A 57,100-nucleotide genomic window follows, 5' to 3' on the forward strand; every position below is an offset into this window, starting at 1 on the left:
GGTGCGGGGATGGGAGGCGGGAGAGAGCTCTCCGGCGGCCTTCCGCTCAGCGACACGGCCGTCGATGACGCCGGCGTTCTCGCAGTGGAAGCCGGCGATGCCGCCCAGGCGCTTCAGCTCCTTCAGGGCCCAGTAGATGTCCCGGTCACCGATCATCATGGCCGGATAGGTGAGATACATCTTAAAAGAGGAAATGCCCTTGGCGAACATGTCCGGCAGCTCGGCGCGGATGGACTCGTTCCAGTCGTCGATGGTCATGTGGAAGCCATAGTCGCAGAAGGCCCTGCCGTCTGCCTTCTGATGCCACAGGTCCAGCCCGTGGTGCAGGGACTCGCCCTTGTTGGGGCAGGCGAAGTCGATGACCGTGGTGGTGCCGCCCCGGAGGGCTGCCCGGGTGCCGGTATAGAAGTCATCCGCCGTGGTGGTGTTTGCCACGTCCAGGTCAAAGTGGGTGTGGGCGTCGATAAAACCGGGGAAGAGGAAGCAGCCGGTCACGTCCACCACCTGGTCCGCCGTCTGGGAACCCCGGCCCATCCAGGCGATCTTCTCGCCGTCCAGCAGCAGGTCGGCCCGCCGCTGCCCGGCGCCGGTGATGATGGTCCCGCCCTTGAGCAATGTTGTCATCAGAAAACCTCCCTTGTGTGCCTGCGGCGCGCTTGGGCGCCCGGCGGCCGATCCGCCGGAGCGCCCCGGCCGCCGCTGTTTTTTTCAGTATATCACCCATCTGCCGGGATTACCAGAAGCCGCATAGAAAAAGTTTGCGCTTCTTCTACAAAAAAACACGGGGATTTCTGGTGGTTTTTTCAAGGGAAAACTGCCGTTTCCCCTCTGTCTATTTTTACCAGATATGGTATACTATACCCATCCCGTGGAAATCCGGTTTCCACAAAATCGAGGAGGTAAAAGAATGAAAAAGAAAGTCTTGTCCCTGCTGATGGCGGTGGTCATGACGTTCTCCCTGGCTGTCACCGCCAATGCGGCGGAGGAGACGGCCCAGGATCTGAACGGCGACATCGTCATCCTGCACACCAACGACGTCCACGGCGCCATTGCCGGCTATGCCAAGGTGGCGGCCCTGAAGGACGCCTACGAGGCCCGCGGCGCCTACGTCCTGCTGATGGACGCCGGCGACTTTATCCAGGGCGATCCCACCGTCAGCACGTCTGAGGGTGCCACCGCCGTGGAGCTGATGAACCTGGCGGGCTACGATGTGGTCAGCCTGGGCAACCATGAGTTCGACTACGGCTACCAGAACCTCAAGGATCTGGAGGCGGATGCCGACTTTGCCATCGTGGACGCCAACGTCCTGTACAACGGCCGTGTGGCCTTTGAGGATAACCTGGTGTTCACCACTCCCGACGGCACCAAGATCGGCGTGTTCGGCCTGGACACTCCGGAGACCGCCACCAAGGCCCACCCCGCCAAGATCCAGGGCGTGACCTTCCTGGCCGGCGAGGACCTGTACGACTGCGCCCAGGAGCAGGTGGACGCCCTGACGGCTGAGGGCTGCAACTATGTCATCTGCCTGGGCCACCTGGGCATTGACGACGAGTCCGCGGGCAACCGCTCCATCGACCTGCTGGAGAACGTGGACGGCATCGACCTCTTCATCGACGGCCATTCCCACTCCACCCAGGACGATATCACCGCCGCGCTGACGGCAGCCAGCCAGGCGGGCGGCAATGAGATCTCTGTGGACAGCAGCATGGTGAACGGCACGGTCCTCACCTCCACCGGCACCAAGCTGGAGAGCGTCGGCGTGGTCACCATCGACGGGGAGACCGGCCGCATCGATGCCTCCACTGTCTCTGCTGCCTCCCTGACGGACGAGGACGCCGACGTGGCCGCCCGCGCCGCCGCCATCCAGAAGGAGATCGACGACGAGTACGGCACCGTGTTCGCCAAGACCGAGGTGGCTCTGAACGGCGAGCGGGAGCCCGGCAACCGCACCGAGGAGACCAACCTGGGCGACCTGATCACCGACGCCCTGGTCTGGGGCGCTGAGCGCGAGGGCACCGAGGTGGACGCGGCCGTCACCAACGGCGGCGGCATCCGCGCCTCCATCGCCGCCGGCGACATCACCAAGAAGGACATCAACACCGTGCTGCCCTTCGGCAACACCCTGAGCATCGTCCAGGTCACAGGCGCTGAGCTGCTGGAGGCGCTGGAGGCTTCCACCTACTGCACCCCCACCTCCATCGGCGGCTTCCCCCAGGTGAGCGGCATCGAGTTCACCGTGGACACCACCAAGGCCTATGACCAGGGCGAGCTGTATCCCGGCTCCACCTACTACGGCCCCAAGAGCATCCAGCGCGTCACCATCGAGACCGTGGGCGGCGAGCCCTTTGACGCCAACGCCACCTACACCATCGCCACCAACGACTTCATGGCCGCCGGCGGCGACACCTACTATGCGTTCGCGGCTGCCTCTGTCAACTATGATCTGGGCATCGCCATGGACGAGGTGGTCATGGACTACATCACCGAGGAGCTGAAGGGCACCGTCACCGCTGAGGCCTACGGCGAGCCCGCCGGCCGCATCACGGTCGACCAGGGGCTGGCCTTCACCGACGTGGCGGCCACCTCTCCCTACTATGACGGCATCGAGTGGGCCGTGGACGAGGGCATCACCAACGGCACCACCGCCACCACCTTCTCCCCCTATCAGAACTGCACCCGCGCCCAGATCATCACCTATCTGTGGCGTGCCGCCGGTTCTCCGGAGCCTGCCAGCATGGAGCCCGCCTACACCGATGTGACGGACACCAGCCTGTACTTCTTCAAGGCTGTCCAGTGGGCCAGCGAGCAGGGCCTGGTGGAAGGCGAGACCTTCGATCCCTATGCCGGCTGCACCCGCGCCATGGCGGTGTACTTCATGTGGGTCGCCGCTGACAGCCCCGAGGCCGCTGCCTCCTCTTTCACTGACGTGGCCGCCGACGCCGACTATGCCGGCGCGGTGAACTGGGCCGTGGCCCAGGGCGTCACCCTCGGCACCGGCGACGGCAGCACCTTCTCTCCCGACACCGTCTGCCAGCGGGGCCAGATCGTGACCTTCCTGTATCGGGCCGCCAACGCTGCCGCCTGATCGGAGGGAAGTCAGATCTTCTCAAATCGCAAAACAACAGCCGCAGGGAATGCTCCCTGCGGCTGTTGTCTGTTTTTCTCACCGGCCCCGCCGGCTGTACTCCAGGATGGGGATGCCGTCCGCCACGGTGCAGCGGTCCAGATGGAGCTCTGTTGACGGAAGCCCCTCCTGGAACAGCCGCCGTCCCCTGCCGCGGATCACCGGCAGGATGCCCACGATATACCGGTCCACGGCATCGGCGCGGATGAAATCCGCGGCCAGCTCCCCGCCGCCGAACAGCCAGATGTGTTTGCCGGGCCGGCCCTTCAGCGCCAGGACCTCTGAAACGACATCGCCGGAGAGAAAGCTGACAGGACCCTCCGGCGCCCGGGGCGTCCGGGAGGCCACCAGGAACCGCTTGTCCTCCGCTTCGGAAAGAGAGCTGAAGCAGTCCTCATAGGCCTTACGCCCCATGACGACAGTGTCGCAGGACGCCAGAAAGGCGTCGAAGCTGAAGCGGTCCGCCGTGTCGGCCAGGCTGTCTCCCTGGCCGCCGATCCAGGCAAAGCCGCCGTCCTCGTCGCAGATGAAGCCGTCCAGGCTGACTGCCAGATTCAAGATGATGTCCCGTGCCATACGCGTCCTCCTGTCGATCAAGTTGGGAGAACGATCATACCACAGCGTCCGGCTCTCTGGCAAGCCCCTGGGGGCCGGAAAAAAATACCGTGGCCGGAGGCAGCTGCCTCCGGCCACGGATCGTTCACTTCATCTCCGCGCTCTTCTCATAGGCGGCGATGACTGCCTCCATCACCGCGCTGCGGAAGCCGCCGGCCTCCAGCGCCCGAACGCCCTGGATGGTGGCGCCGGAGGGGGAGCAGACCGCGTCCTTCAGTGCGCCGGGGTGCCTGCCCGTCTCCAGCATCAGCCGGGCGGCGCCGATCAGCGTCTGGGCGGCGCACTCCAGCGCCATGGGACGGGTGAGACCGCAGGCCACGCCGCCGTCCGCCATGGCCTCGATGAACAGGTCCACGAAAGCCGGGCCGCAGCCGGCCACGGCGCTGCCGGCGTCCATCAGGTGGTCGTCCAGGGGCAGCAGCCGCCCGGCGCCCGCCATGTTTTCCAGAAATCCCGCCTCTTCCTCCGGCGTGACGCCGTCGCAGGTGTAGAAGATCACGCCCTCCCCGATGGCGGAGGGAGTGTTGGGCATGATGCGGATCAGGGGCCAGTCCCCGCAGCCCCGGGCCCGCAGATCGGAGATGGTCAGCGCCGCCGCCATGGACACCAGAACGAACCGGCCCTTCCGCGCCGCCAGCACCGGGCCGATCTCCTCCATCAGTCCCGCCACCAGATAGGGTTTCACGCCCAGGAAGATGTAGTCCGCCTTCGCTGCCACCACGGCGTTGTCCGCCGCCTGGCAGCCCAGCTCCTCTGCCAGCTCCTCCGCCTTGGCGGCGGTGCGGTTGGCAAGCAGGATCTCCCCGCCGGACAGCCGCTTCCGGGCCGCCCGGGCCAGGGCACCGCCCATGTTGCCGGTGCCGATAAAACCAAATGTCGCCATGTTCCATCAACCTCTTTTGCTCAATTTCAAAGGGAGATGCTTACCGCACCTGCCCCTCGCCGTAGATGACGTATTTGCAGCTTGTCAGCTCCTCCAGCCCCATGGGGCCCCGGGCGTGCATCTTCTGGGTGGAGATGCCGATCTCCGCCCCCAGACCGAACTCGCCGCCGTCGGTGAACCGGGTGGAGGCGTTGACATACACCGCCGCTGCGTCCACCTGATCCAGGAAGTGCTGGGCCTTGAAGTAGTTTTTGGTGATGATGGCCTCCGAGTGCTGGGTGCCGTGGGCGTTGATGAAGGCGATGGCCTCGTCCATGCCGCCCACGGTCCTGACGGCCAGGATATAGTCGTCGTACTCGGCGTCCCAGTCGCTCTCTGCTGCCGGAATCGCCCGGGTGCCCAGGATCTCCAGGGCCTCCGGATCTGCCCGCAGCTCCACGCCCTTCTCGTCCAGAAGGGGCAGGGCGCGCTTCCAGAAGTCCGCCGCCACGTCCCGGTGGACCAGCACGCACTCCACGGCGTTGCACACGGAGGGCCGGGAGCACTTGGCGTTGAAGAGGATCCTGGCGCCCATGTCCAGGTCCGCCTCGTCGTCGATATAGATGTGGCACACGCCCTCGCCGGTGCGGATCACCGGCACGCTGGCCTCTTTCGCCACGGCCCGGATGAGCCCGGCACCGCCCCGGGGGATCAGCACGTCCACATACCCGTCCAGGTGCATCAGCTCATTGGCTGTCTCGTGGCTGGTGTCCTGCACCAGGGAGATGCAGTCCTCCGGCAGGCCCACGGACCGCAGAGCCTCCCGCATCAGCTCCGCCACGCAGCGGTTGGACCGGATGGCCTCCTTACCGCCCCGGAGGATGCACACATTGCCGGACTTCAGGCACAGGGCGGCGGCGTCCACGGTGACGTTGGGCCGGGCCTCAAAGATGATGGCGATGACCCCCAGGGGAACCCGCCGCCGGCCGATGATGAGGCCGTTGGGCCGGGTCTCCATCTTATCCACCTTGCCGATGGGGTCCGGGAGGGCGGCCACCTGCCGCACCCCGTCCACGATGCCCGCCACCCGTTCCGGCGTCAGGGTCAGCCGGTCCAGCATGGCGGAGCGCATCCCCGCCTCCTTTGCGGCGGCCACATCCTCGGCGTTGGCGGCCAGCCACTCCGCCTGCCGCTCCGCCAGAATGTCGGCGATGGCGGCCAGCGCCTCGTTCTTCTTGGCCGTTCCGGCAGTGGCCAGAACGTAGGTGGCGGCCTTCGCCGCCGCGCCCTGCTGCTGCAATGCTGTCATATCGTCACACCTTTCTTGAATGAAGAACTTCCTTGAATGAGGAATTAGGAATGAGGAATTAGGAATTGTTGTGTTCCGCCATGGGCGGAACGATTTTTAATCGTCCGGTTTTGCCGGACACCAAAACTCCTAATTCCTAACTCCTAATTTTTTTCGCTAAAAACCTCGTCCCGATGTCCTTCCCCTCCGCGATGCCGTACAGGTCCTCCATCCGCTTGCCGTTGGTGATGACCATGTCGCACCCGGCCTCCATGGCGATGCGGGCGGCGGAGAGCTTGGTGGCCATGCCGCCGGTGCCCCGCCAGCTGCCGGCGCCGCCGGCCATCTCCAGAATCTCCGGCGTCAGAGCCGTCACGGAGTGAAGGAGCTTGGCCTCCGGGTGGGTCTTGGGATCGGCGTCGTACAGCCCGTCGATGTCGCTGAGCAGCACCAGCAGGTCCGCCCGGCACAGCTCCGCCACGATGGCGGAGAGGGTGTCGTTGTCGCCCAGGACCTTGTGGTTGCCGGTCTCGATCTCGGCGGAGGACACGGAGTCGTTCTCGTTCACCACCGGGATGACCCCCATCTCCAGCAGGGCGGAGAAGGTGCTGCGCAGGTGGTCCGCCCGGTCCGGGTCCTCCACGTCGTCCCCGGTCAGCAGGATCTGGGCCATGGAGCGGTTATACTCGGAGAAGAATTTGTCGTAAATGTGCATCATCCGGCACTGGCCCACCGCGGCGGCGGCCTGCTTCATCCGCAGCTCCTTGGGCCGCTCGGGCAGTCCCAGCTTGGCGGTGCCCACGGCGATGGCACCGGAGGTCACCAGGATCACCTGATGGCCCATGCCCTGCAGGTCCGCCAGGGTCCGCACCAGATGCTCCATGCTCCACAGGTCCAGCGCGCCGGACTCATGGGTGAGGGTGGAGGTGCCCACCTTCACCACGATACGCTGTTTTGTCTGTTCCAAAGTTACGTTCCTCCTTGCATGATCTGGGTGACATTGGGAGTCCCCATCCGCCCCAGGATTTCCTGCCCCTTGTCTGTGGCCAACCGATCCTCTACCTGGGTCATGGCGCCGCCCCGGAATTTGGATGCCGCCGCGTCCACCAGGGGCCACGATGTGTCGTATGCGTCCTCCAGGTCCGCCTTTGTGGAAAACTCCAGATCGCACAGATAGCCGCAAAGGTCATAGAGATACCAGTGGGCCAGCGATTCCTTTGTGCCGGAGGAGCGGTGCAGCTGCTCCAGGACCGCGCCGGCCCGCAGCCGCAGCAGAGTAAAAGTCCCATTGTAGTCAGGGGGGATCGGCGCACCGTCCTCCAAGGACTCGATGAGGTTGGGCAGGTCATCAACAGCCTCTGACAGGCTGTACAGCGATGTCCGCAGGGAGGCGTTCTGCTCCTCCGCCGCCCGGGCTACATCCCGCCGGGACTGGACGTACATCCCCAGCCCGAAGGCCAGAGCCAGCGCCAGACAGGCGGCGAGGATGCGGGGCCACCGCGACCGAAGGGAGGTCAGCTTTTGACGGACTTTTTCCATGAGAAACGCCTCCTTTTCAGACCTCTCCTGGGGCGGGGGTCAAAGGATATTCCGAGAGCTCCAGAAATTCCAGCGCCTCCTGGCCGGCGGGGGTGTTCAGCTCCGTCTCCAGGGCGGTGAGCAGCTCATCGAAAGAGGCGCTGGCTTCCACGGCGTTCATCAGGGGCTCACTGACGGCAAACAGCCGGGACTCTGGCTGAAACTCCAGACCGCCGTCACCCAGCAGCGTATCGGTCAGAGCCTCCAGATAGGCGACGGTGACCTCAGAGTCGATCCAGCTTTTGGAGCCGCTGATAAACATCGTCTCCCGGATCCTGGCGGCGGACTGCCGCATCTGGGCCATTTTGTGCTCGATACCCGGATCCTCCATGGGGGATTCCAGAGATTGAAAGTAAGGGAAATCCAACCAGACATCGAGCTGGTGGATCGGACTCGCCGTTGCGTAACAGGCAGAGTAGAAGTCACGCTTTTGCTCCTCCCAGTCGATCCGGGACTGAAACCCCATTCCCATCCAGAAAGTCAGGGCCAGGATTCCGCAGGCCAGCACAATTTGAGGCCACCGTTTCCATACCGCATGTAGCTTCTGTCGGATCGTTCCCATAAGACGCCCCTCCTGTTCTGAAAGCCGGAGATCTCCAAAATTTTGTTCTCTTATCATACCACATCAACGGGCAAAAGGAAAGTCCGGCGCGTACTTTTCATAAAATTGCAGATGCTACCGGGGAACAGGAGGGATCACCATGTTAGAACGCACCAAGCAGTCGGACGCTGGGGCCGAAAACGACGAGAACACGAAGGACGGCTCCCAGCAGATCGTGGACTTCGGCTCCGCCCTGACGAAGACGCCCCACGGCTCCGTCTACTGCCTCACCATCATCGGCCAGATCGAGGGCCACAACACCGCCGCCAGCGGCGCCAAGACCACGAAATACGAGCACGTGCTGCCCCTGCTTGCCAAGCTGGAGGAGAGCGACGAGGTGGACGGTGTCCTCTTCCTGCTGAACACCGTGGGCGGCGACGTGGAGGCGGGCCTTGCCATCGCGGAGCTCATCGCCGGCATGACGAAGCCCACGGTCTCCATCGTGCTGGGGGGCAGCCACTCCATCGGCGTGCCCCTGGCGGTGGCGGCCCGGCGGAGCTTCGCCGTTCCCAGTGCCGCCATGACCATCCACCCGGTCCGCATGAGCGGCACCGTCATCGCCGCGCCCCAGACCTACAACTACTTCCAGCGGCTCCAGGACCGGATCGTGGCCTTCGTCTCCGGCCACAGCCAGATCACCACCCAGAAATTCCAGGCCCTGATGCTGAAAAAGGACGACATGGCCGCGGACGTGGGCAGCGTGGTCTACGGGGAGGAGGCGGTGTCCCTGGGCATCATCGACCAGGTGGGCGGCCTCTCTGACGGCCTCCAGTGCCTCTACCGACAAATCGAGGAGGCCCGGGGGAAGCGGAGACCGTCCTGAGCGCCGGAAAACGGACGCAGAGAGCGGCACAGCGGGCGGGACGCCGGAGACGCCCCGCCCGCTGTGCGCTGCGCCGGGGATTTCACAGGCAGAACGAGAGATTTTTCCTTGAAATGGGAGATTCGCTTTGCTATACTATACTAGTTATAGTATGTGATCCGGCCGAAGGGCCGAGCGAGGTGAAAGCGTGTATTTAAAAGCATTGGAGATCCAGGGCTTCAAGTCCTTTCCGGACAAGACGGTCCTGAATTTCGGCGAGGACATCACCGCCATCGTGGGCCCCAACGGCTCCGGCAAGTCCAACATCTCCGACGCCATCCGATGGGTGATGGGGGAGCAGAGCGTCAAGGGCCTCCGGGGCGCCAAGATGGAGGACGTGATCTTCGGCGGCACGGAGAAGCGCAGCCAGGTGGGCTTTGCCCAGGTGACGCTGGTGCTGGACAACACGGAGCATATCTTCCCCACCATGGAGGAGAGCGAGGTGTCCGTCACCCGCCGCTACTACCGCAGCGGAGAGAGCGAGTATTACATCAACCGCCAGTCCGTCCGGCTGAAGGACGTGACGGAGCTGTTTCTGGACACCGGCATGGGCCGGGAGGGCTACTCCATCATCGGCCAGGGCAAGATCGACGAGATCCTCTCCGCCAAGAGCGGGGAGCGGCGGGAGATCTTCGAGGAGGCCGCCGGCATCTCTAAGTTCCGCCACCGGAAGGAGGAGGCGGAGCGGAAGCTGGAGCGGACGGAGGAGAACTTGGTCCGCATCAACGACAAGATCGCCGAGCTGGAGCTGCAGGTGGACCCCCTGCGGGAGCAGGCGGAGAAGGCCAGGAAGTATCTGGTGCTGCGGGACGAGCTGCGGCTGCTGGAGATCTCCGTCTGGCTGGAAAATCTGGACGCCCTGAAGGCCGGCGCCCGCAAGCTGGAGGCGGACTTCCGGGCCGCCGAGGAGGCGCGGGACAAGGCCCGGACCGACCTGGACGCCCTCTATGCCGAGGGGGAGCAGTACAGCGAAAAGATGCGGGAGAAGGACCTGGAGGCCGAGCGCATCCGGGCGGATTCCGCCGCGCTGGAGGAGAAGATCCGGGAGAAGGAGTCCGCCGCCGCCGTGCTGGAGAGCACCGTCGCCCACAACCGGGAGAACATCGACCGGGCGCAGGCGGAGCTGGCGGAGGCCGAGAGCCGCTCCGGCGGCCTTGCCAGGCAGGCGGAGGAGCAGGAGGCCCGGGTGGCGGAGATCGACCGCCGGATCGGGGAACTGAATGACGCCCTGGCCGCCCTGCTGGAAAAGGCCCAGGCCATGGCGGAGCAGGCCGGAGGGGCTCAGACGGAGGCGGAGCGCCTCCGGGCCCAGGAGGCCATGGCCGTGGCCGCCGCCGCGGATCAGCGGGCGGAGCTGGCCGCTGCCGAGGCGGAGAGAGCGCAGATCCGGGAGCGGCAGGAGACCGCGGAGCGGGACAGAGCCGCTGCGGAGGAGCAGCTCCAGTCCGCCCGCCAGGAGGCAAAGGAGAACCGCCGAGCCCTGGAGGACGCCAGGGATGAGGCGGAGGCCGCCGCCAACATCATCGCCGGCCACAGCCTGCGGATGGAGGAGCGGAAGAAGAAGGCCGCCGCCGCGGCGGACCGGCGGGTCCAGCTGACGGTGGATGTCCAGACACTGGAGAACCGCCGCCGGCTGCTGGCAGAGATGGAGAAGGAGTACGAGGGCTTCTCCAAGGCGGTCAAGACGGTCATGCACGCCCAGAGCGGCCTGCGGGGCATCCACGGCCCGGTGGCCAATCTGGTGAAGACCGACGGCAAGTACTCCCTGGCCGTCGAGATCGCCCTGGGAGCGGGGCTGCAGAACATCGTGGTGGACCGGGAGGAGGACGCCAAGGCCGCCATCGGCTACCTGAAGCAGCGGGACGCTGGCCGGGCCACCTTCCTGCCCCTCACCGCCATCCGGGGCGAGGAGCTCCGGGAGAGGGGCGTGGAGAATGAGTTCGGCTTCGTGGGCATCGCCTCCCGGCTGGTGGCATTCGACCCCCAATACCAGAATATCGTTTACAACCTGCTGGGCCGCACCGTGGTGGCGGAGGATCTGGACTGCGGCATCGCCATGGCCCGGAAGTACCGCAACGCCTTCCGGATCGTGACGCTAGACGGCCAGGTCATCAACCGGGGCGGCTCCATGACCGGAGGCAGCACCAGCCGGTCCGCTGGTGTGCTGAGCCGGGCGGCGGAGCTGGAGCAGCTCACCGCAAAGTCCGCCGCCATGCAGGCGAAGCTGGAAGAGGCAAAGCTGGCGGAGGAGGCCGCCGCCCGGGAGCTGGCCGCCGCCCAGTATGAGCTGGAGACGGCAGAGGCCCAGCGCCGCCAGGCGGAGGACGAGGTCCTGCGGCTGGAGGGCACCAGGGGACAGTACGATCTGCTGCTGCGCTCTCTGGAGGAGAACGTGGAGAACCTTACCGGCGAGCTGGAGAGCCTGGCGGGCCGGCTGGAGGACAATGAGCGGCGCGCCGCCGCCGCCCAGAGTGAGATCGACCGGCAGGAGTCCGCTGCGGCGGACCTGCGGGCCCGGGCGGAGCAGGCCCTCTCCGGCCAGTCGGAGCTGCTGGCCCAGTCCGGCGCCCTGACGGAGGAGATCAGCGGGAGAAAGAGCGACCTGGCGGCCCTGGCCGCCGAGCGGGACGCCACGGTCCGCAGCGCCGCGGACCTGCGGGCCCTGTGCGCGGACCTCTCCGGGGACCGGGAACAGAAGCAGCAGATGGTGGAGACCTACCGGCAGAACATCGCCGCCGCGGAGGCGGAGGCCGCGGACCTGCGGGCCGCCCTGGAGGAACTGGCCGGTCAGGGCGCTGCCCTCCGAAAGCGGCTGGCCGCCATCACCGAGGAGAAGAACGCCCTGGAGGCGGAGCGGACCGCAAAGAACCGGGCGGGCCAGGAGATGAACGAGACGCTGCTGGATCTGGAGCGGGAAGTGGCCCGGCTGGACCAGAGGCGGGCCACCTCCGCCATGGAGGAAAAGCAGATCCTGGACCGGCTGTGGGAGCACTACGAGCTCTCCCACTCCGACGCCACAGCCCTGCGGATCGAGCTGGAGAGCGTGCCCAAGGCCAACCGGCGGATCGGGGAGCTGAAGCGGGACATCGCCGCCCTGGGCACCCCCAACATCGGCGCCATCGATGAGTTCCAGCGGGTGAACACCCGCTATACCTATCTGACGGACCAGCGCAACGACGTGGAGAAGGCCAAGGGCGAGCTGGAGCGCATCATTGGCGAGATCACGGAAGAGATGACGAAGATCTTCGCCGAGCAGTTCAGGCTGCTGTCTGAGAGCTTCCAGACCACGTTCCAGGAGCTCTTCGGCGGCGGAACGGCCAAGCTGGAGCTGGAGGATGAGAACGACATCCTGGGCTGCGGCATCGAGATCAAGGCCCAGCCGCCGGGAAAGACCCTCAAGACCATCTCTCTGCTGTCCGGCGGCGAGAAGGCCTTTGTGGCCATCGCCCTGTACTTCTCCATCCTGAAAGTCCACCCCACGCCCTTCTGCGTCATGGACGAGATCGAGGCGGCGCTGGACGACGCCAATGTCACCCGCTACGCCCGTTATATGCGGACGCTGGCGGGACGGACCCAGTTCATCGTCATCACCCACCGCCGGGGCACCATGGAGGAGGCCGACGTCCTCTACGGCGTCACCATGCAGGAGCAGGGCGTGAGCAAGATCCTGACCATCAATCTGAATGACATGGCGAAGGAACTGAAGATCAAGTGAGCATGGTGACGCCGTCCCTCAGGACTCCCGCCGAAACCCGGCGAAGCGGTTTCGGTGGGAAAAGGAGGAACAGCGGAGAGCGCGAGTTCTGGCCGGGAGGCCGGAACGAGGGATACGGAGCTTGTGACGACGCCGCCATGCAGGAACAGGGCGTGAGCAAGATCCTGACCATCAATCTGAACGACATGGCGAGGGAACTGAAGATCAAATAAGGAGACGATCCATGAAGCGCAAACATAAACAGATGATCATCATCTGGGTGGGCCTGCTGGCAGGTATCCTGCTTTTCCGGGGCGGGTGGATGACCTACGCCGGACTGGGGATCTTTCTGCTGGACCTGGGGCTGGTGTGGCTGCTGCTGCGCTGCCCCCACTGCGGAAAACCGGTCCGGGAACTCCGCCCGGACAAGACCTGCCCTTACTGCGGCAAGAAAGTGGAGTGAGAGACCATGGGCTTTTTTGACAAACTGAAAAAAATCACCACCAATCTGTTCTCAGGCTTTTCCGAGGCGGACGAGGCTTTTTTTGAAGAGCTGGAGGAGACACTGATCCTGGCGGACCTGGGCATGGACACGGCCCTGGACGCAGTGGAGAAGCTCCGCACCCGGGTGCGGAAGGAGAAGCTCCAGGGCCAGGAGGAGGTCAAGGCCGCCCTCCGGGACATCCTGGCGGAGGAGATGGACGTGGGCGACACCGCTCTGGACCTGTCCACCACCCCCAGCGTGGTGCTGTTCATCGGCGTCAACGGCGTGGGCAAGACCACCTCCATCGGCAAGCTGGCCCACCAGCTGAAGAGCCAGGGCAAGCGGGTCCTGCTGTGCGCCGCGGACACGTTCCGGGCCGCCGCCGCGGACCAGCTGCAGATCTGGGCGGAGCGCTCCGGCTGTGAGATCGTCCGCCAGCACGAGGGCGCCGATCCCGGCGCGGTGTTGTTTGACGCTCTCCAGGCCGCCAAGGCCCGGGGCGTGGACGTGGTGCTGTGCGACACCGCCGGCCGCCTCCACAACAAGGCCAACCTGATGGCGGAGCTTGCCAAGCTCTCCAAGATCATCGACCGGGAGTGCCCCGGCGCCGCCCGGGAGACGCTGCTGGTGCTGGACGCCACCACCGGACAGAACGGCCTGATCCAGGCCAGGACTTTCAAGGAGGCCGCCGGCCTCACCGGCATCGTGCTGACGAAGCTGGACGGCACCGCCAAGGGCGGCATCGTCATCGCCATCGCCAAGGAACTGGGCGTGCCGGTGAAGCTGGCCGGCGTCGGCGAGGGACTGGACGACCTGAAGCCCTTCGATGCGAAGGACTACGTGGAGGCAATTATCTGAGAGGAGATTTCCGCTCCCGCAGGGGGCTGTTCCCACAGGGGTGCGCCCCCCATTCTCTTTTTGTTCTTGACAAAAAGAGAATGCGCCGCGCCCGGTGGAAGAGAAAAAATCGCTTAGGCGCGCTCCGGTGCAGTGGCCCTCCGCGCGACGGGGGTCGGCGTATCGATGCCTGCTCCGATTTGGGCCCGCCTTCGGGCACGCTTGGGCCTTCTGCGTTTTTCGGAACTTCCGTCCCGTGGCGGATGGTGCCGGCCTTGTCGGGGTGGTTGTCGCATCGAGCTGCTTCTCTTTTCGCTGCCGCTGGCTGCTCTTCGTGGGAGCGTGAGCGGCAGCGGGGAGAGAGGCTGAGGGTATCCCAAACTTCCCCGGGCCAAAGGTCTCCCCAAGGGCGGCGCGTTTCCGGCCCTGACTTCTACAAGGGAGCGCCAGCCATCCCCCGCCGGCGGCAGGAGGTCTGCGCTTGCGCGGACCGACCCGCCGAAGCGTTTTTTCTCTTTGGACCGTGCACGGCCCGTTTCTCTTTTGGCAAGACCAAAAGAGAAATGGGGGGTGCATCTGCCCAGCCATCAGCATGGCTGTTTTCTCCATCCGAACGGGTGGAACGATCCCAGGCGGCCCAATGCCTGTGGAACTTTTCAGGAAAGAAGATGTAGATCATGACCAGACAGGACGGACGGGCCTTTGACGAGCTGCGCCCCGTCACCATTACACCCAACTTTGTAAAATTTGCGGAGGGCAGCTGCCTCATCCAGTGCGGCGACACCATGGTCCTCTGCTGCGCCAGCGTGGAGGACAAGGTGCCGCCCCATGTGCCGGAGGGCGCCGGCTGGGTGACGGCGGAGTACTCCATGCTGCCCCGGGCCAACCGGGAGCGGAGCCGCCGGGACATCTCCAAGCTGAAGCTCTCTCCCCGCAGCGCGGAGATCCAGCGGCTGGTGGGCCGGTCCCTCCGGGCCGCCGTGGATATGAACAAGCTGGGAGAGCATACCATTACCATCGACTGCGATGTGCTCCAGGGAGACGGCGGCACCCGCACCGCCTCCGTCACCGGCGGCTTCGTGGCACTCAGCCTGGCCTGCCGGAAGCTGGTGGAGGCGGGCATCTTGGCGGAGGATCCCATCCGGCACTTCGTCACCGGCGTGTCCGCCGGCATCGTGGACGAGCAGCCCATGCTGGACCTGCAGTACAGCGAGGACAGCCGGGCCCAGGTGGACCTGAACTGCGTGATGAACGAGCTGGGAGAGATCATCGAGCTCCAGGGCACCGGCGAGGGCCGGGCCTTCACGGCAGAAGAGCAGCAGGAGCTGGTGCGCCTGTGCGCCAAGGGCAACCGGGAGCTGCTGAACATCCAGCGGGAGATCCTGAAGCGGTAACGCCGCGTCAAAAAAAGAGAAGGAGATGGTCTCATGGCACAGGTATTTGAGATGATCATGCTGATCTGCTTCGGCCTGTCCTGGCCCTTCAACATCGCAAAGTCCATCCGATCCCGCACCGCCAAGGGCAAGAGCATCTGGTTCGAGGTGTGCATCATCGTGGGCTACCTCTGCGGCCTGGCGGGAAAGTTCATCAGCGGGAACGTGACATACGTGGCGGCATTTTACATTCTGGACATTGCCATGGTCACCACCGACCTGGTGCTGACCATGCGGAACAAGCGCCTGGACCGGGCGGCAGAACAGGAGGAAACTGTATGAAGTTCGTATTGGCGACCCATAACCCCGGCAAGCTGCGGGAGATGGGAGAGATCCTCTCCAGCCTCGGCGTCGAGGTGGTGAGCCCCGCGGATGTGGGCATCACCGTGGATGTGGAGGAGACTGGCACCACCTTTGCGGAAAACGCCATGCTGAAGGCCAAGGCCATCTGTGCGGCCAGCGGGCTGCCCGCCATCGCGGACGACTCCGGCCTGTGCGTGGACGCCCTGAACGGCGGTCCAGGCGTCTACTCCGCCCGTTACGGCGGAGAGGGACTGGACGACCGGGGACGGTACACCCTGCTGCTGCAGAACATGCGGGGCCAGACCACCCGGGCGGCCCACTTCGCCTGCGCCATCGCCTGCGCCTTTCCCAACGGGGACGAGCTGACGGCGGAGGGCCGGTGCGACGGCGCCATCGCCTTCGCCCCCATGGGGACGGAGGGCTTCGGCTACGACCCGGTGTTCCTGGTGCCGGAGAAGGGCAAGACCTTCGGCCAGCTGCCGGCGGAGGAGAAGAGCGCCATCTCCCACCGGGGGAAAGCCCTGCGGGCATTTTCCGAGAAGCTGGCAACTTATTTGAAGAAATAAACGTCTCATGCTATAAGGAGGGGAGAGCATGAAGACCACCGGACGCTGCCCCAAATGCGGCGGCACGGACCTGCTGGCGGTGAAGCCGGGGCTGTACAATTCCTTCCCCGTCAGCTTTTTCACCAACGCCAAAATCCAGCGGTACGTCTGCCGCAGCTGCGGCTATACGGAGGAGTGGATTGCCGAGGAATCCATGGAGAAGATGCGGCAGTCCACCTGACATGACGAACATTAAAAAACGACCGGAGCATTTCCGGAACAAAGGAGTCTACATGGAACTGACAAGCAAACAGAGAGCCCAGCTGCGGGGCCTGGCCAACAGCATCGACACCATCCTCCACATCGGAAAGGACGGTATCGGGGACAATCTCATCAAGCAGGCGGACGACGCCCTGGAGGCGCGGGAGCTGGTGAAGGGGAAGGTCCTGGACAACAACATCGACTACGACGCAAAGACCGCGGCCGAGGAGCTGGCCAAGGCCACCCGCAGTGAGGTGGTGCAGGTCATCGGCACGAAGTTCGTGCTGTACCGGGAGAGCCACTCCAAGCCCCGGGAGAAGCGCATCCAGCTGGTGAAAACGAAAAAGAAGAGTGAAAAGTGAAGAGTTGAGAGTGGAGTGCTGGAATTCGCCAGAGGCGAATGAATTTGAATTATCCGGCAATGCCGGACGCGACATCTTTTTACTCTCCACTCTTCACTCTGTATGCTTTACGCTAGGAACAAGGAAGGGCAATCATGAAGATCGGTGTTTACGGCGGGACCTTCAACCCGCCCCACCTGGGCCATGTGACTGCGGCCCGGGCGGTTTTTGAGCTGCTGAAGCTGGACCTGCTGCTGCTGGTGCCGGACGGGCAGCCGCCCCATAAGATGCTGCCGCCGGGCAGCCCCTCGCCGGAGCAGCGGCTGGAGATGACCCGCCTGGCGGGTGAGCAGCTGGGACTGGGGGAGAGGGTCCGGACCCTGGACCTGGAGCTGAAGCGGGAGGGGCGGAGCTACACCGCCGAGACCCTGCGTCAGCTGCATCAGCAGTATCCGGAGGATGAGCTGTGGCTGCTGATGGGGACGGATATGTTCCTCACCCTCCAGGCCTGGCGGGAGCCGGGGGAGATCCTGTCTCTGGCGGGGATCGCCGCCTTCGGCCGGACGGAGGAGGACACGGAGGAGCTGTTCTCCGTCCAGCGGGACTACCTGTACCGGACGTATCCCCAGGCCAGGATCTTCACGCTCACCATCCCCGGTGTGGTGGACGTGTCCTCCACGGAGCTGCGGACCATGCTGGCCCGGGGCGAGGGCGGGAACCTGCTGCCCCCGGCGGTGTACGGCTACATCCTGCGGGAGGGGCTGTATGACACCCGGGCGGATCTGAAGCACCTGCCCCTCAGAACGCTGCGGCCGGTGGCTCTCAGCTATCTGAAGCACAAACGCATCCCCCACGTGCTGGGCACGGAGCAGGAGGCCATCCGCCTGGCGGAGCGGTACGGAGCCGACGTGGAAAAGGCCCGGGTGGCGGCACTGCTCCACGACTGCACGAAGCGGCTGGACATGGAGGAACAGCTGGCCCTGTGCCGGCAGTACGGCATCCAGCTGGACGCGCTGGAGCAGCAGGCCCTGAAGCTCCTCCACGCCAAGACCGGCGCCGCCATCGCCCGGGACGTGTTCGGGGTGGACGACGAGATCTACCGGGCCATCTGGTGGCACACCACCGGGCACGCCGGCATGACCCTGCTGGAGAAGATCATGTACCTGGCGGACTATATCGAGCCCTCCCGGGATTTTCCGGGGGTAGACAAACTGCGCGCTGTGTGTTATAAAGACCTGGATGAAGGCCTGCTGATGGGCCTGGAGATGACCATCGAAGAGATGACCAGTATGGGAAACCCTGTGCACCACGCCACCATCGAGGCGCGGGACGCGTTGAAAGGATAGAGAGACAGTGGACAGAGAAAGCGGAAAGCATTTGGCGGGTGGAACGCCGAAGAACAACAAGCCCCAGAAGCCGAAAAAGCCCAGCCGGCTGACCCGGCAGCAGAAGCTGCTGATCGCGGTGGCGGCCGTACTGGCCGTCATTCTGATCGCGGTGGTGGCCTGCCAGAGCCTGTTTGTCCGGCCGGAGCTGCCGGACAAGGACCCGGATCAGGAGCAGGACACCCAGGAAGAGGAGATCGACTGGGGTGAGGGCATCCGCCCCCACAGCGGCGGGGAGCGGAAGAGCGACGACTACTACACGGTCCTGATCCTGGGGCGGGACACGGGAGGCGGCGGCAACACGGACACCATGCTGCTGGCCAGCTATGACGTGACCAACCAGAAGGCCACGGTGATGTCCATCCCCCGGGACACCATGGTGAACGTCTCCTGGGACATCAAGCGCATCAACTCCGTCTATAACTGGTACGGCGGCGGGGAGAAGGGGATCCAGAATCTCTATAAGGAGATCTCCCAGCTGGTGGGCTTTGAGCCGGACTACCAGGTGATCGTGGAGTGGGAGGCCGTTGGCCAGATCGTGGACGCCATGGGCGGCGTCTGGTTCGACGTGCCCCGGGATATGAACTACGATGACCCCTATCAGGACCTGTCGATCCATCAGGAGAAGGGCTATCGCCTTCTCTCCGGCGACGATGCCATGCAGGTGCTCCGCTACCGCCACGACAACGATATGCACTATGGCTACCCCGACGGAGACCTGGGCCGCATCAAGACCCAGCAGGCGTTCCTCTCCGCCATGGTGGAGCAGCTGCTGCAGATCAAAAATATCACCAAGATCAATCAGTTCATCGAGGTGTTCCGGAACAACGTGGAGACGGACCTCTCCTTCCAGAACATCCTGTGGTTCGCACAGCAGGCGGTGTTCGGCGGCCTCTCCATCGACAATGTGGAGTTCGTCACCATGCCCAACCGGAACACCTCCCTGTGGAGCCGTACCTACCACAACTATCAGTCCTATGTGACGCCCATCGCGGACGAGCTGCTGGATCTGGTGAACAACAAGCTCAGCCCCTACACGGAGGTGTTCACCCTCAGCGACCTGGACATCATGTCCGTCAACTCCGATGGGTCCGTCAGCTCCTCCACCGGTCATGTGGAGGACAGCCAGGCGGCCCGTCCGCCGGTGAAGCCCTCCACCCCCAGCACGGAGACGCCGGAGGAGGAGACGCCTACGGTGGATGAGAACGGGAACACCGTCGATCCGGACACCGGCCTGCCGGTGACGCCGGATGACGGCACCACAGATCCCGGCACCGGAACGACAGATCCGGGTACCGGCGGAGAGACCACCGACCCGGGCACCGGTACCACGGACCCGGGTACCGGAACGACGGATCCGGGCACTGGCGGAGAGACCACGGATCCCGGCACGGAGACCGGCACCACGGACCCGGGCACCGGAACGACGGATCCGGGCACCGGCGGAGAGACTACGGACCCGGGCACCGACGGCACCCAGACCCCCGGGACCGGAGATACAGGCGGCGGTGACACCGCCACAGAGGCTCCGGACGACGGCTTCATCATCGTGAGCTGACTGCTGGAAGGGGGGTGGCGGCATGGCAGGCCGCCGGAGAGAAAGAAACCGCGCCGGACGGAGAAGCGCCCGCCTGACCGGCGGGCAGAAGGGGCTGATCGCCGTGGCTGCTGTCCTGGCGGTGGCTCTGATGGGCGTTGCGGCCTGGAAGAGCCTGTTCGTCCGGCCGGAACTGCCGGACAAGGGGACGGGCCCGGACGGCAGCGCCCAGGAGATCGACTGGGGCGAGGGCGTCCGCCCCCGCGGCGGCGGGGAGCGGAAGAGCAAGGACTACTGGACCGTGCTGATCCTGGGGCGGGACACGGGGGGCGGCGGCAACACGGACACCATGCTGCTGGCCAGCTACGACGTGACCAACCAGAAAGCCACGGTGATGTCCATTCCCCGGGATACCATGGTGAACATCCCCTATGATGTGAAGAAGATCAACGGCGTCTATAACTACGGCGGCGGTGGGGAAGCAGGGATCCAGTATCTCTACAAGGAGATCTCCCAGCTGGTGGGCTTTGAGCCGGACTACCAGGTCGTGGTTGAATGGGAGGCTGTTGGGCAGATCGTGGATGCCATGGACGGCGTCTGGTTCGATGTGCCCCGAAATATGAACTATGATGATCCCCTTCAAAATCTCCACATCCACCAGGAGAAAGGCTACCGCCTGCTCTCTGGGGAGGATGCCATGGAGGTCCTCCGCTACCGCCGCGACAACGACAAGCGCTACGGCTACCCGGAGGGAGATGTGGGCCGGATCAAGACGCAGCAGGCGTTCCTCTCCGCCATGGTGGAGCAGCTGCTGAAAGTGGAGAACGTGCCCAAGATCCGGCAGTTCATCCAGGTGTTTCAGGACAATGTGGAGACGGACCTGACCTTCCAGAATATCCTCTGGTTTGCCCAGTCGGCATATCTGGGAGGACTGCGCACAGAGGATGTGGAGTTTGTCACCATGCCCCATCGCAACGTCGATGCCTGGAGCCGCAGTTACAGCCAGGATCTGGAGTATGTCGTGCCGGTGGCGGATGAACTGCTGGACCTGGTGAATACCAAGCTCAGTCCCTATACAGAGGTGTTCACTCTCGGCGATCTGGACATCATGTCCGTTGCCTCCGATGGGTCTGTCCGATCCACCAGCGGCCATGTGGAGGACGCAAAGGCGGCCCGTCCGCCGGCGAGGCCCTCCGCCCCTCCGAGCACATCAGCAGAGGCGCCGGCAGAGAAAACACCGCCGGAGGAGAGCGGCCCGCCTGCGGAGCAGGAGCCGGCTGGGGAGGCCGGTGCATCCGGTTCCGCGGAGGCAACGGTGCCGGAGGAGGGCGGAGACAGCCCGGAGGCCGCGCCGCCCGCCGGCGGCGGGACTGCAGAGCCGGATCCGCCGCCTGCTGCCGGGGAGACGCCTGACGGCGGTGAGTCTGCCGCAGAGGCCCCGGACGACGGTTTTATCATTGTGAGCTGAGCGGCGCAGGCCGCAGAGACTTCAAAGAATCAGAAAGGATGAGTCCATGACACCGAAGGAGATGGCCCTGATCGCGGCCAAGGCCCTGGACGAGAAAAAGGGCGGCGACATTGCCGCCATCGAGATCACGGAGCAGACCACCCTGGCGGACTATTTCGTCATCGCCACCGGCAGCTCCAACACCCAGATCAACGCCCTGTGCGGCGCGGTGGAGAAGGCCATGAAGGAGCAGGCCGGGGAGGATCCCCTCCGCCGGGAGGGCTACCGGGACGGCACCTGGGTCCTGCTGGACTACGGCTGCGTGGTGGTCCACGTGTTCTCCGCCGAGGCCCGGGAGTTCTACTCCCTGGAGCGCCTCTGGCACGACGGCAAGCCGGTGGACCTCTCCGGCGTGCTGACGGCGGACTGAGAGGTTCTGCCCGGCAAAAAGAATCAAAAGGCTCCGGCGGATCTCTCCGCCGGAGTTTTTTCAGCCGTCAACCCAGGGTTGCGCGATAGCTGGTGGAGGCAACTGACTGGTTCTGATATGATGAGGCCACCAAAATCAAAGGAGGAATTGCAATGACAATGGCATCCATCGTGATGATCCCGCTGTTGCTCCTGTTTCTGGCCATCTGGGCGGGGCTCCTCTATCTGCTGGTCCTGCTGATCCGGGCCCTGCGGAAGTACCTGCGGGGCGGGGAGGCCCGCCGGGAAAAGGCGGAGACCTGCCGCACGCTGGGGGAGATCCTCAAGACTCACCGGATGCGCTGCCAGATGACCCAGGAGTTCGTGGCGGAGGCCCTGGGGGTCAGCCGCCAGGCAGTCAGCAAGTGGGAGCGGGGCGCAGCGGACCCCAGCACCTCCAACCTGCTGGCCCTGGCCAAGCTGTTCGGCGTGCCGGCGGAGGAGCTGCTGCGGGAGACCGCCGGCAGGGAAAAGGCGTGAGCATCCCCGGCCCTGTCACCATTTGTAACGGAACTGTCACGGGATTGAGGCGGAAACCCCTCCCCGCCGGGCTTATCCTGTTTTTGGAAAGAATGAAGATCGGGGAGGGACCCGCATGAAAATGCGAACCATGATCGCTCTGGCGGCATCGCTGCTGCTGACTGCCTGCGCCGCCCCGGCGGAGGAAGCGGAGGAAGCGGCGCCCGCCGCCGATGGGGAGGCGCCTGTCTCCCAGGAAGAAGCGGACACCCTGCCGGAGCCCCGGAACATGCTGCCGGGCCTGGACGTCTCCGGGCTGGAGACATCCATGCCGGAGGCGGACTTCGCCGCCTTCCAGGCGTATCTGCCGGTGCTGACCGGGGAGGAGGCCTTCCGCTGGGTGGCGGGGCCCTACGACGGCCATCCGGATGGGGACTGGGAGCCCTTTGACGCCGACATGGCGGCGGTCTATGACCGGTTCTGGGGACATGATGACGTGGAAGACCCGCCGGGGACGCTGACCCTGGACCGGCTGGCGGTGGCGGACATCGTGGGCGATGCGGAACCGGAGCTGGTGCTGCTGTTCCAGGATAGGGCCTACAATTACCTGGTGTTCCACCGGGAGGACGGCGTGATCTACGGCACGTCCTTTTACATCCGCTGGTTTGAGAGCCTGCAGGAAACCGGCATTTACATGGGCTCCGGCGGAGCGGACGTCAGCTACTACCATCAGCTGTTCTTTCACGACGGCCGCTTTTGGGACGAACAGCTGGGGGAAAAAATCGGGGACAACTGCGAATTGAACGGCCGGGAGGTCAGCGAGGCGGAATTCGACGCCTGGTACGCGGCCAACATGACCAGCGACGTCACCTGGTACAGCCCGGATGGTGCGGTGATCCCGGAAAATATGTAGGCTGAGCGAATATTTGTGAGATTTCTGGATCATTGGGAAGTTTGTGCGCTTTTTTCCTTGACAAAACGGGCAAAGCCACATAAAATAAACCCGTTAACGACTTTGATGGGAAGAAAGGCGAAACGTCCCGCCTTCAGAGAGCCGGCGGCTGCTGCGAGCCGGCGGGGGACCTTCGCGGATGACTGCTCCCGGAGTCTCCCGCCTGAACTGTGAGTAGGGCGGGACGGCAGGCCCCGTTACCGGCCGAGGCCCTTCTGGCCGCAGAGCGCCATCCGGCAACGGGCGGCGAAAACAGGGTGGTACCGCGTAGTTTTCTTACGCCCCTGGCCGTATTCCGGCCAGGGGTCGTTTTTATCCCGCCGCATATTGAAACAGAGAAATCCATTCACAGGAATGAGGAGAAGCATATGAAGTACGATTTTGCCAGTATTGAGAAAAAGTGGCAGCGCAAGTGGCTGGAGGAGAAGCCCTTCACCGCCGTCACCGGGGACAAGACGCGGGAGAAGTTCTTCGGCCTCATCGAGTTCCCCTATCCCTCCGGCCAGGGGCTCCATGTGGGCCACGCCCGGCCCTTCACCGCCATGGACATCATCTGCCGGAAAAAGCGGATGCAGGGCTACAACGTGCTGTTCCCCATCGGGTATGACGCCTTCGGCCTGCCCACGGAGAACTATGCCGTCCAGCACCACATCCACCCCGCCAAGGTGACCCACGACAACATCGAAAACTTCCGCAAGCAGCTGCACATGCTGGGCTACTCCTTCGACTGGGACCGGGAGGTGAACACCACCGACCCCAGCTACTACAAGTGGACCCAGTGGATCTTCCTGCAGATGTTCAAGCACGGCCTTGCCTACAAGGCCTCCATGCCCGTCAACTGGTGCACCAGCTGCAAGATCGTCCTGGCCAACGAGGAAGTGGTGGACGGCGTCTGCGAGCGCTGCGGCGGCGAGGTCATCCGCAAGGAGAAGAGCCAGTGGATGCTGGCCATCACCAAGTACGCTGACCGGCTCATCGACGACCTGGACGACCTGGACTTCATCGAGCGGGTGAAGATCCAGCAGAAGAACTGGATCGGCCGGTCCGAGGGTACGGAGGTGGACTTCACCGCCACCAACGGCGACAAGCTGACGGTGTACACCACCCGGTGCGACACGCTGTTCGGCGTGACCTATATGGTCATCTCCCCGGAGCATCCCTACCTCCAGCAGTGGAAGGACCAGATCCGGAACTGGGATGAGGTGGCCGCCTATATCGAGGAGGCCGCCCACAAGTCCGACTTTGAGCGGGGCGAGCTGAACAAGGAGAAGACCGGCGTGCGGCTGGAGGGCATCGAGGCCGTCAATCCCGCCAGCGGCAAGCAGGTGCCCCTGTTCGTCTCCGACTACGTGCTGATGGGCTACGGCACCGGCATCGTCATGGGCGTGCCGGGCCACGACCAGCGCGACTGGGAGTTCGCCACCAAGTTCGGCCTGCCTATCGTAGAGGTGGTCAAGGGCGGCGACGTGACCCGTGAGGCCTTCACCCTGAAGGACGACACCGGCATCATGGTGAACTCCGGCTTCCTGAACGGCATGACGGTCAAAGAGGCCATCCCCGCCATGAAGAAGTGGGTGACGGAGCAGGGCATCGGCCGGCCCAAGACCAACTTCAAGCTCCGGGACTGGGTGTTCTCCCGCCAGCGGTACTGGGGCGAGCCCATCCCCCTGGTGAACTGCCCTAAGTGCGGCTGGGTGCCCCTGCCGGAGGACCAGCTGCCCTTACTGCTGCCGGAGGTGGACTCCTACGAGGTCACCGACACCGGCGAGAGCCCCCTGTCCAAGATGACCGACTGGGTGAACACCACCTGCCCCAAGTGCGGCGGCCCCGCCCAGCGGGAGACCGACACCATGCCCCAGTGGGCCGGCTCCAGCTGGTACTTCCTGCGGTATATGGACCCCCACAACGACAAGGAGTTTGCCTCCAAGGAGGCGCTGGAGTACTGGTCTCCCGTGGACTGGTACAACGGCGGTATGGAGCACACCACCCTGCACCTGCTGTACTCCCGGTTCTGGCACAAGTTCCTCTATGACATCGGCGCCGTGCCCACCAAGGAGCCCTATGCCAAGCGCACCAGCCACGGCATGATCCTGGGCGAGGGCGGCGAGAAGATGTCCAAGTCCCGGGGCAACGTGGTCAACCCCAACGACATCGTGGACCAGTACGGCGCCGACACCATGCGCCTCTATATCATGTTCATCGGCGACTTCGAGAAGGCCGCCACCTGGTCCAATGACGCGGTGAAGGGCTCCAAGAGGTTCCTGGACCGGGTGTGGAACCTGGCGGAGAGCGCCTCCGACAGCTACGACGTGACCCCCGCCAACGAGGCTATCATCCACAAGACCATCAAGAAGGTCACCGAGGACATCGACAGCCTGAAGATGAACACCGCCATCGCCGCCATGATGACCATGGTGAACGAGCTGAGCGCCAACGGCTGCACCCGGGGCGACCTGAAGTACCTGATCCTGCTGCTCAACCCCTTCGCCCCCCACATCACTGAGGAGCTGTGGGAGAACCTGGGCTTCGCCGCCCAGACTGGTAAGATGTGCTGCCAGGCGGAGTGGCCCGTGGCGGACGAGAGCAAGACCGTGGCCGCCACGGTGGAGATGGCCGTCCAGGTGAACGGCAAGCTGAAGGGCACCATCTCCATGCCCACCGACAGCGGGGAGCAGGCCGTGGTGGACGCCGCCCTGGCGGTGGAGAAAGTGGCCAAGGCCACCGAGGGCATGCAGATCGTCAAGACCATCCTGGTAAAGAACCGGCTGGTGAACCTGATCGTGAAGCCCCGGTAATCCCTATAAGACACGGAAAGGCCGGGCGGAGTTTCCGCCCGGCCCTGTACGCATTCAGAAAGGAGATACCATGAGACATCTCGATGCATTTCTGGCTCTGCTGTGCGGCCGCTTTGACAACGCCCGGCAGCTGGAGGAGCTGAAGCAGACCGGGGGACCCGCGCTGCCCTATGCAGAGCATGTCAACACCATCTGCAACGAAAAGATCGCCGGCCTGCCGGCGGATTTCCCGGGCAAATTCGTGCTGGAGGAGAGCTACTACACCACGGACGGCAGGACCCACGCCTCGCCCCACCTGTTCCTCTTCACCGAGGAGGGAGAGGCGGTGAAGCTGACCTCCTATCAGCTGCCGAAAGGTCAGGACGGCAGCCCGGTCTCCTGGGAGACCCTGCCGCCCATGCAGTGGCAGGACCTGGAGGTCTCCGGCAAGTTTACCCCCGCCCTCTATACGCTGCACGGCGGCGTATGGGAGGGAGGCAGTGTCAGCATGTTCTCCCCGGTGCTGAAGTTCACCCTGTACGAACGCTTTTCCGAAGAAGCGCTGGAGGTGACAGAGACCATGGAGATGAACGGGAAGCGGACATTTGGCTTCGATGTGCCCATCGTCTACCGGAGAAAAGAGACGCCGGATCGGGAAGATCCTGAAGGGAAATGCTGATTTTCTGGAAAATGTCTTGACAATGGCCTGTAAGGTTTGTATAATGCTTTTGTTAAAGCCATAGATTATGGCCCTTAAAGTATCCTGGATTCAGCCGGATACCTCGGAGGGAGGGAAATATAGATGTCTGAGATCCATGTGAAGGACGGCGAGTCCATCGACAGCGCACTGAAGCGTTTTAAGCGCAGCTGCGCCAAGGCCGGCGTCATTGCGGAAGTGCGGAAGAGAGAGCACTATGAAAGCCCCAGTGTCAAGCGCCGCAAGAAGTCCGAGGCCGCTCGCAAGAACAAGAAGCGTTATTATTGATGAGCTGAAAAGTGCTGTACCGATCCGGTACAGCACTTTTTGCCTCCGGGCAAAAGCGGGAATGACCGTCGACGGGAAGGAAGGGTGTGTGCGGGAAACCCAGGAGGGGTTTCCTGCACCATTGAGATCCATTTATTTCCGGAACTTTTAGAAGTTCCGGAAACGGAGCCGGCTTGCCGAAAGTTCGGCAAGCCGGAAGTGCTGTACCGATCCGGTACAGCACTTTTTACGTCCGTCGGGCCGGAAACAGCCGGGGCAGCAGATCCCGCACCTCCGGATACATGAGAAAGGCGGCGGAGAAGCCCATGCGGGTCCCGGTCTGCAGCTTCTGCTGGAGGGTATCCGCGTCGTCGAAGAGGACGAAGTGGGTTTCACCCTCCCGGGTGTAGGTGAAATAGCGGGCGCACAGATCCTGGGAGAAGAACACGGACGGGGACTCCTGGTCCAGCAGGGCCTGGAATTCCGAAGGGCTGAGGGGACGGCCCTCACCGCTCCTGGCGGGCAGGGTGAAGTCCATCCGCAGCCGCTGGACGTCCAGAGCCAGCTTCCCCGCCCCGGCCCGCTCTGCTGCGGCACCCTGAAGATACTGGAGGAAGCTGCCGCCGGAAACGGCGGTGCAGACCAGGGAGACGGTGCCGGACGCCGCGGCGTAGGACTCCGGCACATAGACGGGGCGGGGCGCCAGGCGCCTTGCCAGCGTCTCCGCAAAGGCCAGCCGGTCCGGCGTCGGAGATTGTTCAAAGTCCAGCAGCACGCCGCTGTAGCCCCGCCGCCCGCACTCCCGAATGGCGGCGGCGGACAGCCGCTCCGGACTGGCGATGAAGGGCGCATCCCGGTCCGTGACGGACAGGAGCCCGCCCCGGGTCTGCAGCAGCAGATTCTGCCGGAGCAGCGCGGAGTCCGACCCGATGCAGTAGGCCACATGGGCCAGGGAACAGCGGAAGCGGGCGGCCTCCTGGGCCTCGGCCGGTGTCACAGCCAGATAGATCTGCAAAGCGAACTCCCCCTTGTGGAATCTTCCGAAAGCTGGTATACTGAAAAGAGACTATGCGAAGAAGGAGCCGCTTATGCCGTTTTCCCTGACGCCCCGCTGGGTGTTCCAGCATTACAGCGAGATCACCCCCGACTGGCTGCGGGAGCGGGGGATCACCCTGCTGCTCAGCGATTTGGACTTCACCCTGGCCGCCAAGAGGACCCGCCGCCCGGACCAGCCCCTGCGGGACTGGATCGCCGCCCTGCGGACGGCGGGGATCGACTTCATGATCGTCTCCAACAACCGCTCCGGAAGCCGGGTGACGGAGTTCTGCGCGGACCTGGGCGTGCCCTATCAAGGCCACGCCGGCAAGCCCAGCCCCCGGGGGCTGGAGGCCGCCATGCGCAGGGCCGGGACGGACCGGGCCCACACCGCCATGCTGGGGGACAAGCTGCTGACGGACGTGCTGGCCGCCAACCGGGCCGGGGTCCTGCCCCTGATGGTGGAGCCGGTGGGCGGCGCCGTGACGGCGTGGCAGAAGGTGCTCCACGCCCTGCAGGCCCCCTTCAAGGCCGCCTGTCGCCGCAAAATGGAAAAAAAGTCCTGAAAAATACTTGCAATAGCGGACAACATACGATAAAATAGCAAAGGAATTTTTATGGAGATAGAGGGGCGGCCGGCCGGTCAGCTTCTCTTGAGTTTACAGAGGAGGATCATTTATGCCAACGATTACTGCCGGCGATTTCCGCAATGGTGTCACTTTTGAGAAGGACGGGAGCGTTTGCACCGTGGTGGAGTTCCAGCACGTGAAGCCCGGCAAGGGCGCTGCTTTCGTGCGGACCAAGTACAAGAACGTGATGACCGGCGCCATCCGCGAGGAGTCTTTCAACCCCACCGCCAAGTTCGAGCAGGCCACTGTGGAGCGCAAGGACGCCGAGTACAGCTACAACGACGGCGACCTGTATTACTTCATGGACCCCGAGACCTATGACATGGTCCCGCTGAACCGGGACGTGCTGGGCGACGCCTTCCGCTTCGTGAAGGAGAATACCGTCTGCAAGCTGGTGAGCTACAAGGGCAACGTGTTCACCGTGGAAGTGCCCAACTTCATGGACCTGGAGGTCACGGAGACCGAGCCCGGCCTGCGGGGCGACACCGCCACCAACGTGACAAAGCCCGCCACCCTGGAGACCGGCGCCGAGGTGAAGGTGCCTCTGTTCATCAACACCGGCGACAAGATTCAGATCGATACCCGCACCGGCGAGTATATCGGCCGCAGCAAGGAGTAAGAGCGACAAAGGGGGGAGCATTTCCCCCCTTTTGTTCCTGAGAGAATGACCGCAACGCTGTTTGTAAGGAAAGGAGCTGCTGTTATGGAGATCACGGAAAAGGTCGCATATCTGAAGGGCCTGGCCGAGGGCATGGAGCTGGACACGGAGAAGAAGGAGGGCAAGCTGCTTGCCGCCATCATCGACGTGCTGGACGACATCGCCCTGGAGATCGCGGACATGAAGGCGGATCAGGCGGAGCTGTACGACGGCCTGGACGCTGTCAGCGACGATCTGGAGGACGTGGAGGACGCCGTCTTCGGCGAGGATGACGAGGACGAAGAGGACGAGTACGAATATGAGGAGCCGGAGGAGGACGAGGACTGCTACGCCACCACCTGCCCCACCTGTGAGGAGACCATCTACTTCGATGAGTCCGTCCTGGAGGATGGCGAGGTCATCTGCCCCAACTGCGGCGAGAAGCTGGAGTTCGATCTGAACGGCCTGGAGGACGAGGAAGCGCCTCAGGACGAGGAATAAGATCCATAGAAACACAGGAGCCCGGTGCACGGCACCGGGCTCCTGTTGACGTTTTGGATGGGATCACTCCACGGTGACGAGGAACCGGCAGCAGGTCCCGCCGCTGAGGACCGTCTCCACCGTCTCGACCGTAATGCGCTTTTCCGGCAGCAGCTGTTCCAGAATGTACAGCACGCTCTGCCGGGAGCACTCACAGTGGGCCGCGTCCGTCACATCGCCTCGCTGGACCTCGGGGCAGACGCACTTGGGATAGCCCACCTCATAGCGGTGGCCGGGCTGGAGGACCTTGGCAAAAAAGCCCTCTGTGTCTCCGTACTTCCGGTACTGGGCGTCCAGACTGCGGCCGCATTCCTCAAACTGCGCCATCTGGACCGGCAGGACGGTCTCCCGCACGCACCGGACGGCCTTCTCTCGGTAGTCCATGTGGTTCCTCCTAAAAGATGTCGCCACGCCCTTCAACGGTGTCCTACGGGACACCGATCCAGCAGGCAAAGTCCGTGGCCAGGAACGTTTCCTGGGCCTGCCGGATCCCTTCGTCCAGCCGGGAGACCCGGCCCCGGCCCGCCACCAGGGGGTCGATGTACCGCAGCTTGGCGGGGATCCGGTACCAGATGCCGCCCTCCGGACGGTCCATTCTCCGCTCCACCCGGCAGAAGCGCCGGAATCGGCGCCACTGGGCGGCGCTGACCGGGTCCGCCTCCAGCCTTTGGATGACCAGCGGCTCCGTCTGATACAGGTCGTCCTCCGTCAGGACTTTGCGGCCCACGGCGCCCCGCAGCAGGTCCGCCAGGGCCTGCATGGCGAAGCGGTCCTCGTCCGCCACATAGACCCGGGCGGTCCGGAGGGCCGCCTCGGTGAAGGCACAGGCGGTCTCCGGCGTGCGGAAGGCCAGCTCCGGCCGCCCTGCCTCGTCCCGCCAGACGGTCAGGTCCTCGTAGAACGCCCGGATGGCCGCCTCTCCGGCAAAACCATAGCACCGCAGATCTCCCAGGGTGTACTCCAGCCGGTCCGCCGACAGCTGGGGGGAGTCGTTGTCGGCGATGGGATAGCGGTGGTAGTCCGCCACGTCCGCCGTAGTGAGACCGTACTCCCCCAGCAGGGCCTGAAGCTCCGGAGACCGGCCGATCAGCTCCGCTGTTCGCCCCTCGGTGGACTCCTGCCGCAGATGGTCGCCGTGGAGAAAGTCCACCACATGGGCAAAGGCCGGGGTGGCCGCGTCGTGGAGCAGTCCCGCCGCGCTCTGCCGGACATCGCCGGTGAAGTGCCAGACGATCAGCGCCACCCCCAGGCTGTGGTCGAAGCGGGAGTAGGGCGCCCACCCGGAGAATTGCGGAAAGGCGGTGTACTCACACCCGCAGTTCATGCCGACCTGCCGCAGCCGGGTCATGGGCGGCGTCTCCGCCAGGCGGCGGAGAAATTCCGGGATCTCCGGATGGTACAGGGACCAGTTCTCCGTCATGGCGGCATCAGGCCTCCGGCCTCTTTTTCAGGCTGTACAGCCCGGCGCCGATGGCGGTGGCAAACGTGGCGTTTTCGGGGATGATATAGCGGATGCCGTACAGCTTTTCAAACAGCTGGAAGTTGGCGGCCGCCTGGGGCAGGGTGGTCATGGAGCCGGTGAGCACCACAGTCCGGGAGTCACAGCACTGGCAGGCCAGCACCGTCATGGTGCCGATGGCCTGCAGCACCAGATTTATCACGCCGGCCGCCAGATCGGCGGGGGTGGCGTCCTCCGCCAGGTTGCCGAAGTTGGCGGCGGTCATGTCCGGGTCCAGCGTGGGTGCGGCGTGGACGGTGATGTCCTTCATGGTCAGATCCACCTGGTCCAGATCGCCGCTCTCCGCCAGCTTCTTGATCTGGCCGAACCGCTCCATGCCCACCAGCTTGCGGCACAGTCCGCCCAGGGTGCCACCGCCGATGCCGCTGCCGCACAGGTGGCGGATACCGTCGGGCGACGCCCAGAGAAAAGCGGTGCCGGTGCCCATGCTGACCACCACGGCAGAGGACTGCCCCGACAGAGCCAGGGCCCCGGTGCCGGTGGCGGAGAACTCGTCCACCTTGCAGGTGGGCAGGCCGTAGATATCGCCCTCTACATAGGAGGCGCCCACGCCGGTGAGCACCACCCGCCGTACCTCGTTCAAAGAAAGGCGATTGCTGGTGAGATAATTGCCAAGGGCTCCATACAGGCTGGTCACCTGGTCCTCCGCCCGGACCCGCAGCATGGAAATCACGCTGCCGTCCGTCCGCAGGCCCACGATCTTGGTGCTGGAGCCGCCGATGTCGATGCCTAAAACCACATTCATGCTCTGAACCTCATTTTCCGGCGGCCAGCTGCCGCCGCGTCTTTCCCTCATCATAGGGGAGGGCGGGACGGTTGTCAAGATAGATTGATAAATAATTGACAACAATTTGCGAAAAAGCGTTGCTTTTCCCGGGGGAACCGCTTATAATCATAAAGAACGACATACCGGACAGGCAGGCAGCGCAGGCGATCCGCCGCTGCCGGGCCTGATTTTCACGGAAGGACAAATGTGCCTGCGGGCACATGGGGAACTGTTATGAGGACAGAAGAAAAACTCAACCTGACCATGCTCTGTGATTTCTATGAGCTGACCATGGGCAACGGCTATTTCCAGGCCGGCCTTCAGGACCGGATCACCTATTTTGACGTATTCTTCCGCAACGTGCCGGACAACGGCGGCTTTGCGGTCTGCGCGGGCCTGGAGCAGCTGGTGCGCTACATCCAGGACTTGCATTTCGACGAGGAGGACATCGCCTTCCTGCGGGACAAGCACCTGTTCTCTGAGGAGTTCCTGGACTACCTGCGGAATTTCCGCTTTACCGGGGACATCTGGGCCGTGCCGGAGGGGACGCCCATCTTCCCCCGGGAGCCGGTGGTGACGGTCCGGGCTCCGGCCATCCAGGCCCAGCTGATCGAGACGTTCACCCTGCTGACCATCAACCACCAGAGCCTGATCGCCACCAAGGCCAACCGGATCGTCCGGGCGGCCCAGGGGCGGACGGTGCTGGAGTTCGGCTCCCGCCGGGCCCAGGGCACGGACGGCGCCATCTCCGGCGCCCGGGCGGCCTACATCGGCGGCTGTGCCGGCACGGCCTGCACCATCTCCGACCAGCTGTACGGCGTGCCCGCCGGCGGCACCATGGCCCACTCCTGGGTCCAGATGTTCGACAGTCAGTATGAGGCCTTCAAGACCTACTGCGAGATCTACCCCCACAACGCCACGCTGCTGGTGGACACCTATAATGTGCTCAAGTCCGGCGTGCCGGACGCCATCCGGGCCTTCAACGAGGTGCTGAAGCCCCGGGGCATCACCAAGTGCGGTATCCGGCTGGACTCCGGCGACATGGCATATCTCACCCAGGAGGCCCGGAAGATGCTGGACGCCGCCGGCTGGACGGAGTGCCAGATCTCCGCGTCCAACTCCCTGGATGAGTATATCATCCAGGACCTGCTGCTGCAGGGGGCCAAGATCGATGTGTTCGGCGTGGGTGAGCGGATGATCACCGCCCGCAGCGAGCCGGTGTTCGGCGGCGTGTACAAGCTGGCCGCTGTGGAGGATGCGGCGGGGAACATCATCCCCAAGATCAAGGTCAGCGAGAATCTGGACAAGATCACCATCCCCCACTTCAAGAAGACCTACCGCATCTTTGACAGCGCCACCGGCAAGGCGGAGGCGGACTATCTCACGGTCTGGGATGAAACTGTGGACGAGAGCGCTCCGCTGGAGCTGTTCGACCCCCGGGCCACCTGGAAGCGCAAGACCTATACGAACTTCACGGCCAAGCCCCTGCAGGTCCCTGTTTTCCAGGGGGGAAAGCTGGTCTACCGGCTGCCCGCCCTGTCGGAGATCCAGGCCTACTGCCGCGCCCAGGTAGATACCCTGTGGGACACGGTGAAGCGGTTCGAAAACCCCCACACCTATTATGTGGACCTGAGCCAGAGACTGTTCGACATCAAGCAGGATCTGCTGCGCCAGAGCAGATGACACAGCGACTCCGCCCGCCGGGCGGAGTCGTTTTGTTCACAGAATATTGGTTGCGGAGATCTGAAAGTTTCAGTATAATAAAAGGATAAGAAGTCGAAGCTGAGAAGAGGAGGTGGTCCGACCCATGCGAAAGAGAACTTTGCCCCAGCCGGAGGAGCGGACAGAGCGGCGGATCTCCGCTTTTACCAGCCTGTCCATCTGCGCACTGACGGTGGTCGCACAGATCGTCATTACGCTGACACTGACTCAGCTGCTGGCGGAAAATGTCAGCTATGTCTATTTCATCTTGGAGCTGGCCGGCGCGATCGTGGCCATTCGGGTCTATCAGCGGCAGGGGAGCCCCTCTTATAAGCTGGTTTGGATGTGCCTGCTGCTGGCGCTGCCGGTGTCCGGCATGATCCTTTTCCTGCTGTGGGGCGGGACCCATCAGGCCAAGAGCCTGAGCCTGCGAAAGGTCCCCCCGCCGGCGGAGCGGGAGAGCACCCGGATGGAGAGCGCCGCCAATGTGGCCAGGCTGAACCGCCGGTCCCCTGCCTGGGGACGGCTGGCGTCCTATCTGCAATCCCGGGATTTCCTGCTGTACAGTGGCTCCCAGGCCCGCTACTTTGCGGAGGGCGCCGAATTTTTTGACGATCTGGTGCTCCATCTGCAGCGTGCGGAGATCTATATCTTTCTGGAGTACTACATTCTGGCAGAGGGACAGGTCTGGGACCGGATCTTCTCTGTCCTGCGGGAGCGGGCCGCCGCCGGCGTGGAAGTGCGCATCATCTTTGACGACTTCGGAAACCTGACCCGCCTGTCCGACGCGACGCTGCAGGCCATTCAGGACGCCGGCATCGAGGTGGAGGTGTTCAACCCCGTCCACCGGTATGTTAATCGGATCTATTTCAATTACCGGGACCACCGGAAGATCGCTGTTATCGACGGGCTGTACGCCTACACCGGCGGCATCAACATCGCCGATGAGTACGCCAACATCCTGGTCCGCTTCGGCCACTGGAAGGATACCGGCGTCCGGATCGAGGGCGCCGGCGCCTGGGGGTTCGCCTCCCAGTTCATCCAGATGTGGAAGATGATCGGCCGCTCTCTGCCCAACGAGGACGATTACTACCGTCCCCGGGTGGAGGTGGAGGGCACCGGCTGGTGCCAGCCCTTTACGGACGGGCCGCTGAACAATCCGGACAACCCCATCGAGGACACCTATCTCCAGCTGATCGCATCCGCCCAGAAGATGCTGTATATCACCACGCCCTATTACGCGGTGGAGGAGTCCATGCAGAAGGCCCTGTGCATCGCTGCGGACGCGGGAGTGGATGTGCGGCTGATGGTGCCCGCCATCCCGGACAAGAGGTATGTCTACATGGTGGCGGAGACCTATTGGGGCGAGCTGCTGGAGCACGGGGTCAAGATCTACCGCTACACCCCCGGCTTTATCCACGCCAAGAGCGTCATGGTGGACCGGGAGGTGGCTCTGATCGGCAGCACCAACATGGATTACCGGACGTTCCAGCTCCACTACGAGTGCGCCGTGCTGCTCTATCACATGCCGGCGGTGGAGGACCTGCTGGAGGACATGGACCACATCGTGGCACAGAGCGAGCCCTATACGTTGAAGGAGTGGCATGAGCGCTCCTGGCTGCGCAGGCTGTGCGCCTCGCTGCTGCGGCTGGCGGCCATCTGGTTTTAAAGGCATGGCTCTACGGGGCCGGCCGCTGATCTTATTTTCTCAGGAGGCACTATGTCCCGTGAACTGACGCCACAGGAGACTGCGGAGCGCAGTCTCATCAAAAAATACCGGAAGGAGCTGTGGAATCCCTTTATTGCTGCCGTCAAGCGGTATGAGCTGATCGTCCCCGGGGACCGGATCGCCGTCTGCATCTCCGGCGGCAAGGACTCCATGGTGCTGGCCAAGCTGATGCAGGAGCTCCAGCGCCATACGGAGCAGCCCTTCGAACTGGTCTTTCTGGTGATGGATCCCGGCTATGCCCCGGCCAACCGGGCACTGATCGAGGAGAATGCCGCCCGGCTGGGCATCCCCATCACCGTGTTTCAGAGCGATATTTTCGACGTGGCCTATCAGGTGGAGAAGAACCCCTGCTACCTGTGCGCCCGGATGCGCCGGGGGTTCCTCTACAGCAAGGCCCGGGAGCTGGGCTGCAACAAGATCGCCCTGGGCCACCATCTCTCTGATGTGATCGAGACCACGCTGCTGGGGCTGTTCTACGGCGCTCAGCTGCAGACCATGCCCCCCAAGCTCCGCAGCAAAAATTTTCCGGGCATGGAATTGATCCGGCCGCTGTATTGTGTCCATGAGGACGCTATCATCGCCTGGAAGAACTACAACGGCCTGCGCTTTCTCCAGTGTGCCTGCCGGTTCACGGAAGAGCGGGACGGCGCAGACGACGGCGTGGGAGACAGCAAGCGCCAGGAGATGAAGCTGCTGCTGCGGCAGCTGAAGAAGACCAATCCCAATATCGAGAAAAGCATGTTCCGGGCGATCCACGGTGTCCAGCTGGACACCTTCCCTGGCTTTAAGTTCCGGGGAAGGGCCTTCTCCTTTGAGGAGGCCTATGATCTGCCCGGCTTTCCCGCCGGGGCGCAGGCGCCGGCTGCGGATACAGAGGAGGCATGACCATGAATTACTATCGCTGCGAAAACCCGGACTGCGGATTTTTGGCAGAGGAGGAGCCGGACGTCTGCCCACACTGCGGCGGCACGTTTTTCCTCTCTGTGGATGAGGAGGAGCTGACAGGTTCCGATTGGGTGCAGCTGGGCAACCGCGCCGTGGATGAGGAGCGGAACACGGATGCCCTGGCCTGCTATCAGCAGGCCGCAGCCGCAGGCGACGTGCTGGGGCTGACCAATCTCGGCTGGTGCCTGGAGGCAGGCGTCGGCGTGGAGGCGGATCCCCGGCAGGCAGTGGTGCTGTATGCCCAGGCCGCGGCCCAGGACTACATGCCTGCGCTGACGAACCTGGGCTACTGCTATGCCCACGGTGTGGGTGTGGCCCAGGATGACGACAAGGCTGTGGAGTGCTTCCGGAAGGGGGCGGAAAACGGCTTTCCCCGGGCCCAGTTCCTGCTGGGTGAGGCATACTCCCGGGGCCTGGGCGTGGAGCGCAGCGATGAGGATGCCGCCCGCTGGTATCAGTCTGCCGCATGGCTGGGCTATCCGCCGGCCCAGACGGAGCTGGGGCGCTGCTTGGAGTTTGGCACCGGCGTGCCCCAAAATATCCAGCAGGCGGTGAAGTGGTACCGGTCTGCCGCAGACAATGGGAACGCACCGGGCCAGTGCTGCCTGGGCTTTCTGTATGAGAGCGGCCAGGGGGTGGAACAGAGCTGGCAGGAGGCAGTGAGATGGTACCGCGCCGCTGCAGACCAGGACTATCCCCGTGCCCTGTGCAATCTGGCCTGGTGCTATGAGTACGGAAAAGGCGTGGAGCGGGATTACGCCCAGGCGGCCCGGCTCTATCTGCGGGCGGCGGAGCAGGAGTATCCCCGGGGGCAGCTGTGCATGGGGCTTTGCTGTGAGCGGGGGCGGGGCGTCCCGCTGGATCTGGTTGCCGCTGCGGAATGGTACCGCAAGGCGGCGGAGCAGGGGGAGGAAGACGCCCAGTGCTGCCTGGGCTATCTGTACGAGACCGGCCAGGGCGTGGAGCAGAGCTGGGAAGAGGCGGTGCGGTGGTACCGTACCGCGGCGGAGCAGGGCCTGCCCCGCGCCCAGTGCAACCTGGCCTGGTGCTATGAGTACGGCAAGGGCGTCGCACAGGACTCGGCGGAGAGCTACCGCTGGTACCGCAGGGCAGCGGAACAGGATGATCCCCGCGGCCTGTTCTCCGTGGCCCACTGCTTTGACTATGGCCGCGGTGTGGAACAGGACAGCGCTGAGGCGGTGAAGTGGTACCAGCGGGCAGTGGACGCCGGCTCCGCACCGGCCATGTGCGACCTGGGCGTCTGCTATGAGCGGGGCGAAGGTGTGGAGCAGGACCTGGGCAAGGCGGTCGGCCTGTACCGCCGGGCCGCAGAGGCAGGCAATGCCGCAGGTCAGTGCAACCTGGGTTATCTCTATGAGATCGGCCGCGGCGTGGAGCAGAGCTGGCAGGAGGCGGTGCGGTGGTACCGGGCCGCAGCGGAGCAGGGCCTGCCCCGTGCCCAGTGCAACCTGGCTTGGTGCTATGAGTACGGCAAGGGCGTGGAACAGAATTTCAAACGGGCCGTCCACTGGTATCGTCAGGCTGCGGACCAGGAGGATCCCAGAGGGATGTTCTGCATGGGCGTCTGCTGTAAGTATGGCCGCGGTGTGGAGGAAAACTGGGAAGAGGCGGTCCAGTGGTACCGCCGGGCGGTAGACGCCGGTTCTGTGGCGGCGCTGTGCAATCTGGGCGTCTGCTATGAGCGGGGAGAGGGCGTTCGGAAAGACCCGGCCGAGGCTGCCCGGCTGTACCGTCAGGCAGCAGAGCGGGAGGATGCCGCCGCCCAGTGCAACTTGGGATACCTCTATGAATCTGGCGAAGGGGTGGAGCAGAACTGGCAGGAGGCTGTCCGCTGGTATCAGGCGGCGGCGGACCAGGGCTATCCCCGTGCCCAGTGCAACCTGGGGGTCTGCTGGGAGTTCGGCCACGGCGTGGCCAGGGACCCGGTCAGGGCGGCGGCCCTGTACCGCCAGGCGGCAGAGGGCGGCGACTGCGTGGCGGCCTGCAATCTGGGCTACCTGTACGAGACGGGATCCGGTGTTGCCCAGAGCTGGGCGGACGCCGTGAAGTGGTATCAGCAGGCGGTGGAAGAGAACTATCCTCGCGCCCAGTACAACCTGGCCTGGTGCTATGAGCATGGAAAAGGCGTGCCCCGGGATCTGCGGCGGGCCAGAGAGCTGTATCAGGCTGCGGCCCAGCAGGAGTACGAGGGCGCCCGGGAGGCAGCGGCCCGGCTGGAAAAGTCCGGCGGCCGCGGCGGGTTCCTGCGGGGCTTCCTGGACGGTCTGCATGGACAGTAGAACTGAAGATACATAACAGGAGGGCACGGGGAACCGTGCCCTCCGAAAAAAAGCCCGAAGAAACAAAAAAAGGTATTGACAAAATGAGACTTTCCTGTATAATAATATCTGTTCGCTGCGGACAAACAAATAGCGGGTTTGTGTAAGGGTAGCACAGCAGACTCTGACTCTGTATGTGAGGGTTCGAATCCTTCACCCGCTGCCAAAGGGATCCCTGGAATCGTTACGGTTCCAGGGATTTTTTCTATGCAGGACGCGGCAGGGCCCGGGAGACGCCGGAGACTGTGCAAATTTCCGGGATTCTCCGCAACAGCCTCTTGTGCTGCCAAATCGGCTACGGTATAATGGGAGGCGAGTAAAGAAGGGGCGAGCCCCGATGGATAAAGGATGTGAAGACATGGATCAGTTTCGAGCGAAGCGCGGCTACATCTGCGATATGGACGGTGTGATCTACCACGGCAACCGGCTGCTGCCGGGCGTAAAGGAGTTTGTGAACTGGCTGTATCAGGAGGGGAAGCAGTTCCTGTTCCTGACCAACAACAGCGGAAAGACGCCCCGGGAGCTGCAGGACAAGCTGGCCCGCATGGGGCTTGAGGTGGACGAGAAGCACTTCTACACCAGTGCCCTGGCCACCGCGGAGTTCATTGCCGCCCAGCAGCCCGGGGCCAAGGCCTATGTCATCGGGGAGCCGGGTCTGTACAACGCGCTTTACGACCGGGGCATCACCCTCAGTGATGTGAACCCGGACTATGTGGTCATCGGGGAATCCGCCAGCTACAACTACGACTCCATCTGCCGGGCGGTCCATCTGGTGCAGAAGGGCGCCCGCCTCATCGGCTGCAACTCCGACCTGACAGGCCCCACGGAGGACGGGCTGGTGCCCGCCTGCCGGGCATTGGTGGCCCCGATCGAGATGGCTACCAACCAGCAGGCCTACTTTGTGGGAAAGCCGAATCCTCTGATGATGCGCACGGGCCTGCGGCTGCTGGGTGTCCACTCCCAGGAGGCCGCCATCATCGGCGACCGCATGGACACCGACATCGTGGCGGGGATCGAGACCGGCCTGGATACGCTGCTGGTCCTCTCCGGCGTCACCACCCGGGAGGAGATGACCCGCTTCCCCTACCGGCCCCGCCTGGTGCTGAACGGGGTGGGAGACATCCCGCCGGCGGAATGACGGCCCGGCAGCTGGAATCACATAAGAGAAGCGCCCGCTTTTCACTTGGTGAAAAGCGGGCGCTTTCTGTTATTCCACGGTCTTCAGGGACTCCACCATGTCCAGCTTCTTCAGCTTCCGGTGGGCCGCCAGGTTCACCAGCAGGGAGAAGAGCACCGTCAGCACCACGGCATAGGCATAGCTGCTGAGGGACAGCTGCCGGCCGAACATGAGCATGTCGATCTCCACCGTCAAAATCAGCCACTGGTGGAGGAGCTTCCCCATGACCATGCCCATGGCCACGCCGAACACCGTCAGGATCACGTTCTCCCGGTAGATGTAGGCGGACAGCTCCCCGTCATAGAAGCCCAGGACCTTCAGCGTGGCCAGCTCCCGCATCCGCTCCGTGATGTTGATGTTGGTCAGGTTGTAAAGCACCACGAAGGCCAGGGCCGCTGCGCACACGATGATGAGGACCACGGCGTAGTCCACGCTCTCCAGGCTGGAGCCGTAGGTGTCCCGGGTGTCCTCCATCCGGGTCAGGGAGGTGACGCCGTCCAGCCCCACCAGCTCCCGCTCCAGGTCCTCTGCGGCGGCGTCCTCCACGGGATAGTCCGCCAGCATCAGGTTCTGCCGGGGCTCCGTGCCGAAGACCGTCTCGTAATAGGCGTCGGTCATGTACACGTAGTGCTGGATGTAGTGCTCCGTCACGTCGGCCACCCGGACCTCCACGCGGCTGTCCCCGTCCAGAGTGATGGTATCGCCTGGCTGGACGTCCAGCAGGCTGGCCAGCTTCTCCGTCAGCACCACCCCGTCGTCGGAAAGAGTTACCGGCTCGTCGTCCGTCCGGTGCCGCAGGTGGATGAAGGGGGCCATGGACGCCTGGTCCGGAAAGACCTGCACCGTGCAGTCCACGGTGTAGGCGTCCGTCTCCGCCGTCATGGACGCACTGCAGCAGACCAGCCACCCCTCCGCCAGGGGATCTTCATCCAGGGCCTGCGTCACCTCCCGCAGCTCGCCGGGGGTCACCTTGTCCACCAGGCCGATCTGGGCGGTGTAGCCGTAGATCTCCTCGAACTGCTTGTCCATGATGTCGAAGATGGATCCCCGCAGACCGAAGGCGGTGACGATCAGCGCCGCACAGCCGCCGATGCCGATGACCGTCATCCAGAATCGCCGCTGGTAGCGGAAGAGATTCCGGATGGTGATCTTGTAGTTGAAGGACAGCCGCCGCCAGAGGAAGGGCAGCCGCTCCAGCAGCACCCGCTTGCCCGCAGGGGGCGCCTTGGGCCGCATCAGTTGGGCGGGGACGGCGGCCAGGGTGGAGAAGCAGGCCCCAAGGGCGGAGAGCGTCACCGTGCCGATGGCAGCAAGGCATGCCACAGCGGAGGTCACCGGCTCCAGCCCGTACTGGATGGGGCCCAGGGTGTAGATGATGTTCCAGGCGTTGCAGATGATCCAGGGCAGCAACGTCAGCCCCACCGCCAGGCCCAGCAGGGCCCCCACGGTGCTGGCCAGAAAGCCGTAGCCCACGTATTTGACGGCGATGATCCCCTTGGAGTAGCCCAGGGCCTTCAGCCCGCCGATGGTGACCCGCTGCTCCTCCACCATGCGGGTCATGGTGGTGAGGCACACCAGCGCCGCCACCAGGAAGAAGATGAGGGGGAACACCGATGCCAGGTTGCCCATCCGGTCGGCGTCCATGGAGTAGCTGACATAGCCGGTGTTGGTGTTCCGGCCCAGGAGGTACCACTCGCATTCCTCGATGTCCTCGATATCCCGCCGGGCCTGCTCCAGCTCCTTCCGGGCGTCGGCGATCTTGTTCTCTGCCTCCGCCTTGCCGTCCTCGTACTCGGCGAGGCCGTCGGTGTACGCCGTCTCGCCGTCGTTCAGCTCCGCCCGGGCATCCGACAGCTCCGCCTGGGCATCGGCTGTTTCCTCTGCCAGGGTCTGCCTGGCGTCCTCCAGCTCCTGCAGGCCGTCGTAGTAGTCCTGCCAGCCGTCGTCCAGCTCCGCCCGGCCGTCGGCCAGCTCCTGCTCGCCGTCCTGGAGCTCCTGATAGGCATCCTCCAGCTGCCGCCGGGCATCCTCCAGTTCTGTCCAGCCGTCCGCAAGTTCCTCTTCTGTCTCGTCCAGGACGGCCTTGGCGTCATCCAGCTCCCGCTTGGCGGCCCGCAGCTGGGCCATGCCGTCATAGTACTCGTCCCAGCCGTCGTCCAGTTCCCGCCGGGAGGCCAGCAGGGTCTGATAGGAGGCGCGGACTGCCTCCGCGCTTTGGGGAATCTGATCGGCCGCCGGCTCCAGCTGGGCCAGGGTCTGCCGGGCGGTCTCACGGGTCAGACCCTCCTGCGCCAGCTGGGTATCGATGGCTGAAAGAGCGCCGTTCACCTGGGCCTGCCGGGCCAGCAGACCGGGGGCCTCCGCCGTGCCGTTCAGCTGGGCAATCAGCTCGGACTCCTTCTGCCGGAGCGCCGCCAGCTCGGCCTGCTGCTCCTCCGTCAGTTCTCCCAGGGCCGTCAGTTCTGCGATCCGTTCCCGCGTACTTTGCAGGCTGTCCTGCAGGGCAGTGACCTGCGCATCCAGCTGTTCCTTCTGGGGCTCCAGTTTGTTCAGGGCATCCACTGCTGTCCGCAGAGCGCTGATCTGATTGTTCAGGGCAGTCAGCGCCGCATCCACTGCCGCGTGGGCGGGCCCGCCTCCGCTGCCCTCCGCCGCCAGGGCGGCACACAGGGCGTCCACGGAGCTGTAGCCGGAGCCGGGCAGCAGATAGGTCTGCACCAGCTGGTCGAACTGGCTCTTTCCGGCGCTGTACTGGGCCTCGCCGCTGTTCAGCTGGTCCAGGGCGCTGCTCAGCCGCCGCTGGCCTGCCCGATACTCCGCCAGGCCGTCCTCGTACTGCTCCAGGCCGTCCTCGTACTGGGCATAGCCGTCCTCGTATTCGTCCAGGCCGTCCTCGTAGTCCCGGCGGCCATCGTAGTATTCCTGCCAGCCATCGTCCAGCTCCGCCCGGGCGTCCGTCAGCTTCTGCTCGTTGTCGTTCAGCTCCACCAGGGCGTCGTCCAGCTCCGTCTGGCCGTCAGAGATCTCCTGCTCTGCCTCTGCCACCTGGTCCTGCAGCTCCCGGACGCCGTCGTGGTATTCCGCCCAGCCGTCATCCAGCTCGGCCCGGGCATCTGCCAGCTCCGCCCAGGCGTCGGAGAGCTCCTGCTCTGCCTCCGCCTGTGCGTCCGCCAGCTCCTGCTCCGCCTCCGCCAGCTTCTCGTTGGCCTCGCCGATGACCTCCTCTCCCCGGAGGCGGGCCCGCTGGTCGGCAAACGCCTCCAGGCTGTCCGTCAGGCTGTCGATCCGGTCCGTATAGGCGTCGTCATAGCAGAGAAGCGATTCCGCCCCTTCCGCCAGCAGGTAGAAGTCCGTATAGGTCTCCATGGAAAAGGCGCTCAGAGGCAGCAGCACAAAGGCGGACACCTTGCCGGTGCCGAGAGACGATGTGCCCCGGTCCGTGCCCACATACAGCGGGGAGTCGGCGGTGCCCACGATGGTGAAGGTCTCCGTCCGCAGGGCGTCCGCATAGTCGCCGTCGCCGGTGTCCAGGGTCAGGGTATCCCCCAGCTGCAGGCCGGTCTCCTCCAGCAGCAGCGGCTCCACCAGGCACTCCCGGGCGTTTTGCGGCAGGCGGCCCTCTACCAGCCGGGGGGCGTTGATTCCGGGATCTTCTGTAAACGAGAGAACTTTTACAATATAGTCGTTGTCCGTCAGGTGGACCACGGCGTCCACGGTATAGGCCCGCTCCACCGCCGCCACACCGGGCTGCTGCGCCAGGGCCTCCGCGTCCTTGTCCGTCAGACCCAGGGTGGAGAGGACATGGAGGTCCATCAGATTCTGCTGGTCAAAATACAGATCCGCCGACTTCTTCATGTCTGGGGCCGTGGCCCGGAGCCCCGCCAGGAAGCACACTGCCAGGGCGGAGAGGACCAGCAGGGAGAGAAAGCGGCTGAAGGTGTTTCGGATCTCCCGCAGAGCGTCCGTGATGATGCGGTTGTGCCGCAGCTTCATACAAATTCCTCCGGAGAATTAGGAATTAGGAGTTAGGAATTAGGAATTTTTGTGTCCGGCGGAGCCGGACGAACTGGAAATCGCCGCCGCGGGCGGCTCATCAATTCCTCATTCCTAATTGCAATCACTTACCACTCAATCTCCTCCACCGGCGTGGGGGAGGGATTGCGGTCGATGCGGTCCACCCGGCCGTTTTTCACGTGGATGACCTTGTCCGCCATGGGGGCGATGGCGGTGTTGTGGGTGATGACGATGACGGTCATGCCCTGCTGCCGGCAGGTGTCCTGCAGCAGCTTCAGGATGGATTTTCCGGTGACGTAGTCCAGCGCGCCGGTGGGCTCATCGCACAGCAGCAGCTTGGGATTCTTGGCCAGGGCCCGCGCAATGGCCACCCGCTGCTGCTCGCCGCCGGAGAGCTGGGCCGGGAAGTTGTTCAGCCGGTCTCCCAGACCCACGTGGCGCAGTACATCTCCCGCGTCCAGAGGGTCCTTGCAGATCTGGGCGGCCAGCTCCACGTTCTCCAGGGCCGTCAGATTCTGCACCAGGTTGTAGAACTGGAACACAAAGCCGATGTCGTAGCGGCGGTAGGTGGTCAGCTGACGGCTGCTGTAGCTGCTGACCGGGCTGCCGTCCACGGTGATGGTGCCCTCGTCGCAGGCGTCCATGCCCCCCAGAATGTTCAGCACCGTGGTCTTGCCGGCGCCGGAGGGCCCCACGATGATGACGAACTCCCCCTTGTCGATGTCGAAGGAGATGTGGTCGGCGGCGGTGATCGTCACCTCGCCCATCTGATAGCGCTTGACCACTTGGTCCAGGGAAATGTATGCCATAGGTGCGCCTCCTGCCTGTCATTTCCGATAAAAAACAGATGTTGATTATCACGCATATGTCTATTATAATAGAGACATCCCAAGATGCAATCGGCAAATCAGGACAGATTTGTGCAAAAACGGACACAGGCGGGCGGATGTGTTGAGGATCGCCTCAAGACGCCATAAAAAATCCAAGGGGAGGGATCCCGATGGAGCGCAGGGATCAGGACCGGCGGGTGCGCAGGACCCGGAAACAGCTGCAGACGGCACTGGCGGCACTGATGCGGGAGAAGGATCTGAAGGACATCACCGTCCGGGAGCTGACGGAACTGGCGGACGTGAACCGCGGGACCTTCTACGCCCACTACAAGGACCTTTACGATATGCGGAATCAGGTGGAGCAGGAGCTGTTCCGGCAGCTGACGGAGGTGCTGTCCGCCTACGATGCGGAGAGCATCCGGGGGGACCTGAAGCCGGTCCTGACGGCTGTATTCGCCTTTGTGCAGGACAACCGGGAGCTGTTTGCCACCATTCTGGGCCGCGGGGGAGAGGAGCTGTTCTTCAGCCGCCTGCAGAAATTGATCTATGAGATGTACCTGGGCGAGTGGAATGGCTTCTATGATCTCGGCAGCGCAGCCGGGACCAATTATTATCTGGAGTTTGTGGTGTGCGGTGTGGTGGGCCTGGTCCGTGCCTGGGTGCGGAACGGCATGGCAGAGAAGGCGCAGACCATGGCCGCCCTGGCAGAGCAGATGATCGTCAGCGGACTGCCGCACAGGGATACGGAGAAGTGAAAAGTACGTTTCCTTTTCCGGCTCAAGCCGCTGGCCCGCTGAAAGTACAGGCACCCCGCAGCCCAAAGGGCTGCGGGGTGCCTGCATGAGTCCCGCTCAGCTGTCCGGCTGAGCGGCCAGATAATCCACGAACTGCCGGGCTGCCCGGCCGGAGAAGCCGCCGCGGCGGACCTCCCAGGCGTTGGCGCGGGACAGCAGCTTTTTGCTGTCCATGGTGATCCCGGCCCTGCGGGCCAGGGTCAGAACGATCTCCTGGTATTCTTTGGGCGTGGGGGCGCCGAAATTGATGGAAACGCCGAACCGGGCCGCGAGAGAGAGCTTTTCCTCCACGGTGTCGGAACGGTGGATGTCTCCGTGGTGCTCCATATCCGTGCGGTCGTTCCAGGTCTCCCGAATCAGGTGCCGGCGGTTGGAGGTGGCGTAGATCAGCACATTGTCCGGCCGGGTCTCCACGCCGCCCTCGATGACCGCTTTGAGGAACTTGTACTCCACCTCATTTTCTTCAAAGGACAGGTCGTCGATGAAAATGATGAAGCGGTAGTTCCGGTTTTTTACCCGGGCCAGGATGGCGGAGAGATCCCCGAACTGGTGCTTGTAGATCTCGATCATCCGCAGGCCCCGGTCAAAGTACTCATTGATGAGGGCCTTGACAGAGGTGGACTTGCCGGTGCCGGCATCGCCGTAGAGCAGCACGTTGTTGGCGGCCCGGCCCTCCAGGAACGCCTCGGTGTTCCGGCGCAGCTCCTGCTTCTGCTTTTCGTACCCCAGAAGATCCTCCAGCATCACATGATCGACATTGCTGATGGGCAGGAAGTCCACCGGCCTGCCCGTCTGCCGGTCGATGCGGAAGGCCCGATTCATGGCAAAGACGCCGTAGCCATACTGGCGGTAATAGTCTGTGGTCAGGCGGAACATCTCGTCTCCGTCCGCGGCGTCGGCCAGCTTTTGACGGAGGGACTGTACCTGCTGGCTCACATCCCGGTTGTACATCCGTTCCCGCTTGGGGATGGCCCGGTAGCTGCAGATGGTGGAGAAGCAGTCGATGCCAAGGGCCTGCTCCACCGGGCCGAAGTCATAGTGGAACAGCCGGTGGAACACGGCAAAGTCGCCCCTTGCAAAGTGGTTGACGCTGCCCTCCTGGACGCCGGTCCGCTCACAGGTACGGGTGAAGGAGTTCTCATTGGTCATCAGCAGCCAGGTGAGATAGCACTGCCACAGATCACAGTCAAAGCCGCAGTCAGTACCCAGGTCCAGCAGACGCTTGACCTGGGCATGGATGCGCCCCGCCAGCCGGTCCCGGTCATAGCCGCCCCGGTCCAGCTCCCGGAAGATCTCCGCCAGGCGTGTCAGAATGGCATCCTCGCCCAGATCGCTGTACAGCACCAGCTGTGAAAGTTCCCGATACATTTGAACCATCCTCTCCAGCCGTCCCGGGCCGCAGGCCCGGGGCGGCTTTGTTGTCGCTTATTCCAGCACGGCACCCCGGTCGGCGGAGGATACCATTTTGGCGTACCGGGCCAGATAGCCGGTCTTGATCCTGGGCTCCGGGCAGACCCACTTGGCCTTCCGGGCGGCCAGCTCCTCGTCGGACACTTTCAGGGTGATGGAGTGGCTGGGGATGTCGATGGCGATCAGGTCGCCCTCCTCCACCAGGCCGATGGGGCCGCCGGAGGCCGCCTCGGGGGACACATGGCCGATGGAGGCCCCCCGGGTGGCGCCGGAGAAGCGGCCGTCGGTGATGAGGGCCACGTCCTTGTCCAGCCCCATGCCCGCGATGGCGGAGGTGGGGTTGAGCATCTCCCGCATGCCGGGGCCGCCCTTGGGTCCCTCATAGCGGATGACCACCACGTCGCCCGCCACAATCTTGCCGGCGTAGATGGCCTGGATGGCGTCGTCCTCACAGTCGAACACCCGGGCAGGGCCCTCGTGGACCATCATCTCGGGGGCCACGGCGGACTGCTTCACCACGCAGCCGTCGGGGGCCAGGTTGCCCTTGAGCACCGCAATGCCGCCGGTCTTGGAGTAGGGATTGTCGATGGGGCGGATGATCTCGGGGTTCCGGTTGACCACACCCCCCAGGTTCTCGGCCACCGTCTTGCCGGTGCAGGTCATCAGGCTGGTATCCAGCAGACCGGCCTCGGCCAGCTCGGCCATGACGGCGTACACGCCGCCGGCCCGCTCCAGGTCCTCCATATAGGTATCTCCCGCCGGGGCCAGGTGACACAGGTTGGGCGTTTTCAGGGAGATCTCATTGGCCATGTCGAAGGACAGCTCGATGCCGCACTCGTGGGCGATGGCGGGCAGGTGGAGCATGGTGTTGGTGGAGCAGCCCAGGGCCATGTCCACCGTCTCCGCGTTGTGGAAGGCGGCCTCGGTCATAATGTCCCGGGGGCGGATGTTTTTCTCCACCAGTTCCATGATCTGCATGCCCGCGTGCTTGGCCAGACGGAGCCGGGCGGACCACACGGCGGGGATGGTGCCGTTGCCCCGTAAACCCATGCCGATGGCCTCGGTGAGGCAGTTCATGGAGTTGGCGGTGTACATGCCGGAGCAGGAGCCGCAGGTGGGGCAGGCGTTGTTCTCGTACTCCTCCAGACCGGCCTCGTCCAGCTTGCCGGCGTAGTAGGAACCCACCGCCTCAAACATGTGGGAGAGGCAGGTGCGGCGTCCGTCGTTCATGGTGCCCGCCATCATGGGCCCGCCGGAGACGAAGATGGTGGGGATGTTCACCCGGGCGGCGGCCATGAGCAGGCCGGGCACGTTCTTGTCGCAGTTGGGGATCATCACCAGGCCGTCAAACTGGTGGGCCATGGCCATGGCCTCGGTGGAGTCAGCGATCAGGTCCCGGGTGACCAGGGAGTACTTCATACCCACGTGGCCCATGGCGATGCCGTCGCACACGGCGATGGCGGGGAACTCCACCGGGGTGCCGCCGGCGGCACGGACGCCGGCCTTTACCGCCTCGGCGATCTTGTCCAGGTTCATGTGGCCGGGGACGATCTCATTGTAGGAACAGACCACGCCGATGAGGGGACGCTCCAGCTCCTCCTTGGTGTAGCCCAGGGCGTAGAGCAGGGAGCGGTTGGGGGCGGCAGGCACGCCCTTTTTGATCACATCGCTTCGCATTGGAAAAAGCCTCCTTTGTCGTTGTCAGGGAAAGCGTGACAGGGGGAGGCGGCCCTCCCCCTGGGCTTCAGTCAGTTGGAAGCGGTGTCCAGGTCGGTGTCCTCGCCCCAGAGCATGTTGCGGCGCAGCTCGGCGCCCACGGTCTCCATGGGGTGCTTGGCCAGCTGGGCCCGCTTGGCGTTGAAGAAGGTGCGGCCGTTCTTGTTCTCGGCGATCCACTTGCCGGCAAACACGCCGTCCTGGATGTCCCGCAGCACGGCCTTCATGTTCTTCTTGGTCTCCTCATAGGGCAGGACCCGGGAGCCGGACACGTACTCGCCGAACTCGGCAGTGTCGGAGATGGAGTAGTTCATGGCCGCCACGCCGCCCTTGTTGATCAGGTCGATGATGAGCTTCATCTCGTGGATGCACTCAAAATAGGCGTTCTCCGGGGCGTAGCCGGCCTCCACCAGCGTCTCGAAGCCCAGCTTCATCAGCTCCACCACGCCGCCGCAGAGGACGGCCTGCTCGCCGAAGAGGTCGGTCTCCGTCTCATCCTGGAAGGTGGTCTCCATCACGCCGCCCCGGGCGCCGCCGATGCCGGCGGCGTAGGCCAGGCCGATGTCATAGGCCTTGCCGGTGGCGTTCTGCTCCACCGCCAGCAGGCAGGGCACGCCCTTGCCGTTCACATAGGTGGACCGGACCGTGTGGCCGGGACCCTTGGGAGCGATCATCAGCACATCCACGTCGGCGGGAGGAACGATCTGCTTGAAATGGATGTTGAAGCCGTGGGCGAACATCAGGGCGTTGCCGGCCTCCAGATTGGGGGCGATGTCCGCCTGGTACACAGCGGCCTGGACCTCATCGTTGACCAGCATCATGATGACGTCGCCCCACTTGGCGGCCTCCGCCACGGTCTTGACCTGGAGGCCGGCGGCCTCTGCCTCGGCCCAGTGACGGCTGCCCTGGCGCAGGCCCACGCACACGTCGCAGCCGGATTCCTTCAGGTTCAGGGCGTGGGCGTGGCCCTGGGAGCCGTAGCCGATGATGGTGATCTTCTTACCGTCCAGCTTGGCCAGGTCGCAGTCCTTCTCATAATACATTTTTGCCATAGTCGTATTCCTCCCGTAATTTGCTGTTGTCGTATATCGTGCTACGCCCTCGTTCGATGGCGATAGTACCGGTTTTGGCGATCTCCAGGATGCCGAAATCCTCCAGCATGTTGATGAGCGCCTCGTTTTTGCTGGCGCTGCCGAAGACCCAGATGGTCAGGGCCTCCCGGCTGACGTCGATGACCTTGGCCCGGAAGATGCTCACCAGCTGGATGATCTCATCCCGGGAAGAGTGGTCGGCGGCGCTGACCTTGATGAGGGCAATCTCCCGGCGGATGCAGGTGTCCTCATCCAGGATCTTCACCGCCTTCACCGGCAGCAGCTTGCGGCACTGGGCGGCGATCTGCTCGATCATCAGCTCGTCCGCCAGGATCTCGATGGAGATGCGGGTGATGCCGGGGCGGTCCGTGGCACCGGAGACGATGGATTCGATGTTGTATCCCTTCCGGGAGAAGAGACGGGCCACCTGGCTCAGTACGCCGGGCACGTCCTCCACCAGGATGCAGAGGGTGTAGAGCTTGCGGGTGCTGTCAAATTCTCGTTTCACGTCGTTGCCTCCTTCAGCAGGAAGTCGGTGATGGGAGCGCCCGCCGCCACCATGGGACGGACCATCTCATCAATGTCCAGTTGGCAGTCAATAATGGCGCCGCAGCCGGCGTCCAGAGCGGCGGCCAGCGCCTGCTCCACCTCGGCACGGGTGGTGGCCCGGAAGCCCTTGAGGCCATAGGCCTCCGCCAGCCTGACGAAGTCCGGTCCCCGGTCCAGGGTGGTGGCGGAGTAGCGCCCGCCGTAGATCAGGCTCTGCCACTGGCGGACCATGCCCAGCGTGCCGTTGTTGAAGATCACGGAGACGATGGGCAGGCCGTAGTACTGGACCGTGGCCAGCTCATTGCAGTTCATGCGGAACCCGCCGTCGCCGGTGATGTGGATGACCCGCTTGTCCGGGTTGCCCAGCTGGGCGCCGATGGCGGCCCCCAGGCCGAAGCCCATGGTGCCGAATCCGCCGGAGGTCAGCAGCTGGCCGGGATAGCGGAAGTGGAGGTACTTGATGGCCCACATCTGGTTCTGGCCCACGTCGGTGGCCACGATGGTCTCCGGCGGTGTCTGATACTGGATCACGTCCAGGATCTGCTGGGGGGTGAGCTGGGCGCTGTCCCCGGCGGTGGAGGGGGCACGCATGGGCAGGATATGCTGCTTCCAGGCCGCGTGATGGTACTGGGGCAGGCGCTCGTTCAGCATGGACAGCACCCTTCTGGCGGAGCCGATGATGTGGTGGTCTGTCAGCACGTTCTTGTCGATCTCCGCCCGGTCGATGTCGATCTGGACGATCTTGGCCTGGGCGGCAAAGGAGGCGGGATCGGAGGCCACCCGGTCGGAGAACCGGCAGCCCACGGCGATCAGCAGGTCACATTCGGAGGTAGCCACGTTGGAGGCCTGGGAGCCGTGCATGCCGATCATGCCGGTGGTCAGGGGATGGGCACCGGGAAATCCGCCCCCGCCCATGACGGTGATGGCCACCGGGGCGTCCAGCTTCTCGGCAAACTCCCGGAACTCCTTGTGTGCCCGGCCCCGGACCACACCGCCGCCGCAGATCAGGAACGGCCGCTCCGCGTGGCGGATCATCTCCAGCAGCTTGTCCACGTCCTGCCGGTCCGGCTCCGGGTTCTTCAGGCTGTGGCTGGCGTTCAGGCTGCGGATGCTCTCACAGCCACGGTTCTTCTGCCAGGGGATGAACTCGTACTCCACCATCTGGTCCGGGGCGGTGACGTTTTTCAGAAAGTCGATCAGCACCGGGCCGGGCCGGCCGGTGGCCGCCACGGCGAAGGCCTGCCGCATCACGTCCGGGATCTTGTCCGCCGAGCGGACGAGGAAGGTGGCCTTGGTGATGGGCATGGCGATGCCGGTGGCGTCCACCTCCTGAAAGGCGTCCCGGCCCAGCAGGTTCTCCCCCACGTTGCAGGTGATGAACACCACGGGGGAGGAGTCCAGGTGGGCGGTGGCGATGCCGGTGGTCAGGTTGGTGGTGCCGGGGCCGGAGGTGGCGAAGCACACACCCACCTTTCCGGTGGAGCGGGCATAGCCGTCTGCGGCGTGGGCGGCGCCCTGCTCGTGGGCGGTCAGAATGTGGCGGATCCTGCCCTGATACCGGTACAATTCGTCATAGATGTTCAGGATGGTGCCGCCGGGATAGCCGAAGACAGTGTCCACCTCCTGTTCCAGCAGACATTCCAGGATGGCCTGGGTGGCGCGGATCTTCAATCTGCATTCCTCCTTCTCTCATTGCGTCTTCGGACGCGCATGGCCCGCAGGACAGCCCTGCTGCCGGGGGCGCCGGCATAAAAGAAGACGCCTGTGCCCCTTGTGTCGGGTCACAGACGCCTCAAAAGTTTCAGATCCTTTTAGACCGCTGCTCTGCGGGATACGGAAATGACGTTCCGGCTCTGCGCATGACCAAACACACTATTCTCTTCCGGCGTAATAATCGCCACCAGAATCAGAATAATGCTGATAATAATCATGCTAATGTTGATCAGAGCAAACATCATTGGGAAAGTTCCTCCGCCTATCGTTCCGCAGGCTGTGCGGGATCTTGGTCTTCATTATATCGTTGCCAGCCTGCCTGCGCAATGAAAAATTTGAAGCGTTCAGTCTTTTTATGGACTTCCACAAAAATGCGGAGAAAACGTCGGAAAAAACCGGTCAATGTGCAAGAGGATCCGAAGACCGGCGGCCGGCGGCAGAAGCAAACTCACCAAAAGATCGGAAAATGCTTGGGGAAATAGACGAAGGAGGAGAGACCAGGCACAGGAGGAGACTGTGCTTTTTACACAATCAGGGACTTCCCAAGGAGGTAATTTTTTGTTATAATACAGATACAGAGAGACGCTCGCTCAAAAATGCTGCGGAACGCAGCCATATCCAGCTGTTTGCCGGTTCAGAAGATCCCCTCAGCAGGCATCAGAAGCTTGACAGATTTCCAGAATTTTGACGGGAGGGTGCGTCATGGATACCTATCTGGCCAGCGTGATCGAAAACGTGCGGAAGAAACACAGCCACGAACCGGAATTCGTTCAGACCGTGGAGGAGGTGCTCTCATCCCTGGAGCCGGTGATCGCAAGGCATCCGGAGTATGAGCGGGTGGATCTGCTGAACCGGCTGGTGGAGCCGGAGCGGATGTTCACCTTCCGGGTGACTTGGGAGGATGACCGGGGCCGGTGGCACACCAACACGGGCTACCGCTGTCAGTTCAACGGGGCTCTGGGCCCTTACAAGGGCGGCATCCGGTTCCAGGCCAACGTGTACCCGGGGATCATCAAATTCCTGGGGTTCGAGCAGATCTTCAAGAACAGCCTGACGGGACTGCCCATCGGCGGCGGCAAGGGCGGCGCGGACTTCGACCCAGCCGGCAAGTCCGAGGCGGAGATCATGCGGTTCTGTCAGTCCTTCATGCAGGCGCTGTACCGCTACATCGGGCCGGATATTGACGTGCCGGCCGGCGACATGGGCGTGGGCGGCCGGGAGATCGGCTATCTCTTCGGCGAGTATCGGCGGCTGAAGGGCGTGTTTGAAAACGGCGTCCTCACCGGCAAGGGATTTTCCTACGGCGGAAGCCGCATCCGGCCGGAGGCCACGGGCTTCGGCTCGGTGTACTACCTCCAGAACGTGCTGGCCCACGAGGGGGAGGACATCGCCGGCAAGACCATCGCCTGCGCCGGCTTCGGCAATGTGACCTGGGGCATCTGCCGCAAGGCCACGGAGCTTGGGGCGAAAGTCGTCACGCTCTCCGGCCCGGACGGCTATGTCTATGACCCGGACGGCGTGGTGACGGACGAGAAGATCGCCTATCTGGTGGAGATGCGCGCCAGCGGCCGCAACCGGGTGCAGGACTATGCGGACCGGTTCGGCGCGGCCTTCTTCCCGGGGGAGAAGCCCTGGGGCGTGAAGGCGGATGTGGTGATGCCCTCCGCCATGCAGAACGACGTACATCTGGATTCCGCCAGGCGGATCGCCGCCAACGGCGTGAAGTACTATATCGAGGTGGCCAATATGCCCACCACCAACGACGCACTGAAGTTCCTGATGGAGCAGCCGGGGATGATCGTGGCGCCCAGCAAGGCGGTGAACGCCGGCGGCGTGGCCACCAGCGCCCTGGAGATGGCCCAGAACAGCGAACGGCTGGTGTGGACCGCGGAGGAGGTGGACGCCCAGCTCCACCGGATCATGGATACCATCTATCAGATGAGCGTGGACGCGGCAGAGGAATACGGCCTGGGCTATGACCTGGTGGCGGGGGCCAACATTGCCGGCTTCCGCCGGGTGGCGGAGGCCATGATGGAGCAGGGCGTCTTCTGACGCCGGCCTGGGATCTTGAAAAACGGGGCACACATGCGGGGCCCGCCGGGAGGTGCGGGCCCTATGCATTTTTGCTAGGATCATTCACAAATGAGGGGAGACTTTATGGAGCAGAATCTGGAGAGAGCGGAGGCAATTATCGACGCCTACGGCTGCGAGCAGAGCAACCTGATCGCCATCATGCAGGAGATCCAGGGGGAGTACAAGTACCTCAGCGAAGGCGCCCTGACCCTGATCGCGGAAAAGCTGGGGATCAGCACCGCCAAGGTCTACAGCGTGGCTACCTTTTACGAGAACTTCTCGCTGGAGGCAAAGGGACGGCACATCATCAAGGTGTGCACCGGCACGGCCTGCCATGTGCGCAAATCCGGGCCCATCTATGACGCGCTGCGGGATGCACTGGGTCTGACCGGCAAGAAAAAGACGTCCGCGGATGGACTGTTCACCCTGGAGACCGTGGCCTGCCTTGGCGCCTGCGGCCTGGCCCCGGTGATGACCATTGACGGAGAGGTCCACTCCAAAATGACGCCGGAGGCGGCTCTGGCGCTGGTGGAGGAGATCCGGAAGAAGGAGGGTGCCGCACAATGACACATGCAAAGATGACGCGGGACAGCTTCCATGTGTTCCAGGCCAACGCCCGGAACGCCCTGAAGCAGAGCGAGCAGGTGCCCTCCGTGCTGATCTGTGCCGGGACCGGCTGCATCGCCGGCGGCGCCATGAAGATCTACGACAACCTGAAGGCGGAGTGCGAGCAGCGGGGGCTGAAGGTCTACGTGGGCCTGAAGCACGACACGGACGAGGAGAAGAGCCTCCACGTGAAGATGAGCGGCTGCCACGGCTTCTGTGAGATGGGCCCCCTGGTCCACATCGAGCCGCTGGGCGTCATGTACATCCATGTGAAGCCCGAGGACTGCCACGAGATCCTGGAAAAGACTGTGTTGGGCGGGGAGATCATCGACCGGCTGGTGTATCATCTGGACGGCGTGGCCTATCCACGGCAGGCGGATATTCCCTTCTACAAGAAGCAGCACCGGGTGGTGCTGGAGAACTGCGGCAGCAGCGACGCCGAGGACATTGAGGAGTATATCGCCAAGGGCGGCTACGCCGGCTTTGAGAAGGCTCTGTTTGAGATGACCGGCGAGGAGATCTGCAAGGACATCATCGACTCCGGCCTCCGGGGCCGGGGCGGCGGCGGATTCCCCGCCGGCCGGAAGTGGGACGGTGCCCGGCGGCAGAAGTCCGAAAAGAAGTACATCGTCTGCAACGGCGATGAGGGCGACCCCGGCGCGTTCATGGACCGCTCCATCATGGAGGGCAACCCCCACAGCGTGCTGGAGGGCATGATGATCGCCGGCCGCGCGGTAGGCAGCGATGAGGGCTATATCTACGTCCGGGCGGAGTACCCCCTGGCGGTGAGCCGCCTGAAGGCCGCCATCGCCAAGGCGGAGGAGTACGGTCTGCTGGGCGACCACATCATGGGCAGCGACTTCTCCTTCCGCATCCATGTGAATCGCGGCGCCGGCGCCTTTGTCTGCGGCGAGGGCAGCGCCCTGACGGCCTCCATCGAGGGCAACCGGGGCATGCCACGGGTCAAGCCGCCCCGGACCATTGAACACGGCCTGTGGGCGGAGCCCACCGTGCTGAACAATGTGGAGACCTTTGCCAATGTGCCCCTCATCATCCGCAGGGGCGTGGACTGGTACCGGTCCATCGGCACCAAGACCAGCCCCGGCACCAAGGCCTTCGCCCTGACAGGCAACGTGGTGAACACCGGCCTCATCGAGGTGCCCATGGGCACCACCATCCGGGAGGTGGTGTTCGACATCGGCGGCGGCATCCGGAACGGCAAGAAGTTCAAGGCCGTCCAGATCGGCGGCCCCTCCGGCGGCGCCACCACCGCAAGCAAAGAACACCTGGACCTGCCTCTGGATTTCGACAGCCTGAAGAGTATCGGCGCCATGATCGGCTCCGGCGGCCTGGTGGTGATGGACGAGGACACCTGCATGGTGGAGACGGCCCGCTTCTTCATGGAGTTCACCCAGAAGGAGTCCTGCGGCAAGTGCGTGCCCTGCCGGGAGGGGACCAAGCGGATGCTGGAGATCCTGGACCGGATCATCGCCAACCAGGGCACGCTGGAGGACCTGGACCTGCTGGAGGAGCTGGCGGACACCATCAGCAAGACGGCCCTGTGCGGCCTGGGACAGAGCGCCTGCAAGCCAGTCCAGAGCACGCTGAAGTATTTCCGGGAGGAGTATCTGGCCCACGTGGTGGACCACCACTGTCCCATCTGCAACCGGGAGAAGCCCCACCCCACCATCGATGCGGAGAAGTGCAAGGGCTGCGGCAAGTGCCGGAAGAACTGCCCCATGGAGGCCATCACCGGCGCGCCCAAGCAGGTCCATGTCATCGATCCGGAGAAGTGCATCAACTGCGGCGCCTGTGTGGACAACTGCCCCTTCGGCGCCATCACGGCCAGCAAGTGAGGAGGGAGAACCAATGGCAAAGGGAATTATGTATATCGACGGCCAGCGGGTGCCCTTCGACGGGGAGAAGAACGTCCTGGCTGTGATCCGGAAGGCCGGCATCGACATGCCCACCTTCTGCTACTATTCAGAACTGAGCGTCTACGGCGCTTGCCGGATGTGCGTGGTGGAGGACGAGAAGGGCAAGATCGACGCCTCCTGCTCCATGGAGCCCCGGGACGGCATGGTGATCCGCACCAACACCGCACGGCTCTTGAAGCACCGGCGGATGATTCTGGAGCTGATGCTGTCCTCCCACTGCCGGGACTGCACCACCTGCGAGAAGAGCGGCAGCTGCCGGCTCCAGGAGCTGGCCCTGCGCTTCGGCGTGCGGCACGTCCGCTTCCAGGACACCCGGCCCCACTATGAGATCGACACCTCCTCTCCGGCCATCGTCCGGGACCCCAACAAGTGCATCCTCTGCGGCGACTGCATCCGGGTGTGCGAGGAGATGCAAGGCATGGGCATCCTGAACTTCGCCCACCGGGGCAGCGATCTGCAGGTAATGCCGGCCTTTGACCGGAAACTCAGTGAGACCAACTGCATCAGCTGCGGCCAGTGCGCCGCCGCCTGCCCCA

At 63.9% G+C, this 57,100-nt stretch carries 53 protein-coding genes, 1 tRNA gene and 1 other annotated feature (1 of these 55 cut by a window edge); of the genes, 35 read left to right on the forward strand and 19 right to left on the reverse strand.

Annotated elements, in window-relative coordinates; genetic code table 11:
* Positions 1-624: amidohydrolase family protein (locus H9X91_RS03535; RefSeq protein WP_204802581.1), on the reverse strand; the 624-nt coding region annotated here is incomplete at its 3' end.
* Between the two features lie 283 nt (positions 625-907).
* On the opposite strand from H9X91_RS03535, the gene H9X91_RS03540 reads away from it, so the two are divergent.
* On the forward strand, positions 908-3,085 hold the full coding sequence (locus tag H9X91_RS03540) for a 5'-nucleotidase C-terminal domain-containing protein (protein ID WP_204802584.1): 2,178 nt from the start codon (positions 908-910) through the stop codon (positions 3,083-3,085).
* 78 nt (positions 3,086-3,163) lie between these two features.
* Here H9X91_RS03540 and H9X91_RS03545 read toward each other — a convergent pair whose 3' ends face one another.
* From H9X91_RS03545 to H9X91_RS03570, 6 genes are all read right to left on the reverse strand, one after another.
* Positions 3,164-3,700, reverse strand: a complete 537-nt coding sequence (locus tag H9X91_RS03545; protein ID WP_204802586.1) for a dihydrofolate reductase family protein — start codon at positions 3,698-3,700, stop codon at positions 3,164-3,166.
* Between the two features lie 124 nt (positions 3,701-3,824).
* Positions 3,825-4,622, reverse strand: a complete 798-nt coding sequence (proC, locus tag H9X91_RS03550; protein ID WP_204802588.1) for a pyrroline-5-carboxylate reductase — start codon at positions 4,620-4,622, stop codon at positions 3,825-3,827.
* Positions 4,623-4,662: 40 nt separating this feature from the next.
* Complete coding sequence (locus H9X91_RS03555) at positions 4,663-5,910, reverse strand: glutamate-5-semialdehyde dehydrogenase (protein WP_204802590.1); 1,248 nt, start codon at positions 5,908-5,910, stop codon at positions 4,663-4,665.
* 136 nt (positions 5,911-6,046) lie between these two features.
* Complete coding sequence (proB, locus tag H9X91_RS03560) at positions 6,047-6,856, reverse strand: glutamate 5-kinase (protein ID WP_204802592.1); 810 nt, start codon at positions 6,854-6,856, stop codon at positions 6,047-6,049.
* Positions 6,857-6,858: 2 nt separating this feature from the next.
* The gene (locus tag H9X91_RS03565; RefSeq protein WP_204802594.1) at positions 6,859-7,428 is read right to left on the reverse strand and encodes a hypothetical protein; all 570 of its coding nucleotides are present in this window, start codon (positions 7,426-7,428) and stop codon (positions 6,859-6,861) included.
* A gap of 16 nt (positions 7,429-7,444) precedes the next feature.
* On the reverse strand, positions 7,445-7,798 hold the full coding sequence (locus H9X91_RS03570; protein ID WP_204802596.1) for a hypothetical protein: 354 nt from the start codon (positions 7,796-7,798) through the stop codon (positions 7,445-7,447).
* Between the two features lie 370 nt (positions 7,799-8,168).
* On the opposite strand from H9X91_RS03570, the gene H9X91_RS03575 reads away from it, so the two are divergent.
* The 19 genes from H9X91_RS03575 (at position 8,169) to rpsU (ending at position 26,835) form a co-directional block, all read left to right on the forward strand.
* The gene (locus H9X91_RS03575; RefSeq protein ID WP_204802599.1) at positions 8,169-8,891 is read left to right on the forward strand and encodes a ClpP family protease; all 723 of its coding nucleotides are present in this window, start codon (positions 8,169-8,171) and stop codon (positions 8,889-8,891) included.
* Positions 8,892-9,078: 187 nt separating this feature from the next.
* Positions 9,079-12,645 (forward strand): chromosome segregation protein SMC, encoded by a 3,567-nt coding sequence (gene smc / locus H9X91_RS03580; RefSeq protein ID WP_204802601.1) that lies wholly within the window; start codon positions 9,079-9,081, stop codon positions 12,643-12,645.
* Positions 12,642-12,857: a hypothetical protein gene (locus tag H9X91_RS03585; protein WP_204802603.1), complete on the forward strand. Its 216-nt coding sequence runs from the start codon at positions 12,642-12,644 to the stop codon at positions 12,855-12,857. Before smc ends, H9X91_RS03585 begins: the two co-directional genes overlap by 4 nt.
* 11 nt (positions 12,858-12,868) lie before the next feature.
* Entirely contained in the window at positions 12,869-13,087 is a 219-nt protein-coding gene (locus H9X91_RS03590) for a zinc ribbon domain-containing protein (protein WP_204802605.1), read from the forward strand.
* Between the two features lie 6 nt (positions 13,088-13,093).
* A complete protein-coding gene (gene ftsY, locus H9X91_RS03595) occupies positions 13,094-13,966 on the forward strand; it encodes a signal recognition particle-docking protein FtsY (RefSeq protein WP_204802607.1) in 873 nt (290 codons plus the stop codon).
* A gap of 656 nt (positions 13,967-14,622) precedes the next feature.
* Positions 14,623-15,339, forward strand: a complete 717-nt coding sequence (gene rph / locus H9X91_RS03600) for a ribonuclease PH (protein WP_204802609.1) — start codon at positions 14,623-14,625, stop codon at positions 15,337-15,339.
* A gap of 33 nt (positions 15,340-15,372) precedes the next feature.
* Positions 15,373-15,660 carry a hypothetical protein gene (locus H9X91_RS03605; protein WP_204802611.1) on the forward strand — a complete coding sequence of 96 codons (288 nt, stop codon included), beginning with the start codon at positions 15,373-15,375 and terminating at the stop codon, positions 15,658-15,660.
* Complete coding sequence (locus H9X91_RS03610; RefSeq protein ID WP_204802613.1) at positions 15,657-16,247, forward strand: XTP/dITP diphosphatase; 591 nt, start codon at positions 15,657-15,659, stop codon at positions 16,245-16,247. The genes H9X91_RS03605 and H9X91_RS03610 overlap by 4 nt, the downstream gene beginning before the upstream one ends.
* A 28-nt stretch (positions 16,248-16,275) precedes the next feature.
* Complete coding sequence (locus H9X91_RS03615; protein ID WP_204802615.1) at positions 16,276-16,467, forward strand: hypothetical protein; 192 nt, start codon at positions 16,276-16,278, stop codon at positions 16,465-16,467.
* A gap of 52 nt (positions 16,468-16,519) precedes the next feature.
* Positions 16,520-16,849: a ribosome assembly RNA-binding protein YhbY gene (gene yhbY, locus H9X91_RS03620; RefSeq protein ID WP_204802617.1), complete on the forward strand. Its 330-nt coding sequence runs from the start codon at positions 16,520-16,522 to the stop codon at positions 16,847-16,849.
* 134 nt (positions 16,850-16,983) lie between these two features.
* Positions 16,984-18,174 (forward strand): bis(5'-nucleosyl)-tetraphosphatase (symmetrical) YqeK, encoded by a 1,191-nt coding sequence (yqeK, locus tag H9X91_RS03625; protein ID WP_204802619.1) that lies wholly within the window; start codon positions 16,984-16,986, stop codon positions 18,172-18,174.
* A gap of 7 nt (positions 18,175-18,181) precedes the next feature.
* Complete coding sequence (locus tag H9X91_RS03630) at positions 18,182-19,771, forward strand: LCP family glycopolymer transferase (RefSeq protein WP_204802621.1); 1,590 nt, start codon at positions 18,182-18,184, stop codon at positions 19,769-19,771.
* 22 nt (positions 19,772-19,793) lie between these two features.
* Positions 19,794-21,218 (forward strand): LCP family protein, encoded by a 1,425-nt coding sequence (locus tag H9X91_RS03635; RefSeq protein ID WP_204802623.1) that lies wholly within the window; start codon positions 19,794-19,796, stop codon positions 21,216-21,218.
* Positions 21,219-21,264: 46 nt separating this feature from the next.
* The gene (gene rsfS / locus H9X91_RS03640; protein ID WP_204802625.1) at positions 21,265-21,627 is read left to right on the forward strand and encodes a ribosome silencing factor; all 363 of its coding nucleotides are present in this window, start codon (positions 21,265-21,267) and stop codon (positions 21,625-21,627) included.
* Positions 21,628-21,779: 152 nt separating this feature from the next.
* Entirely contained in the window at positions 21,780-22,145 is a 366-nt protein-coding gene (locus H9X91_RS03645) for a helix-turn-helix transcriptional regulator (protein ID WP_204802627.1), read from the forward strand.
* A 115-nt stretch (positions 22,146-22,260) separates the two neighbouring features.
* Positions 22,261-23,037: a hypothetical protein gene (locus H9X91_RS03650; RefSeq protein WP_204802629.1), complete on the forward strand. Its 777-nt coding sequence runs from the start codon at positions 22,261-22,263 to the stop codon at positions 23,035-23,037.
* A 93-nt stretch (positions 23,038-23,130) separates the two neighbouring features.
* Positions 23,131-23,365 (forward strand) — a binding site (T-box leader).
* 79 nt (positions 23,366-23,444) lie between these two features.
* On the forward strand, positions 23,445-25,871 hold the full coding sequence (gene leuS, locus H9X91_RS03655) for a leucine--tRNA ligase (protein WP_204802632.1): 2,427 nt from the start codon (positions 23,445-23,447) through the stop codon (positions 25,869-25,871).
* Between the two features lie 70 nt (positions 25,872-25,941).
* Positions 25,942-26,529, forward strand: coding sequence for a hypothetical protein (locus tag H9X91_RS03660; protein ID WP_204802633.1), 588 nt, complete (start codon positions 25,942-25,944; stop codon positions 26,527-26,529).
* Between the two features lie 123 nt (positions 26,530-26,652).
* The gene (rpsU, locus tag H9X91_RS03665) at positions 26,653-26,835 is read left to right on the forward strand and encodes a 30S ribosomal protein S21 (RefSeq protein WP_021750944.1); all 183 of its coding nucleotides are present in this window, start codon (positions 26,653-26,655) and stop codon (positions 26,833-26,835) included.
* Positions 26,836-27,061: 226 nt separating this feature from the next.
* On the opposite strand, the gene H9X91_RS03670 is transcribed toward rpsU, so the two are convergent.
* Complete coding sequence (locus tag H9X91_RS03670) at positions 27,062-27,829, reverse strand: glycoside hydrolase family 18 protein (RefSeq protein ID WP_204802636.1); 768 nt, start codon at positions 27,827-27,829, stop codon at positions 27,062-27,064.
* 73 nt (positions 27,830-27,902) lie between these two features.
* On the opposite strand from H9X91_RS03670, the gene H9X91_RS03675 reads away from it, so the two are divergent.
* From H9X91_RS03675 to H9X91_RS03685, 3 genes are all read left to right on the forward strand, one after another.
* The gene (locus H9X91_RS03675) at positions 27,903-28,415 is read left to right on the forward strand and encodes a YqeG family HAD IIIA-type phosphatase (RefSeq protein ID WP_204802638.1); all 513 of its coding nucleotides are present in this window, start codon (positions 27,903-27,905) and stop codon (positions 28,413-28,415) included.
* Between the two features lie 112 nt (positions 28,416-28,527).
* On the forward strand, positions 28,528-29,097 hold the full coding sequence (gene efp, locus H9X91_RS03680; protein ID WP_204802640.1) for an elongation factor P: 570 nt from the start codon (positions 28,528-28,530) through the stop codon (positions 29,095-29,097).
* Positions 29,098-29,181: 84 nt separating this feature from the next.
* The gene (locus H9X91_RS03685; protein WP_204802642.1) at positions 29,182-29,616 is read left to right on the forward strand and encodes a CD1247 N-terminal domain-containing protein; all 435 of its coding nucleotides are present in this window, start codon (positions 29,182-29,184) and stop codon (positions 29,614-29,616) included.
* 63 nt (positions 29,617-29,679) lie between these two features.
* On the opposite strand, the gene H9X91_RS03690 is transcribed toward H9X91_RS03685, so the two are convergent.
* Genes H9X91_RS03690 through H9X91_RS03700 form a run of 3 tightly spaced genes read right to left on the reverse strand, consistent with a single transcriptional unit; the run spans position 29,680 to position 31,919 of the window.
* Positions 29,680-30,039, reverse strand: coding sequence for a hypothetical protein (locus tag H9X91_RS03690; protein WP_204802644.1), 360 nt, complete (start codon positions 30,037-30,039; stop codon positions 29,680-29,682).
* Between the two features lie 43 nt (positions 30,040-30,082).
* A complete protein-coding gene (locus H9X91_RS03695) occupies positions 30,083-31,075 on the reverse strand; it encodes an HD domain-containing protein (RefSeq protein WP_204802646.1) in 993 nt (330 codons plus the stop codon).
* A 7-nt stretch (positions 31,076-31,082) separates the two neighbouring features.
* Positions 31,083-31,919, reverse strand: a complete 837-nt coding sequence (locus tag H9X91_RS03700) for an acetate and sugar kinases/Hsc70/actin family protein (protein WP_204802648.1) — start codon at positions 31,917-31,919, stop codon at positions 31,083-31,085.
* Between the two features lie 255 nt (positions 31,920-32,174).
* Between H9X91_RS03700 and H9X91_RS03705 the strand changes: the two genes are divergently transcribed.
* The 6 genes from H9X91_RS03705 (at position 32,175) to H9X91_RS03730 (ending at position 39,792) form a co-directional block, all read left to right on the forward strand.
* A complete protein-coding gene (locus H9X91_RS03705; protein WP_204802650.1) occupies positions 32,175-33,623 on the forward strand; it encodes a nicotinate phosphoribosyltransferase in 1,449 nt (482 codons plus the stop codon).
* A gap of 124 nt (positions 33,624-33,747) precedes the next feature.
* On the forward strand, positions 33,748-35,310 hold the full coding sequence (gene cls, locus H9X91_RS03710) for a cardiolipin synthase (protein WP_204802652.1): 1,563 nt from the start codon (positions 33,748-33,750) through the stop codon (positions 35,308-35,310).
* 51 nt (positions 35,311-35,361) lie between these two features.
* The gene (locus H9X91_RS03715) at positions 35,362-36,255 is read left to right on the forward strand and encodes a tRNA lysidine(34) synthetase (protein WP_204802654.1); all 894 of its coding nucleotides are present in this window, start codon (positions 35,362-35,364) and stop codon (positions 36,253-36,255) included.
* Between the two features lie 2 nt (positions 36,256-36,257).
* A complete protein-coding gene (locus H9X91_RS03720) occupies positions 36,258-38,615 on the forward strand; it encodes an SEL1-like repeat protein (RefSeq protein ID WP_204802656.1) in 2,358 nt (785 codons plus the stop codon).
* 131 nt (positions 38,616-38,746) lie between these two features.
* Positions 38,747-38,820: transfer RNA gene (locus tag H9X91_RS03725), tRNA-Gln, on the forward strand.
* Between the two features lie 192 nt (positions 38,821-39,012).
* Positions 39,013-39,792 carry an HAD-IIA family hydrolase gene (locus H9X91_RS03730; protein WP_204802658.1) on the forward strand — a complete coding sequence of 260 codons (780 nt, stop codon included), beginning with the start codon at positions 39,013-39,015 and terminating at the stop codon, positions 39,790-39,792.
* A 69-nt stretch (positions 39,793-39,861) separates the two neighbouring features.
* Here the strand turns inward: H9X91_RS03730 and H9X91_RS03735 are convergent, their stop codons facing one another.
* Complete coding sequence (locus H9X91_RS03735) at positions 39,862-43,824, reverse strand: FtsX-like permease family protein (RefSeq protein WP_204802660.1); 3,963 nt, start codon at positions 43,822-43,824, stop codon at positions 39,862-39,864.
* A gap of 128 nt (positions 43,825-43,952) precedes the next feature.
* Complete coding sequence (locus H9X91_RS03740) at positions 43,953-44,654, reverse strand: ABC transporter ATP-binding protein (RefSeq protein WP_204802662.1); 702 nt, start codon at positions 44,652-44,654, stop codon at positions 43,953-43,955.
* 191 nt (positions 44,655-44,845) lie between these two features.
* On the opposite strand from H9X91_RS03740, the gene H9X91_RS03745 reads away from it, so the two are divergent.
* Positions 44,846-45,430 carry a TetR/AcrR family transcriptional regulator gene (locus tag H9X91_RS03745; protein WP_204802664.1) on the forward strand — a complete coding sequence of 195 codons (585 nt, stop codon included), beginning with the start codon at positions 44,846-44,848 and terminating at the stop codon, positions 45,428-45,430.
* A gap of 96 nt (positions 45,431-45,526) precedes the next feature.
* Here the strand turns inward: H9X91_RS03745 and H9X91_RS03750 are convergent, their stop codons facing one another.
* The 6 genes from H9X91_RS03750 to H9X91_RS03775 all read right to left on the reverse strand — a co-directional run bounded on the left by H9X91_RS03750 (position 45,527) and on the right by H9X91_RS03775 (position 52,193).
* Positions 45,527-46,837: an ATP-binding protein gene (locus H9X91_RS03750; RefSeq protein ID WP_204802666.1), complete on the reverse strand. Its 1,311-nt coding sequence runs from the start codon at positions 46,835-46,837 to the stop codon at positions 45,527-45,529.
* A 57-nt stretch (positions 46,838-46,894) separates the two neighbouring features.
* A complete protein-coding gene (gene ilvD / locus H9X91_RS03755; protein ID WP_204802668.1) occupies positions 46,895-48,556 on the reverse strand; it encodes a dihydroxy-acid dehydratase in 1,662 nt (553 codons plus the stop codon).
* Between the two features lie 71 nt (positions 48,557-48,627).
* The gene (gene ilvC, locus H9X91_RS03760; RefSeq protein ID WP_204802670.1) at positions 48,628-49,647 is read right to left on the reverse strand and encodes a ketol-acid reductoisomerase; all 1,020 of its coding nucleotides are present in this window, start codon (positions 49,645-49,647) and stop codon (positions 48,628-48,630) included.
* Entirely contained in the window at positions 49,628-50,194 is a 567-nt protein-coding gene (ilvN, locus tag H9X91_RS03765; protein ID WP_204802672.1) for an acetolactate synthase small subunit, read from the reverse strand. Before ilvN ends, ilvC begins: the two co-directional genes overlap by 20 nt.
* The gene (ilvB, locus tag H9X91_RS03770) at positions 50,191-51,906 is read right to left on the reverse strand and encodes a biosynthetic-type acetolactate synthase large subunit (protein ID WP_204802674.1); all 1,716 of its coding nucleotides are present in this window, start codon (positions 51,904-51,906) and stop codon (positions 50,191-50,193) included. The genes ilvN and ilvB overlap by 4 nt, the downstream gene beginning before the upstream one ends.
* A gap of 140 nt (positions 51,907-52,046) precedes the next feature.
* Complete coding sequence (locus H9X91_RS03775) at positions 52,047-52,193, reverse strand: hypothetical protein (RefSeq protein WP_204802676.1); 147 nt, start codon at positions 52,191-52,193, stop codon at positions 52,047-52,049.
* Here H9X91_RS03775 and H9X91_RS03780 point away from each other — a divergent pair.
* The 5 genes from H9X91_RS03780 to H9X91_RS03800 form a co-directional block, all read left to right on the forward strand.
* Positions 52,193-52,636, forward strand: coding sequence for a hypothetical protein (locus tag H9X91_RS03780; protein ID WP_204802678.1), 444 nt, complete (start codon positions 52,193-52,195; stop codon positions 52,634-52,636). The genes H9X91_RS03775 and H9X91_RS03780 overlap by 1 nt on opposite strands.
* Before the next feature lie 14 nt (positions 52,637-52,650).
* A complete protein-coding gene (gene gdhA / locus H9X91_RS03785; protein WP_204802680.1) occupies positions 52,651-54,000 on the forward strand; it encodes an NADP-specific glutamate dehydrogenase in 1,350 nt (449 codons plus the stop codon).
* 105 nt (positions 54,001-54,105) lie between these two features.
* A complete protein-coding gene (locus H9X91_RS03790) occupies positions 54,106-54,588 on the forward strand; it encodes an NADH-quinone oxidoreductase subunit NuoE family protein (protein WP_204802682.1) in 483 nt (160 codons plus the stop codon).
* Positions 54,589-54,599: 11 nt separating this feature from the next.
* Positions 54,600-56,483 (forward strand): (2Fe-2S) ferredoxin domain-containing protein, encoded by a 1,884-nt coding sequence (locus H9X91_RS03795; RefSeq protein ID WP_204802955.1) that lies wholly within the window; start codon positions 54,600-54,602, stop codon positions 56,481-56,483.
* A 13-nt stretch (positions 56,484-56,496) separates the two neighbouring features.
* Positions 56,497-57,100, forward strand: the beginning of a protein-coding gene (locus H9X91_RS03800; protein WP_204802684.1) for a [FeFe] hydrogenase, group A. 1,103 nt of this gene lie beyond the right edge of the window; only the first 604 of its 1,707 coding nucleotides appear in the window; it begins with the start codon at positions 56,497-56,499; the stop codon falls past the right edge of the window.

Source organism: Oscillibacter valericigenes, from assembly GCF_016902445.1.
GTDB classification, from domain to species: domain Bacteria; phylum Bacillota; class Clostridia; order Oscillospirales; family Oscillospiraceae; genus Oscillibacter; species Oscillibacter avistercoris.

Bases quoted from the DNA above. Each gene is read 5' to 3' on its own strand.
- gdhA (WP_204802680.1), top strand. From the start codon at position 52,651: ATGGATACCTATCTGGCCAGCGTGATCGAAAACGTGCGGAAGAAACAC.
- leuS (WP_204802632.1), top strand. From the start codon at position 23,445: ATGAAGTACGATTTTGCCAGTATTGAGAAAAAGTGGCAGCGCAAGTGG.
- H9X91_RS03565 (WP_204802594.1), bottom strand. From the start codon at position 7,428: ATGGAAAAAGTCCGTCAAAAGCTGACCTCCCTTCGGTCGCGGTGGCCC.
- yqeK (WP_204802619.1), top strand. From the start codon at position 16,984: ATGAAGATCGGTGTTTACGGCGGGACCTTCAACCCGCCCCACCTGGGC.
- H9X91_RS03735 (WP_204802660.1), bottom strand. From the start codon at position 43,824: ATGAAGCTGCGGCACAACCGCATCATCACGGACGCTCTGCGGGAGATC.
- H9X91_RS03675 (WP_204802638.1), top strand. From the start codon at position 27,903: ATGCCGTTTTCCCTGACGCCCCGCTGGGTGTTCCAGCATTACAGCGAG.
- H9X91_RS03570 (WP_204802596.1), bottom strand. From the start codon at position 7,798: ATGGAGGATCCGGGTATCGAGCACAAAATGGCCCAGATGCGGCAGTCC.
- H9X91_RS03610 (WP_204802613.1), top strand. From the start codon at position 15,657: ATGAAGTTCGTATTGGCGACCCATAACCCCGGCAAGCTGCGGGAGATG.
- H9X91_RS03545 (WP_204802586.1), bottom strand. From the start codon at position 3,700: ATGGCACGGGACATCATCTTGAATCTGGCAGTCAGCCTGGACGGCTTC.
- H9X91_RS03690 (WP_204802644.1), bottom strand. From the start codon at position 30,039: ATGGACTACCGAGAGAAGGCCGTCCGGTGCGTGCGGGAGACCGTCCTG.
- H9X91_RS03645 (WP_204802627.1), top strand. From the start codon at position 21,780: ATGACAATGGCATCCATCGTGATGATCCCGCTGTTGCTCCTGTTTCTG.
- H9X91_RS03715 (WP_204802654.1), top strand. From the start codon at position 35,362: ATGTCCCGTGAACTGACGCCACAGGAGACTGCGGAGCGCAGTCTCATC.
- H9X91_RS03540 (WP_204802584.1), top strand. From the start codon at position 908: ATGAAAAAGAAAGTCTTGTCCCTGCTGATGGCGGTGGTCATGACGTTC.
- H9X91_RS03685 (WP_204802642.1), top strand. From the start codon at position 29,182: ATGGAGATCACGGAAAAGGTCGCATATCTGAAGGGCCTGGCCGAGGGC.
- H9X91_RS03795 (WP_204802955.1), top strand. From the start codon at position 54,600: ATGACGCGGGACAGCTTCCATGTGTTCCAGGCCAACGCCCGGAACGCC.
- H9X91_RS03790 (WP_204802682.1), top strand. From the start codon at position 54,106: ATGGAGCAGAATCTGGAGAGAGCGGAGGCAATTATCGACGCCTACGGC.
- H9X91_RS03775 (WP_204802676.1), bottom strand. From the start codon at position 52,193: ATGATGTTTGCTCTGATCAACATTAGCATGATTATTATCAGCATTATT.
- rph (WP_204802609.1), top strand. From the start codon at position 14,623: ATGACCAGACAGGACGGACGGGCCTTTGACGAGCTGCGCCCCGTCACC.
- yhbY (WP_204802617.1), top strand. From the start codon at position 16,520: ATGGAACTGACAAGCAAACAGAGAGCCCAGCTGCGGGGCCTGGCCAAC.
- H9X91_RS03660 (WP_204802633.1), top strand. From the start codon at position 25,942: ATGAGACATCTCGATGCATTTCTGGCTCTGCTGTGCGGCCGCTTTGAC.
- H9X91_RS03575 (WP_204802599.1), top strand. From the start codon at position 8,169: ATGTTAGAACGCACCAAGCAGTCGGACGCTGGGGCCGAAAACGACGAG.
- H9X91_RS03720 (WP_204802656.1), top strand. From the start codon at position 36,258: ATGAATTACTATCGCTGCGAAAACCCGGACTGCGGATTTTTGGCAGAG.
- H9X91_RS03705 (WP_204802650.1), top strand. From the start codon at position 32,175: ATGAGGACAGAAGAAAAACTCAACCTGACCATGCTCTGTGATTTCTAT.
- H9X91_RS03605 (WP_204802611.1), top strand. From the start codon at position 15,373: ATGGCACAGGTATTTGAGATGATCATGCTGATCTGCTTCGGCCTGTCC.
- H9X91_RS03615 (WP_204802615.1), top strand. From the start codon at position 16,276: ATGAAGACCACCGGACGCTGCCCCAAATGCGGCGGCACGGACCTGCTG.
- H9X91_RS03635 (WP_204802623.1), top strand. From the start codon at position 19,794: ATGGCAGGCCGCCGGAGAGAAAGAAACCGCGCCGGACGGAGAAGCGCC.
- ilvC (WP_204802670.1), bottom strand. From the start codon at position 49,647: ATGGCAAAAATGTATTATGAGAAGGACTGCGACCTGGCCAAGCTGGAC.
- ftsY (WP_204802607.1), top strand. From the start codon at position 13,094: ATGGGCTTTTTTGACAAACTGAAAAAAATCACCACCAATCTGTTCTCA.
- rpsU (WP_021750944.1), top strand. From the start codon at position 26,653: ATGTCTGAGATCCATGTGAAGGACGGCGAGTCCATCGACAGCGCACTG.
- ilvD (WP_204802668.1), bottom strand. From the start codon at position 48,556: ATGCGAAGCGATGTGATCAAAAAGGGCGTGCCTGCCGCCCCCAACCGC.
- efp (WP_204802640.1), top strand. From the start codon at position 28,528: ATGCCAACGATTACTGCCGGCGATTTCCGCAATGGTGTCACTTTTGAG.
- H9X91_RS03750 (WP_204802666.1), bottom strand. From the start codon at position 46,837: ATGTATCGGGAACTTTCACAGCTGGTGCTGTACAGCGATCTGGGCGAG.
- H9X91_RS03695 (WP_204802646.1), bottom strand. From the start codon at position 31,075: ATGACGGAGAACTGGTCCCTGTACCATCCGGAGATCCCGGAATTTCTC.
- H9X91_RS03745 (WP_204802664.1), top strand. From the start codon at position 44,846: ATGGAGCGCAGGGATCAGGACCGGCGGGTGCGCAGGACCCGGAAACAG.
- H9X91_RS03730 (WP_204802658.1), top strand. From the start codon at position 39,013: ATGGATCAGTTTCGAGCGAAGCGCGGCTACATCTGCGATATGGACGGT.
- rsfS (WP_204802625.1), top strand. From the start codon at position 21,265: ATGACACCGAAGGAGATGGCCCTGATCGCGGCCAAGGCCCTGGACGAG.
- cls (WP_204802652.1), top strand. From the start codon at position 33,748: ATGCGAAAGAGAACTTTGCCCCAGCCGGAGGAGCGGACAGAGCGGCGG.
- proC (WP_204802588.1), bottom strand. From the start codon at position 4,622: ATGGCGACATTTGGTTTTATCGGCACCGGCAACATGGGCGGTGCCCTG.
- H9X91_RS03650 (WP_204802629.1), top strand. From the start codon at position 22,261: ATGAAAATGCGAACCATGATCGCTCTGGCGGCATCGCTGCTGCTGACT.
- H9X91_RS03740 (WP_204802662.1), bottom strand. From the start codon at position 44,654: ATGGCATACATTTCCCTGGACCAAGTGGTCAAGCGCTATCAGATGGGC.
- H9X91_RS03700 (WP_204802648.1), bottom strand. From the start codon at position 31,919: ATGAATGTGGTTTTAGGCATCGACATCGGCGGCTCCAGCACCAAGATC.
- H9X91_RS03590 (WP_204802605.1), top strand. From the start codon at position 12,869: ATGAAGCGCAAACATAAACAGATGATCATCATCTGGGTGGGCCTGCTG.
- H9X91_RS03555 (WP_204802590.1), bottom strand. From the start codon at position 5,910: ATGACAGCATTGCAGCAGCAGGGCGCGGCGGCGAAGGCCGCCACCTAC.